Raw genomic sequence first — 42716 nt, 5'->3', positions numbered from 1 at the left:
GCAGAATCACGCGAACGTCGCAGGATTCCGCCCGAATCCTGCGACATCGGCGTGATTCTGCGACGGTGGGCGCACCGTGCCGGCGGTTGCGACGGACGTGGACGGGCGCCGCTAGGGTGAGCGTGTGATCCGTCGGCGCAGCCACCCCGACTCGAGCGTGTCCACGCGCCGGCTCGAGGCGTACACGGACGGCGTGTTCGCCATCGCGGCGACACTGCTCGTGCTCGACCTCACCGGCCGCACGATCACGGGCGTCGACACCGACGGCGAGCTGTGGGCGGCGCTGCTGACGATGTGGCAGCCGCTGCTGACGTTCGTCGTCAGCTTCGTCATCCTGAGCATGATGTGGATGACGCACGTCGACCAGTTCGAGCACATCTCCCGCATCGACTCGTTGGGGCTGTGGATCAACAACATCCGGCTCCTGTTCGTCGTGCTGGTGCCGTTCTCCTCGTCGGTGCTCACCGACTACTCGGATCTGGTCCTCGGACGCGTGCTGCTGCCGGTCAACTTCTTCCTCGTGATCTCCTGCAGCTGGCTGCAGTGGGCCTGGGCGACGCGCACCCGCGAGCGGTCCGTGCCCGACCTCTCGGCGGACGCCGCCCGCGATGAGGGGCGCGGGGCCCTCAGCGCCGTGCTCATCTCGGCGGGCGTGGTCGCGCTGAGCACCCTGGTCGGGTCGTGGGCGTTCTTCCTGTTCGTGCTGGACGGCTGGCTGACCGGGGTCCTGCGCGGTCGTCGCGCTACGAGCTGACGACGACCGGCTCCGCGGCCGGGGCGGCGGTCGCACGCGGCGAACGGCCCGTGGGCAGCCACAGCGCGGCGACGGCGGCGATCAGCAGCACGCCGGCGCCGGTCAGCACGGCCGGCTTGGCGGCATCCACGTACATGGTCGGCAGCAGCTGACCGCCGGCGCCGACGAAGATCGCCGTCATGACGGCGGTGCCCAGCGCCACGCCGATCTCGCGCACGGTCGAGTTCACGCCCGACGCGGTCGCGTGGTCGACGCCGGGAAGCGTCGCCAGCAGAGCGGTGGCCGAGGGGGCGAACACGAGCGCCATGCCGATCCCGGCGAGCAGGAACGGAGCCACCAGCTCGACGTACGGCACGGTCTCGGTCATGATCAGCGCGAGCCACGCCAGCGCGACGCCCTGCATCAGCAGCCCGATCACCATCAGGACGCGGGTGCCCACGCGTGGCGCGAGCAGGCCCGCGATCGGCGCGACGAACATCGGCGCGATCGTCCACGGCGTCGTCTGCACCGCCGCCTCCAGCGGCGTCGCGCCCTGCACGACCTGCAGATACTGGATCAGGATGAACACCGCGCCGAACGTGCCGAAGCTGAACGCGAAGCCGACGACGTTGGTCAGCGAGAACGACCTGTCGCGGAACAGTCGCAGCGGCATGAGCGGCGCCCGCGTGCGCGTCTGCCACCCGATGAACGCGAGCAGCAGCACGGCGCCGGCGACGATCTCGGCGACGACCCCGAACGAGCCCCAGCCGTCGTCGTTGCCGCGGACGATGGCGTGCACCAGGGCGAGCACGCCGGCGCCGGCCAGCGCCGCCCCGAGCACGTCGATCCGCGCCTTGGCGCCGAAGTCGTTGTTCAGCGCCAGATACGCCAGCGGGATCGCGATGATCGCGACCGGCACGTTGATCCAGAAGATCGCCTGCCAGTTCCAGCCCTCGACGATCGCGCCGCCGATGAGCGGGCCGAGCGCGACGCCGAGCCCCGAGACGCCGCCCCAGATGCCGATCGCGGCCGGGCGCAGCCGCTCGGACACGCCGCCGGCGAGCAGCGCGAGCGAGAGCGGCATGACCCCGGCGCCGCCGAAGCCCTGCAGGGCGCGCGCCGCGATCAGCTGCCCCGGGTCGCTCGCCAGCGCCGACAGCGCCGAGCCGAGTCCGAAGATCGCGATCCCGGCGAGGAACACGGTGCGTCGGCCGAAGCGGTCGCCGAGCGCCGCCGCGATGAGGATCATCGAGGCGAACGAGAGCGTGTAGGCGTTGACGAACCACTGCAGCTCCTCGACCGTCGCGCCCAGCTCGGCGTGCAGCACCGGCAGGGCATTGGTCATGACCAGGTTGTCGAGGGTCGCCATGAACATCGGCAGGGATGCGGCGGCCACGACGAGGCCGAAGGGCCGGCGGCGCGCGGGGGTGAGGTCCGGCATGACGACTCCAGCGTTGTAATTGGATGATTACTTGACGGAGGCCACTGTAGTAATCCGCTGATAACATGTCAACATGGCAGACGCGAAGACGCCCCGGCTGAGCTCCGACGAGCGCCGCGAGCAGATCATCGAGGCCGCGCTCGCCGTCTTCGGCGCGAAGGGATACGTGGGCGCCCGCACCGACGACATCGCCCGCGCCGCCGCCGTCTCGCAGCCCTACGTGGTGCGCCTGTTCGAGACGAAGGAGAACCTGTTCGTCGCGGCCATCCAGGAGGCGCTGGCCCGCATCCTCTCCGCCTTCCGCGCCGCCGTCGAGGACACGGGCAGCGACGAGCCGCTGGACCATCGCATCGGTCACGCCTACATCGAGCTGCTGCAGGTGCGCGGTCTCCACCAGACCCTGAGCCAGGCGTTCCTGCTCGGCGCGCATCCGGTGATCGGGCCGTGTGCGCGCGACGGATTCGCCCGTGTCTGGTCGCTGCTGCGCGAGGCGGGCTTCGACGCGCTCACCGCGAAGGACTTCCTCGCCGAGGGGATGCTCATCAACACGCTCATCGGCCTGCGCCTGGCCGACGACTACGGCGAGGATCCGCGGGTGGACGAGCTGTTCGACGCATGCTTCCCGGCCGAGAAGACGACGGTGCTCGCCGTGGCCCCCCGCGCCGACGAGCCCTGGTGATCCGCGCGTCGGCGGTCAGAGCCGGCGGGACGTCTCGGCGAGGTGGGTCAGCACGGCGGCGTCCCACGCCGCCGGCTGCTCCCATGCGGGGTTGTGGCCGGCTTCGCGGATGACGATGCCGTGGGCGCGGGGGACGGCGGCGACGATCTCGCGCAGGCGCGGGGGCGGCAGGTAGGCGTCCGCGTCGCCGCCGACCACGAGGGTCGGCGTCCGGATCGTGCCCAGCAAGGCGAACGTGGCGGCGTGGTCGGTCGGCTGCTCGACCCTGCGCTCGTTCCCGTCGACGGCCGCCAGCCAGCGCCGGACGCCGTCGGGGTGCGCGGCACGGTACGCGGGGCTCAGCTCGCGGACCTCTGCCGGCAGCATCTCCCACGCGGGAGGAAGCAGCCGGGCGGTGGTCGTGGTCCAGGACTCATCGGTGATGCCGCACAGGCTCGACGAGAGCGTCAACGACATGAGCCGGTCGCGCAGCGTCAGCGCGGCGTCGAGGGCGTGGAACGCCCCGTAGGCGGTGCCCACCAGGTGCAGCCGCTCGATCCCGAGGCGGCCGAGGAGTCGCACGAGATCGTGCGTGGCCGACGGCGGCCGTGCGGCGTCGCCGGTCGTCGACCCGCGGTGCCCTCGCCGGGACCAGCTCACGACGCGATACCCGGCGTCGCGGAAAGAACGGTGCTGGGCCGACCAGGTGTCGCCGTGGCCGACCGCGGCGTGCAGCAACACGACCGCGTCCGCACCGCCACGGGTGTCCCAGACGGCGAGCCGGACATCGCCGAGATCGACGACGGCGCTCGCGGTCGCGGGACGGCTCACCGTCGCCGCAGCCACGCGCCGAGCGCTGTGGCGGACTCCGCCGGGGTCAGGTAGGTCGACAGCAGCCCGTCGGGATCGTAGACGGTTCGGAGGGACTCGAGACGCTCGCGCTGCGCCGGCTCGATGCCGCGGTCGGGACGATCGCCGGGGTTCGCGTCCGAGAACTGCGTGCCGCGGCCCTGATCGGCGTGGGCGGCGAAGGCGGCGAGGTCGTGGTGCGCCCACCGCTCGACGAGCAGGTCGTCGGCGGGGTCGTCCCACACGCCGTTCGGCGAGAAGTAGAGGGGCGCCTGCGTCGACCAGCAGGCGTTGCGCTGTGTCGGATAGTGACCCCAGAACATCCAGAACACGAAGCTGTCTCGTGTGGGCAGGTCGCGAACGAGAGGCCGCGCCGCGGCGAGGACGTCGGAGGTCGCCGCCTCCGTCCAGACGCCGTCGACAGCATAGCGCTTGCCCTTGGGCATGCCCACGGCCGCCGTCGCCCAGAGATCCGGCAGCGACGAGGGGACGCGGTCGGCGGTGCGCAGCGCACGGCCGCGGAACGGATGGCTCTCGAACACGCGGTAGATCTCGTCCGGGGTCTCGTCTGCGCAGAACCCGACGCCGACCAGCATCGTGACCGGGCGGTCGTGTCCCTCGAGCCAGGTGGTCTTGCCCGCGATCTCGAGGGACGGCGAGGTCTCCGCGAGATGCTCGTACACCCAGCCCATGACGTCGTCACGCAGCTCCTCGTCGAAGACCTGGACGCTGCGGAGCACCTGCGTGTATGCGGGGTAGGCGCGCAGGTAGTACTTGGTGACGATCGCGAAGAAGCCGGGACCCGCGCCGCGGACGGCCCACATCAGGTCGGGATGCGACTCGTCGTCGGCGTGGATCGCGGTGCCGTCGGCGAGCACGAGGTCGACCGCCTCGACGCTGAGGCAGGCGGGCCCCAACTTGCGGGAGTTCCAGCCGTAGCCGCCGCCGAGCAGGAAGCCGCCGAGACCGACCGTCGGATAGTGTCCGCCCGGGAAGACGAGCCCGACGGCGTCGAGCCGGGCGTGGAGGTCCTCGACCCGCGTCCCGGGCTGGATCGTCACGCGCTGTCCGGCGGCGTCGACGGCGACCTCGTCGAGCGCGGACAGGTCGATCAGCAGCGTGTCGTCGCGGACGCCGTTCGCGATCCAGCTGTGCCCGCCGGAGCGGACGCTGATCCGCCATCCCTCCCGGGCGGCGAGGCGCACGGCGGCCTGGACGTCGGCCGCCGTGCGCGCCTGCACGATCGCCGCCGGCCGCCGTGACGGCACCCGTCCGTTCCAGACCGCCTCGAGCCGGGCCTGCTCGAATTCGGGGGAGTCGTTCCGGACGAACGTGCCATCGAAGGATGCGGGGATGGTCGGCGTCATTGCTGCGCTCCTCGTGCGTCAGTGGCCGGATCGGCCGGTTTCACGTACCGTACAGGCGAAGTCGAACACCTCGGCGGGGTTGTCGACCAGCAGTAGCTGGCGCGCCGCCGGCGTCGGCGCGATCTGCGGCACCAGGTCGACCAGCAGCCCGTCGTCGGGCGCATCGCCCTCGATGTTGGGGTGCGGGAAGTCGGTGCCCCACAGGACGCGCTCGGGAGCGTGCTGCGCGAACAGGCGGGCGAGCTCGACCGCGTCGGGGTAGGGCGGCCCGGTGAGGGACACGCGATCCACGGCGCTGAGCTTGAGCCACACGTGCCCGAGGTCCAGCAGGCGCCGCACGGAACGCACCGCGGGCGAATCGAGGCCCTGTCGCAGGTCGACCCGAGCGAGGTGATCGATCACGACGCGCCCTTCGAGCGCCGCCAGCCTCGACTCGTGCTCGACGATGCCGTCGCCCTGCACATGGATCTCGACGTGCCAGTTCCGAGCGTGCACGGCGTCGATCACGGCACGCTGCTCGATCGGTGTCAGCGCTTCGCCGAGGTGCGGCATGAAGTGCAGGCGTGCGCCGCGGACCCCGGCGCGGTCGAGCTCGTCCAGCTCCGCCGTCGTGGTCGCGCCCGTGACGATCGCGGCGCCGCGCAGATGCTCCGGATCGGATCGCAGAGCGTCGAGCAGGACGGTGTGATCGAGTCCGTAGCATGACGACTGGATGATGACCGAGCGCTGGAAGCCGAGGAAGCGCTGGCGCGCGAGCACCTCGTCGCGCGGGACATCGACCGGGGTGAACGTGCGGTCCGCCGCGTAGGGGAAGATCGCCGCCGGCCCGAACACGTGGCTGTGCGTGTCGCACGCGTTCGCGGGGAGGACCCAGTTCGGCCGGCGGGGGGACGGATGCGGCGGCGGGCAGCCGGGTGAGGGGAGCGGGGCCGCCGTGGACGAGGATTGGGCCGCGTCAGTCACAGCGCACCGACATCCCGCCGTCGACGACGATCTCCGCCCCGGTCACGAACCGCGACTCGTCGCTGGCCAGGAACAGGGCGGCGTACGCGGTGTCGCGCCCGTCGCCCATGAAGCCGATCGGGATGCGCGCCTGTCGCTGGGCCAGCAGGCTCTCGACATCGCCGCCCGCCCGCTGACCGGCCAGCCGCGCCTCCACCATCGGGGTGTGGAGCTGTCCGGGGACCACCGCGTTCACGCGCACGCGGTCGGGAGCGTACTGCACCGCCGTGACCCGGGTCAGCTGCAGGATGGCCGCCTTGGTCGAGGCGTAGGCGACCTGCGGCGCACCGGTGTAGCGCAGGCCGGATGCGCTCGAGATGTTGACGATCGATCCGCCGCCCGCGGCGCGCATCAGCGGGATCGCGTACTTGCATCCGAGGAACACGCTGGTCAGATTCACGCGCACCTGGGCGTTCCAGTCGTCGAGCGACAGCTCCACGGCGCCGCCGGCGCGCGAGCCGCCCACGTTGTTGACCAGCACGTCGAGTGCACCGAAACGCTCGTGCGCGCCCGTGACGAACGCCTCGACATCCGCGGGATCGGTGACGTCACCGAGGCGTGTCTCGACCTCGCCGCCCGCCTCGCGGGCCTGAGCCGCGGTGACCTCCAGCGCCGCCGGATCCCGGTCGACGAGATACACGCGCGCACCTTCCTGGGCGAAGATCACCGACATCGCGCGACCGTTGCCCCAGCCGGGGCCGACGCTCCCGGCTCCCGTGACGAGCGCGACCTTGCCGCCCAGCCGCCCGCTCACTCCGTCGCCTCGGATCCGGAGCTCTGGATGCGGAACGCGACGACCAGCCGCGACACCATGTTGTAGGCGGCGATCGTGGTGACGAGCTCGACCAGCTCGGTGGTCTCGAAGGCAGCGGCAGCGCGGGCGAACAGCTCGTCGGGCACCGCCACCTCGTGCGTGATCGTGTCGGTGAGGTCGAGGACGAGCAGCTCGGTCTCGTCGAAGACCCCGAGCTGTCCCGGGAACGGGGCGCGCAGGGCTGCGAGCTTGACCGCCGTGAGCCCCTCCCGTGACCCGGCCGCTTCGTGCGACTCCCATTCGTAGGCCGCGTCGTTGAGCACTGCCACGCGCAGTGCGACGATCTCACGCAGGGCGCCGGGCAGATCCAGTCCGCCGCGCAGCGTCCCGAGCAGGCTGTTCCAGCCGTCTGCCAAAGCCGGGCTGTGCAGCAGCACACGATCGATCGGACGCAGCGTGCCGCCGCGGCGCAGGCGGATGCGCTCGGTTACTCCTGCCCCGCCCGTCGTCTCCGGTACCCGTGTCACTGTTCGCTCCCGTCGCCTGTCGACACTCTTTCTACATTAGTGTCGACACATCTGTCTACGCGCTCGATTCGCCACCAGGCCCAGGCCGCATATTCGGACTGAGGCGCGGCGACATCGACGTGCGCTTCGATATAGTGTCGACATACACGAGCTTCGGCGCAGGCACCTCACCCAGGAGAAGTCGCATGGACAAGCCAGAGGTCTTCACCCCGGACGAGATCCGGCGCTTCCGGCAGGAGATCGCGTCGCGTCGTGTCGCGGGCGCGTACGAGCCGGGCCGGTGGTCGGTCAGCCCCCGCAACCGCGACCGAGCCGTCAGCGGGGAGCTGCCGTCCGCCGTGCGCCTGCGCGACTCCACGCTGCGCTCGATCGAGACCATGCCGGGCGTGGTCGCGACGGACGACGCCAAGACGGGCTACCTGCGCAGCCTGGTCCGCGCCGGCGTCGGGGAGATCGTCGGCGCGGGCGTCGCCGGCAGGGAGGACGCGGCTCTGCGTGCGGAGGTCGAGACGGTGAAGTCGGAGAACCCCGCCTGCCGCATCGTGTGCCCGCTCGTGTCCTCTCCCGCCGACATCGATCGGGCGGCGACCGCCGGATACGACGGCGTCCAGGTGTGGGTGCAGGGGTTCGGCGAGACGGCGCAGATCTACAAGCGCATCTACGACCTCGCGTGGCGAGGCGAGGACTGGCGCGCGACCGCGCCGATCCAGCAACGGGATGCGGTGCTGGGCGCGGCGGCCCGGCTCGTCGCGCACGCGCGTGACCGGGGCCTGGACGCGGCGACGCCGCTGTTGATGGTCTCCTACCTCACCGACGAGATGCTGGCGGAGACGGTCGGCGTGCTCGCCGCCGCCGGCGCGACCGAGCTGACCCTCTTCGACGGTCCCGGCGCGGTGGGGCCCGAGGCCTACGCCGATCTGGTCACCCGCACGAGACAGCTCGCCGTCGATGTCGAGGTCGGCCTGCATCCCCACAACACCTTCGGGCTCGCGGTCGCCTGCGCGGTGTCGGCGGTGCGCGCCGGCGCGTCGGTGGTCGAGCTCTCGGTCAACGGATACTGCGGCGGTCCCGGCAACGCCGACCTGTCCGCCACGACGGCCGCCTTCGAAGTGCTGTACGGGGTGAGCACGGGCATCGACGCCTCCCAGCTGACGGAGCTGGCCCGCGCCGGTGAGGCGCTGACCGGCTATCGCGTCGCATGGAACCACCCGATCACCGGCACCTCGGCCTTCAACTGGGGCGGCATGGACATCATCACGCAGGAGACCACCGTCGACCCGCTGCTGCACAACTGCGTCGAGCCGGGGTGGGCCGGCAACCATCGGACGGTGCCCTTCACGCCCTTCAGCGGGCCCTACACGCTGGCCGACAAGCTCGAGGCTCTCGGCATCGACGCCACGCACGAGCAGGTCGACGCGCTGCTCGAGGCCCTGCGTGCCGAGATGCGCCGCTCCGGTGCGTTGCCCAGCGACGCCGACATCGCCGAGGCGGCCGCACGCTCCTGAGCCTCGACGGCGGGTGGCCGAGACCCGGCGCTCCGCGGGGGACGGAGCGGGTCAGACCGGTCGAGGCAGCGCGTCGAGGGCGAGAAGCGCCTCGACGCGACGGACTCCCTCTTCGCGCGTCGCGTCGCCCAGGACGAGCACGCGCGCATACGGCGTGCCGTCGAACGGCGTCCAGGCGCGGATCGCGCCCCCGCGCGGGTCGTGGGTCTGCACGAAGCGTGCCCAGGCGGCCGACATCTCCGCCGCCAGCTCCCGGTCGCGCTCGGTCCACTCCCACGGACGGCAGTCGAGCGTGTCGGCCGCGTAGGCCAGCTCCGCCGTGTGATACGCGCCGTACGCCGCGCCGCCGTCGGGCGGCGGTGCCAGCTCGGGGCCGGTCGGCAGGGGCGGATGCCGGTCGAACCGGTAGACCCAGGTCGGCGCGCCCGTCGTCTCGACGTGGGCGCGGGCCCACCGCCAGATCGGATAGACGAAGCGCGTCTCGCCGACGAAGGCGCGGGCGGACGCCGCGGCCGACGCCTCGTCGACCGGGTAGTGGGGGCGGAGCGCCGCGCGGTCCGGCCGGGACAGCAGCGTCCGCAGCTCGGCCACCTGGGTGCGGGGCGTGTAGACCGCGCCTTCGTCGGTGTTGCTCCCCACGAGCAGCGGGACCGGGGCGTGTTCGCCGGCGCGCAGGACGCCGGTGGTGTCGCGCGTGAGCAGGCGTCCGTCGAGGACGATCCCCCAGTCGGCCGGCAGCAGGAACGAGGTCGCCGGAAGACGGCGGAGGCGGTCGACGTCGTCGGTGCCGAGCGGCGCGACGGCATCCCTGCCACGCTGCTGGGCACGCTCCTGCGTCGGCAGGGGGCCGTCGGCACGGAAGGCGCCCGCGGAGCTCTGGCCGATCGCCGCGTGGAACAGCCCTCGGGCGGCGGGGGCGGCCTGCAGGTGCGTGACGATCGCGGCGCCCGCCGAGTTGCCGGCGAGCGTCACGGCCCCGGGGTCGCCTCCGAACGCCGCGATCTCCTCGCGGACCCACTGCAGCGCGGCGACGACGTCCAGCAGCGCGTAGTTGCCGGACGCGCCCGCCTCGTCCTCCTCCGCGAGCCCCGGCAGGGCGAGGAACCCCAGGGCGCCCAGTCGCATGTTGACGGTGACGACGACGATGCCGCGGGCCGCGAGCCGATCGCCGTGGTGGATCTCCTGGCCGCCGTGGCCGAAGCGGTTCCCGCCGCCGTGCAACCACACCATGACCGGCAGACGGGCCCCGGGCGACGGGTCGGGCGTCCAGACGTTGAGGTACAGGCAGTCCTCGCTCATCACGAGCGCCTGCCGGTCGGCGAAGTTGGTGTGCCACATCACGGATGACGTCGGGGGCTGCGACTGCACGGGGGCCGGCCCGAAGCGGTCCGCCGGCCGGGCCTCCTCCCACGGCGCGACGGGAGCGGGCGGGCGCCACCGGAGCGGGCCGACGGGGGGCGCGGCGAACGGCACGCCGAGGAACGCGCTGACGCTCCCGTCGCGCGTGCCGATCAGGCGGCCCCGCGAGGTGCGGACTACGGGCGGGCCGCTCGAATCAGGCACGGTCGATCACCTCGATCAGATTGCCCCAGGGGTCGGCGACGAACGACACCGTGGCGCCGGGTCGGGGTGACGGCGACGGATCCTTGCGCGAGGTCGCCCCCGCCGCGAGCAGCCGGGCGAACTCGCGGCGTACGTCGGCCACGCGAAGACAGATGTGACCGTAACCGTGCGTGCCGGCGGCGTCTTCGGCGCTCGTGGGCTGCATCCCCGGGTGTGCGCTCGCACGATGCAGCAGCTCGAGCCGGTAGCCCGATGGCTCATGCAGCAGCATCACGCCGCGCAGGTCGGTTCCGGGCACCGCGAACTCGGGGGCGGCTGTCAGCCCGAGGGTCTCGCAGTACCACGCCGTCGCGGCCCCGAGGTCGGGCACGGACAGCCCGACATGATCGAACTCGACGCTCTGACGGTCCTCCGGCACGGTCGTCGGCGGTTCGTGGTCCACGGGCTCAGCCGACGACGAGCCGGTTGTCGATGCGGCCCAGGCCGGAGACCTCGACGCTGACCCGTCCGCCGGGACGCAGATAGCGGGGCGGATCGCGCCGGTCCCCGACGCCTCCCGGCGTCCCGGTGAGGATGACGTCACCCGGCAGCAGCGTCGCGAAGGTCGAGATGGTCGAGATCAAGGTCGCCACATCGAAGATCAGCAGGTCGGCCGTCGAGTCCTGCACCACCTCGCCGTCGTAGGTGACGGTCAGCCGCAGGTCGGCCGGGGCGGGCGTCTCGTCCGGAGTCACGAGCTCGGGACCGAGGGGGGTGGCGCGGTCCCAGGCCTTGCCGGGCAGCCACTGATGGGTGAAGCGCTGGAAGTCCCGCATGGAGACGTCATTGGCGATCGTGTAGCCGGCGACGTGGTCGAGTGCTGCCGCACGCGTCACCCGGCGCGCCGGCGTGCCGATCACGACGGCGATCTCGCCCTCCCAGTCGACCCGTTCCGACTCGGGTGGGACGACGATGTCGTCGTACGGACCGACCAGGCTCGTGGCGAACTTCGTGAACAGCACAGGGTAGTCGGAGTCGTCGCGTCGCGTCTCCTCGATGTGCGCGCGGTAGTTCAGGCCGACGCAGATGATCTTCGCGGGAGCCGGCACCACGGGGCGCAGGGTCACCGATTCCCGTGGCAGACGACGTCGCTCCACGAGCGGAGGGTCGTTCAGCAACGCCGTGGGTGTCGCGGCGCCGAGCTCGCGCACCCCGCGCAGCGGGATCAGATCGTCGCCGTCGACGAGCGCGGCGAACTCCTCGTCATCGAGCGTGCACGACACGAACCGCATGAAGCCTCCCGTCGCCGTGGTCTCGACCGTGTCCCACGGCACACGGGACACCATAAGTGACGACACTATGATCGCGCTACCTCAAAAGAGTTGCGGAGAATTAGGGCTTGAAAGTGAGGTACACCTCACTTAATGTCGACAGATAGGCGTAATCGTCGATGTGGAGGAGGCCTCATGCCCAATTCTTACCTGATCGTCAATGCCGAGGTCTTCGACGGTACCGGGTCGCCGTCCGCGCCGGCCGAGGTGCTGGTCGAGGGAGATCGGATCGTCGCGGTCGAGTCGCACGTCGACGACGCACGTCGCCAGGACGCGCAGATCATCGACGGACGAGGCGCGACGCTGATGCCGGGGCTGATCGACGGACACACTCACCTCGGGTTCGGGTCGACGGTCGAGCACACTTCGCCGCGCACGGAGCCCGATGAGGAGAAGGTGCTGCTCATCGCCCACTGCGGGCGGGTCATGCTCGACCACGGCTTCACGAGCGTCTATTCCGGGGGAAACCGGATGCCCCAGGCCGAGGTCTCGGCGCGCAAGGCCTTCGCGGAGGGGTGGATGCCGGGGCCGCGGCTGCTGGCGACCTCGTGGGAAGGCAGTGCGGGCCTGGTGTCGCCGGGGCACTACGACTTCCCGGGCATCGAGAACCGGCCGTCGGACCCGGAGTCGATCAGCCAGTTCGTCCACGCGATGGCCGACATCGGCGTGAACATGGTCAAGCTCTCGCTGTCGGGCGAGAGCGCCGTGGTCGCGGGCACCTCCCGGGTGCTGCAGTTCACCGACGAGGAGGTGGCCGCGGCGGCGGAGGCCGCGCAGCAGCGCGGTGTGTGGCTGACCGCCCACGCGCACTCGGCGGAGGCCATCCAGCTCGCCCTCAAGTACGGCGTCCGCGCGATCTATCACGTGACCTTCGCGGATGACGAGACGATCGATCTGATGATCGAGGCGAAGGACCGCATCTTCGTGGCGCCGACGCCCGGCATAATCTACGCCCTCCTGCACGACGAGGAGCACCCGCCCACCGAGGGCATGGAGACCCAGGAGACGCACGACAGCGTGCGCCAGGTCGTGCCGAAGCTGCACGCCGGCGGCGTCCGGCTCGTGCCCGGGGGCGACTACGGCTTCGCCGTCAACCCGATCGGCAAGAACGCCCGCGATCTGCAGCTGTTCGTCGAATGGTTCGGCTTCACGCCGCACGAGGCGTTGCGTGCGGCGACCCAGTACGGCGGGCAGCTGATGAACATGGGCGACGAGCTCGGGCTCGTCCGTCCCGGTTACATCGCCGACCTGCTGCTGGTCGACGGTGATCCGACCAGCGACGTCACGCTGCTGCAGAACAAGGACAACCTCGCCATGATCATGACGGGTGGGAGCCTGTACAAGATCGATCCGTCGCGCCGCACGACGGCCGTCGCGGTCGGCGCCTGACCGCATGGACGGCTCCGGCGTACCCGCCGTGTCGGCACTCCATCACGTCGCGCTGCCGGTGGCCGACGTCGATGCGTCTGTCGCCTGGTACGAGCGTGTGCTCGGCGGGGTGGTCGAGCGCCGTACCGACGTCGGCCCGGAGGCGGCCGAGGGACGGGTCGCCCAGGCCTGGTTGCGCGTGGGCGAGGTGACGCTCAACCTCGCGCAGGGGCCGCCCGTCCAGCGCACCGAGGCCCAGCACTTCTTCCACTACGCTCTCGTGGGCGAACCGGGGACGTTGGGCGCGTGGATCGAGCACCTGGGTGCGCTCGGCGTCGCGGTGCTCGGCCCCTACGGGCACGGCGGCCTGTCCTTCGTGTCGTTGTACGTCGACGATCCCGACGGTTATCGCTGGGAGGTCGTCGTGGACCATCCGAGCCACGCGCATGCGCGCGCCGCGGCATCGGCGCACGGCGGTGCGCTCGGCAATCCGATGCGGACCTATGAGTGGGAGGAGACGGGATGATCGATGCAGCGGAGCGGGAGCGACGTATCGCCGAGCTGCAGGAGGCGGGCTACCGCTTCCTGTCGAGACACCAGCCCGCCCACGGCCATGAGGATCCCGACTGGATCCTCGCGGTGCGAACTCCTGACGGGCGGCTCCTGTTTCCCGGCGCGATCGACAGCTCGGAGGACGACGCGCGCGAACGCGGCCTGCTGGTGGCGCAGCGCCATCGAGCCGCGCACACTCCGGCGCCGGCCGGGGATGACCCGGCCGGCGCCGGGGAGTAGCATCAGACGATCGCAGGCACATCGATGAGGGGCAGATGACCGACCGCACCACCGAGCTGGCTGACAGCTCGGCAGAGCAGCGCCCCGACCGCTCCGCCGAGATCGTGCGTCTGCTCAAGCTCGAGGAGCGCCGCGAGCCGGCTGTCGCCCAGGTGGCGACGTGGGTGAGCCTGGGCATCGTGGAGGGTCGACTGGCGCCGGGGCAGGACCTGAACTCGGTCGAGCTCTCGCGACGCTTCCAGAGCAGCAGGACGCCGGTGCGGGAGGCGCTGATGCTGCTGGAGTCCGAGGGCCTCGTCGAGATGCGCGCGCGCAAACGGCCGCGCGTCGCCTCGTTCACCCCGGAGCGGGTGCGCGAGATCTACTTCGTGCGTCGCCACCTGCTCTCGCTCGTGGGCGGACTGGCGGCCGAGAACGTCACGGACGAGGACCTCGCCTCGCTGCAGGGCGGACTCGACGAGATGCTCGCCCACGCCGACCGGGGAGACATCGACGGCTACTTCTGGGCTCACGTCGCCCAACAGGACCGTCTGTGCCAGGTCGCCGGCAATAAGATCCTGACCGACATCCTGGACTCGCTCGCTCTTCGGACGCTCGTGCTCCGGCATGCGTCGCTCGAGCACGCGGGACGCCTCCCGGACAGCGCGGCCGCCCAGGTGCGGATCTATGAGGCCGTCGCCGCACGCGACGGCGAGCTCGCCTCGATGCTGCTGGCCCGGGCCACAGACGCCGCGCTCGCGGCCATCGACCTCGAGGCGCTGTCGACGGCCCAGGCCTGAGCCCGCTCCGATCAGACCGCGGCGCGCATCTGCGGGGCCGCGTCCGTGTCGGCCTCGGCGGGAAGCGGCATGCCGCGGATCTCCGCCAGCACGCGCGACCGGAGCTCGGCGAAACGGGGCAGGGCACGAGTGGTGATCTGATCCCGCTCCGTGCCGAGGTCGATCGTCAGGTCGTCGATCACGTGGGTCGGCGTACCGGCGACCACCACGACGCGATCCGAGAGGTAGACGGCCTCGTCGATGTCATGTGTCACGACCACGACCGAGATGCTCAGCTCGCGACGGAGACGCAGCGCGAGATCCTCGAGCTCGAAGCGCGCCTGCGCGTCGACGGATCCGAACGGCTCGTCCATCAGCAGGATGGGCGACCGGCAGGCGATCGCGCGGGCGATCGCGACGCGTTGCTGCATCCCGCCCGACAGCTGCCAGGGATACTTGTCGGCGACACCGGGCAGGCCGACCGCGGCGAGCGCCTCGTCGGCGCGGCGCAGACGCTCGGCCTTCTTGACGCGCTGTCCCTCCAACGGAAGGGCGACGTTGTCACGGACACGCAGCCAGGGCATCAGCGAGCCGCGATAGTCCTGGAAGACCACGGCGATCTCGGCGAGCGGGGCGGTGACGGTGCGATCGCCGATGTGCACCGAGCCCGCGGTCGGTCGCAGCAGACCGGACAGGCATCGCAGCAGGGTCGTCTTGCCGGCCCCGGAGGGTCCGACGATGCAGACGAACTCGCCGGGCTCGACGCAGAGGCTGAGATCGCGGAGGACCTCGTGCGCGCCATCGCCGGAGCCGAACGTCATCCCGACGTTCTCAACGACGAGGGTCGTGTCGGAAGGAGGTGTGGGATACGTCATTGTCTCCGGGTTCCATCGCTCGTGGATGAGGCGAAAGCCACGTTACTGTCGACATCCATGGAGTGCAAGAGGGAAAAATCTGGACACTGAGGAAATCTTCTGTGGCGGATGACCTTAAACTGTCGACAGTTGTGGTAGCTTCCGATCATGAGCGAGGCGGAGGAGCGTCGTCGGGCCGAGATCCGTGCCGCCTTCACGGCGGAGCGCGGTTTCTGGGCGCCGTCGTTCGAGACCATGCTGCAGCACGATCCGGAGTTCGTCGCCGCCTACCTCGACTTCTCCGCCACGCCATGGCGCACCGGGCCCCTCTCGCCCAAGGTGAAGGAGCTCGTGTACATCGCGATCGACGCGGCGACGACTCATCTGCACGCGGCGGGTGCCGCGAGCCATGTGCGGGCGGCGCTCCGCCACGGCGCGACCGCGGACGAGATCGCCGCGGTGCTCGAGCTCGCGAGTCTGATCGGCCTGCAGTCCATCGACCTGGGGACGGCGATCCTCGCCGACGTCGCAGGCGAGTCGGCCGCCCCGGCGATCGCCGAGGCCCGGATCGCCGCCGAAGGCTGGCGCCGCGGCGTGATCGCGCGTGCGCCACTGGAGATCGCCGTCATCGAGCTGATCGGCGTCGCGGTCAACGCGGCGACGACCCATCTGCACGAAGACGCCACACGGCGGCACGTCGTCGCGGCGCTGGCCGCCGGCGCCACCCCCGCCGAGGTCGCCGAGGTGCTGGAGCTGGTCTCGGTGCTCGGCATCCATGCCGCGACGCTCGGCATGCCGATCCTGCAGGAAGCGGTGCAGGAGCGCGCCACGCCGTGAGCGCCGCACCATCCGTCAGCCGGGCTCGTGAAGGTGCCGCGGCGGCGGCGCGTCGAGGAGGTCGCGGACCTCCGGCGGCAGGCTCTCGGGCGGCGGGATGCGCGTCATGGCGCCGGCTCCCCGCCGTCGAGCACGACGCCAGCCTCGACGAGTTGCGCGATCGCCGTCGTGTCCAGGCCGATCTCGCGCAGGACGTCGACGCTGTGCTCTCCGAGGCGAGGGGGATAGGCGGGGCTGGGCGGCTCGTGGCCGACGAACCGGATCGGCAGCCCGACGGTCTCCACCACGCTGCCCCGCTCCGAGATGACGGGCACGACCATGCCGCGGCCGGCCTCGCGGGCGTCCGCGAGGGCTTCGGGAACGTTCTCGATGAGCGCGGCGGGCACCGATCGCGCAACGAGCTCGTCGGCCCAGTGCGCGGCCGGTCGTTCGGCGAATCGTCCCTCGAGCAGGGGGGCGAGCGCCTCCTCGTGGCGCAAGCGCCCGGCGCCGTCGGCGAAGCGCGGGTCCCGCGGCAGGTCGGGGGACCCGATCGCCTCGCACAGCGCGATCCACATGCGCTGCGTGTTGGCGGCCACGGCGATCTCGCGGTCATCCGCGCAGCGGAAGGTGCGATAGGTCGGAATGGAGTCGTGGCGGCTGGCCTGCGGCTGTGGCGTGATCCCGCCGACCGTCGAGTAGACCGCCTGATACGACAGCAGCGACAGCTGTCCGTCCAGCATCGAGACGTCGGCCCATGCGCCCATGCCGGTGCGGGTGCGTTCGACCAGCGCGGCGGTGACGGCCATGACGGCGTACATGCCGGCCGCGAGGTCTCCGGCGGGCACGCCGAGCCGCATCGCGGGACCGCCCGGCACCCCGGTCAGACTCATGACGCCCGAGAGCGCCTGCACGATGATGTCGTAGGCCGGTCGCTCACGGCGGGGGCCGCTCTGCCCGAAGCCCGAGATCGAGACCCACACGAGAGCGGGATCGGCGGCGCGCATGGCCTGCGGGTCGAGGCCGAGGCGGGCCGAGACGCCCGGACGGAAGTTCTCCACCACGACGTCGGCGCTCGCCACCAGGCGTCGCGCCACCGCCTGCCCCTCGGGTCGTTTGAGGTCGATCGCGATGCTCGACTTCGATCGGTTGTGGGCGAGGAAGTAGGCGCTCTCGCCCTCGACGAAGTAGGGCGGGATGCCGCGACTCGAGTCGCCGTCGAGGGCCTCGACCTTGACGACCTCAGCGCCGAGGTCGGCGAGGATCTGCGTGCAGAACGGGCCGGACAGGAAGGTCGTCAGGTCGACGACGCGGATGCCCGTCAGCGGTCCCGCGTTCATGCGGCGGTCAGCACGTGGATCGTGCACGCGCCGTGGTCGAGTCCGGCGATGCCTCCACCGGTCACATGGGCGAGGCCGACACGTGCGCCGGCGACCTGCCGGTCGCCGGCCTGACCGGTCAGCTGCCAGTACAGCTCGGCGATCTGCGCGGTTCCGCTGGCGCCGACGGGGTGTCCCTTGGCGAGCAGGCCGCCGCTGGGATTGACCACGACATCGCCGCCGAACGTGGTCGTGCCCTCGCGGATGAGCGAAGCCGAGTCGCCGTCGTCGCACAGGCCGAGCGCCTCGTAGTACACCAGCTCGGCGATGCTGAACGCGTCGTGCAGTTCGACGACATCGAGCTCGTCGGGAGAGAGGGCGGCGGCCTCATAGGCGTCGTGCGCGGTGTGCCGCGTGATCTCGGGACGCAGCATGTCGCGTGGTCCGAGGTCGATCGAGCCCGAGTGGAGCACGGAGGCGGCGATGCGCACGGCGGGGACGTCCAGGCGGCGGCGGTACCGATCGGAGACGACCAGCACGGCCGCAGCTCCGTCGCCGGTGGGACAGCACATGAACAGCGTCAGCGGGTCGGCGATCGGCCGCGAGGCGAGCACCTCGTCGACGGTCACCTCCGACCTCAGCTGGGCGTACGGGTTGCGCGCGCCGTGGCGACGTGCCTTCACGCTCACGGCCGCGAGGTCGACGACCGAGGCGTCGCGCTCGTGCAGGTAGCGGCGCGCGCGCATCGCGTAGAGCGCGGGCATGACCATGCCCAGCCGCACCTCGGGATCGTCGGTCACGAGGGGCAGGGTCCCGCCGCCGAACTGCGTCAGCTTCTCGACCCCGATGGCCAGCGCGACGTCGTGGTGACCCGAGGCGACCGCACGCCAGGCCTCGTGCACGGCGGTGGCTCCTCCGGAGCAGGCGTTGTCGACGTTGGTGACCGGGATGTCGCCGATGCCGATCTCCTTGAGGATGCGCTGGCCGGTCAGCATCCCGCCATAGGAATGGGCACAGTAGACGGCTTCGACCTCGTGCCGGGCCACCCCGGCGCGTGCGAGGCAGTCGAGCACGGGCCGGACGGCCAGTCCGGCGTAGCTCGCTCCGGGATATCGCCCCATGGGCGCCATCGCGGCCGATACGACGAAGGCGCCGGTCACCTGGCCTGCCCCCGTGTCGCGCGGACGAACGCCCAGCCGTGGTCGTCGATGCTCACCTCGACGATCTCATCGATCTCGAAGGACTCGCCGACGAGGCGCCCGAGCACGCGCACCTCGTCGTCGATGTCGACATAGCCGATGCTGTAGGGGATCTCTCTCGTGGACGACACGCGGACGGTGGTCCATGAGTACAGTCGTCCGGTCGTGCCCAGATCGTGGGACGCGAGGCTCGTGCCACCGCATCGATGGCAGACGGCGCGGGCGGGGAACGCGCGGGCGCCGCAGTCGGTGCAGCGGGTGCCGCGGAGACGCCCGGTCGCCGATACGGTCTCGAGCGAGAGCATCGTGGTGTCGAGGTCGGGGATGACCGGACTGGGTGGCGGGAAGGAGGGTCGCATCAGGCTCCGATTCGCAGAAGACCGCTTACTGTCGACAGTTTGGCACGTATTCGTGAGATCATGGGAAAAATCCGCCCTATTGTCGACAGAAGCGAGGTCCTTCTCGTGTCATATCCCACCGGCCGGGTGTGCGACGACGAGATCGCGCGGTTGCGCGGATCCTTTCGGGGTCCGCTGTTCCGCCCCGGTGAGCCCGGCTACGATCCGGGCGGCGGCGAGGGCCGACCGGGTGAGCGCTACGGAAGGCTGATCTGGAACGACCGGTTCGCCCACAGCCGGCCGGCGCTCATCGCCCGGCCTTCGTCGGCGGCCGACGTCGCCGCGCTCGTCGACTTCGCCCGCGAGGGGGGCTGGCACCCGGCCGTCCGCGGCGGCGGCCACAGCACGGCCGGGTTCGCTGCGGCCGAGGGGGATCTCCTGCTCGACCTCGGGCTGATGCGTCAGGTCGTCGTCGACCCGCATCGGCGTGAGGTCCGCGCCGGCGGCGGAGCGTCATGGTGGGACGTGGATCGCAATGCGGCCGCCCACGGCCTGGCCTGTGCCGGGGGCGCGATCGCGCACACGGGGGTCGCGGGGCTGGCGCTCGGCGGCGGCCACGGCAAGCTGACCCGTGCGCACGGGATGACCGTCGACAACATCGTGGGCGCCGAGGTCGTGACGGCCGACGGTCGCGTGCGTCTGGTCGACGCCGGCCATGAGCCGGACCTCTTCTGGGCGCTGCGAGGGGCCGGCGGCAACTTCGGCGTCGTGACGCAGCTCGTCATGCGGGCGCACCCGGTCGCCGATGTGTGGCTCGACATGATCTGGTGGCCGGCCGAGCGCACGCGTGAGGTCCTCACCGTGTGGCGGGACTGGAGCCGCAATCAGCCGCCCGAGCTCGCGACGAGCTCGATCGTCGTCACCGCCCCGCACGGCCGGGGCCTGCCGGAGGAGGTGGTCGGCCGTCGCTTCGTCGTCGTGACCAGCCTCTGGCACGGCGAGCTGGAGCGTGGGCGCGAGATCACGCGCACGATGCGCGAGCTGGGCGAACCGGCCGTCGTCGTCTCGCGGCCGACGACCTACGTCCAGGTGCAGTCCATGAACGACGGCATCGCGAACGCCGACTACGGATACCGCAACTTCACCAAGACCGGCTATCTGTCCGAGCTGACGGACGAGGCCATCGAGATCTACGCGACCTGGGCGGTGTGCCAGCCGACGAAGGACGGACTGGTCGAACTGATCGCCCTCGACGGGCCCATGAACCGGGTCGGACCGGACGAGACGCCGTTGGCCGCCCGGTCCGCCCGGTTCAACCACATCATCGCGAGCGGGTGGACCGACCCCGCCGACGACGAGCGCCAGATGCGATGGGTCGCCGAGTTCCACGCGGCGATGGCGGCCGCCTACGACGCCGGCGTCTACGTCAACTACCTCGACCGCGACGAGCCCGAAGACGTCGTGCGCCAGGCGTACGGCGCGAACTGGGAACGGCTGCGCGAGCTCAAGCGCCGCTACGACCCGACCAACCTGTTCCGGCGCAACCACAACATCCCGCCGGCCGACGCGTGACCGGCACGAGCGCGCATCCGGGTCACGACGTGCTCTCGCCGGCCTGCGGCCTGCGGCCCGCGAAGTCGTCCATCCCGATGAAGAACGTGGCGAACCGCCACACCCCGTCCTGCTCGCGCCGCAGGTCGCCGGTGTAGAACACGCTGGCGCCGAGCGAGAGCCCGTCCGCCGCGACGGTGACGACGCCGAACGCGAGCGCCGACGCGGTGCCCGCGACCAGATCGAGCTCCTCCACGAGCACGTCGCCGATGAGGTGACGGCGTTGGTCCGCGGTCTCGGCGAAGATCGCGGTCAGCCGTTCCTGCACCAGTGCCCGCCCGTCGAAGCGGGTGAACGCCTCGGCCGAGCCGCGAGCCACCTCGTAGACCACGTCCGCCGTGAAGCAGGACGCCGCGACGTCGGCGCGAGCCTCGTCGTGCCCGATGCCGAACCGGTAGAACGCCTCGGCGATCTGGGCGCGTGCCGACAGCGCGTCGGGCGACCAGTCGGCGGGCCCCAGGGTGTGCATGTGGACGCGGCCTTGACGATGTGCCCAGGCCTGGGGCGGGAACGTGCCCATCTATCCTCCTGAGGGGTGGGGTTGTCAGACGTCGGCGACGACCGTGCGGCTCGCGAAACGCCAGCCCTCGGGAGTGCGTCGGAACGTGTCGCGGTGGACTCCGGAGATCGGGATGCGACGTTCCCCGGTCTCGCCGTCGATCTCGACGAACAGGACATAGGAGGTGGCGGTCGCCGCGTCGCCATCGCCCTCGATGAGCAGATTGCCCGTCCAGTGCCGGCCCAGACCCCGACGCTTCCGGACCGCGGCCGTGGCGAACGCGAGGAGCTCATCCGCGCCGGCGTGGCGGAAGCGCTGCTGTTCGCCCGTGACCGTCGAGGAGACCGCTCGATACACGCCGTCGGAGGTGAACACGTCGGCGAAGTCCTGCGGGCGGCTGAAGTCGAGCGCGTGGCAGAGTCTTGTGACCAGGTCGGTCAGCTCGCGATGATCGGCGGGCGACAGGGACATCGTCGTCTCCTCGGGCTGGCGGAGGTGGGGGCGACCCGGCCGGGGCCGCCTAGAGCGAACGTAGTGTCCGCGCCGATTTCTGTCCACACTTTTTGGAAGATCATCGAAGAATTCTGTCAAAATGGCGGTCATGAATGTCCAAGTGTCGACGGAGAGCATGATGACTGAGCGGCTGCGCCGACTCCGCCCCAGCGATCTGGACGAGGATCAGCGTGCGGTGTATCGCTCGATCACGGGTGGTGCCCGCGCCGTCGGACCGCAGCTCTTCGAGCTGGTGGACGGCGAGGGCTGCCTCAACGGCCCGTTCAACGCGATGCTCGTCGCCCCACGGGTGGGCGAGCCGCTGCAGGCGCTCGGCGCGGCGGTGCGCTACGCGACGTCGCTGAGCGGCCGGATCCGGGAGATCGCGATCCTGGCGGTCGCGACGGCCACCGGAAGCGGCTTCGAGCGCTATGCGCACGAGCCCATCGGCCGTGCCGCCGGCCTGACCGACGGCGAGCTCCGGGCGCTGCGAGAGCTCGGCGCGTTCATGCCGGACGATCCTGCCGAGGCGCTGGCGCTGGAGGTCGTCGTGGCGCTGTTGGGGGGGCGCGACGTCGATGACGAGACGTACGCGCGGGCGAGGGGGCTGCTCGGCGAGGTCGCGCTCGTCGAGCTGTCGGTGCTGGTGGGGTATTACCAGGCCCTGGCGACCACGATGAGGCTGTTCCGGATCGGCGCGCCCCGGCCGGCGGCCCGCGCCGGTGATGAGGATGCGGTCATCACGGAACAGAGTGAGTGAAGTCGACACTTTGCTCGGACCATGCATCGGGATGTCATCCCCTCATGCCCTATTTTTTCCGCAATGTCTAATGAAAACGTCGGGATCTTTCTCCACCGGATGCGGCCCGGGAAATGCTTGACACCGTCGATGTGTCGACAGTACGGTCGTCGCAACGAGGTCCGGGAAACCCCGTGCCTCCCCTTCACTCTAAGGATGACTCATGCAGTTTGATGCGAGAGCATGGCGCAGCAGCAAGGTCGGGATTCCACGGTGGGGCGCCGTCATCGGCGCCACCGCCCTGGTCATGGTCGCGCTGGCCGCATGCGGCAGTGGCGGAAGCGATGATGCTTCCGGCGGCACGACGGACATCACGGTGCTGCGCAGCACGGGCAGCACATTCGAGGCGCTCTACATCGCCCAGGAGCAGGGCTACTTCGAGGACGCCGGTCTGAACGTCACCATCGAGGCGGGCGCGTCGGACACGTCTCAGAACGTCCCTTCGGTCCTCAACGGCGAGGCGCAGTTCGCGATGACCGACATCGGCGGCCTGGCCAAGGCGGTCGCGTCGGGGCTCGAGGTGGAGAGCGTCGTGCAGATCCAGGCCTCCTCGGCGGACATCGAGCAGAGCGACGGACTGCTGGTCGCGGCGGACAGCGACATCACCTCGCCGAGCGAGTTGTCGGGCAAGACGGTCGGCCTCCCGGTGCTCGGGGGCAACCTGCAGATGGTGGCGATGTACTCGGTCGAGAAGGCGGGCGGAGACCCCACCAGCGTGAACTGGGTGGCGCTGCCCACCGCGTCGCTGTTGGACTCGCTCCAAAGCGGCCAGGTCGACGCCATCAGCAGTTTCTCGACGTACTACTCCGAGGCTCTCGCGGCGGGTGCGGTGTCGATCGACAAGGGCGGCCAGGAGCTCCTCGGCGACCCGCAGTCGCTCATCTTCGCGAGCTCGTCGTGGCTGGCGGACAACGCCGACACCGCCGAGGCGTTCGTCGACGCCTACATCAAGGGCGCGCAGTACGCCAACGACAACCCGGACGCGGTGCGGGCCGTCGACACCGAGTACACCGAGATGGACGCTGACACGATCGCGAACCGCGCGCTCCAGGCGTTCGACTGGGCGTTCGACGTGGACGCCGTGGATCTGGCCGCGCAGAACTTCCTGGACTTCGGGATCATCGACACCGCGATCTCGTCGTCGGACCTGCTGTGGTCCGAGGCGCCGACCGATTGATCCGGGGGAGATGACTCAGAGATGACGACCACCGTTGACCCCGCGCCGACGACGACTGTGCCCCGGCGCGGGGTCCGCGGCGGCCGGCTCGCGCTTCAGCTGGGGTTCTTCGCCTCGGTCCTCGCGGTGTGGTCCATCGCCCGCCTGCTCGATGTGATGACGACCGACGCGCTGCCGGCACCGTGGACGGTCCTGCAGCGTCTGATCGGCGACGTGACGACCGCGGCGTACTGGACCGCGATCGCCAACACGCTGCAATCCGCCCTGGGCGGGCTGTTCGTCGCCATCGCCATCGGCGTCCCGCTCGGCCTGGTGACCGGAACCTACTCCTTCGCCGAACGGTCCACCCGCGTGGTCGCCGAGTTCGGCCGCTCCTTCCCCGTGATCGCCATCCTGCCGGTCATGCTGCTGGTCATGGGCACGAGCCTGACGATGAAGGGCGTCGTGGTCTTCCTCGCCTGCGTCTTCCCGCTGCTCATCCAGGCCCAGTACGGCGCGCGCAGCGTGTCGGCGGCGATCGACGAGACCGTCCGCAGCTATCGGATCGGGCGATGGCTGCGCTTCCGGAAGGTCGTGCTGCCGGCGGCGGCGCCGTCGGTGCTGACCGGCATCCGCATCGCCGCGACGATGGCCGTCCTGGTCTCGATCGGCGTCGAGATCCTCACCACGGTGCCCGGGGTGGGGCACATCGTCGTGACGAGCCAGCAGGACAAGAACTCGGCGAACGCCTTCGCCTACATCTTCACCGCGGGCCTGCTGGGCTTCGCCATCACGAAGATCGCACAGTGGGTCGAGTCGCGCATGCTGGCGTGGCGTCCGCCGACGGACGCGTCCTGAGAGGAGCGGTATGAAGACCTTCCTGCGTCTGTTGCGAGAGGCTGCGGTCCAGCTGTGGCTACCCGCGCTCGTCATCGTCGTGCTCTTCGTCGCCACGGCCGGCAGCACGTCGTTCTACTTCCCTCCCTTCGCCGACGTGCTCGCCGCGCTCGTGAACGCCTTCGTCAACCGCGGTCTGGGGGCCGACCTGCTGTTCAGCCTGGGCAACGTCCTGATCGGCCTGGCGATCGCGATCGTCGCCGGCATCGGGCTGGGAACCGTCATCGGCGAGATCCGCTGGCTGCGGGTGTCGATGCAGCCCTTCCTGGACTACGTGCGCGCCACGCCGATGGTGGCCTTCACGCCCGTGATCATCCTCACCTTCGGCATCGGGTCGCTGCCCAAGATCTTCCTGATCACGCTGGGCGCGTTCTGGCCGATCCTGCTGAACACGACCGCAGGGGTCGACGGGATCTCCTCGACGGTTCGCGAGACCGCCCGCGCCTATCGCCTCCGCCCGCTGCTGCGGCTGCGCAAGATCCTGCTCCCCGGCGCCCTTCCCCAGATCTTCGCCGGCATCCGGATCTCGCTGGCGATCGCGATCGTGATGATGATCGTCTCGGAGATCTACGGATCGCCGCAGGGATTGGGTTACTTCATCCTGAGCTCGGGCACGTCCTTCCATGTGGCCGACACCTGGGCCGGCACCCTTCTGATCGGCGTGCTGGGCTACGCGCTGACCCTCGTGCTCATCGGCATCGAGCACCTCACGCTGGGCTGGCACGTCGAGCGTGCGCCGCGTGTGCGCCGCCGCCGGGTGCCGGCGGCCGCGCTGGTCGGCGATCCGGTCGTATGACGGTTGACCCAAGAGTGTCGACAGTTTAGGATAAAGATACGTCCGCCGACCGACAAAGAGCTGCCGTCTTCAGTGAGGAATGACGTTTCGATGACTAATACTGTCCATGATCTGTCGACAGAATCAGGCCGGTGGCTCGGTCTGGACGGGGCCAGGGTGCTGGTGGCGGGGGCCGGCGGCATCGGTGCGGCGTGCGTCGAGGCGTATGCCGCGGTCGGGGCCGACGTGTTCGTCGTCGATCGCGACGAGGGTCGCATCGACGCGTTGCGCCGCGACCGGCACGGCGATCACGGCAGCGTCCGCGGCGCGGGGCTCGACCTGGCGGCCCCCGGCTCGGGCGAACAGGCGGTCGAGGCGGCGGTCGAGGCGCTGGGCGGTCTCGACGTGCTGCTGCACGCCGTCGGGGTGAACGATCGTCGTCCGATCCTCGACTTCGCCGAGGAGGAGTGGTCCCGCATCCTGCGGATCAACGTGGACTCGGCCTTCCAGCTCGCCCAGGCCGCCGGCCGGCGGATGGTCGCGCAGGGGCACGGGCGCATCGTGCTGCTGTCGTCGGTCGCGGGGCTCATGGCGCACAAGAACCACGGTCCGTACGCGGTGTCCAAGAGCGCCATCAACCAGCTCGCCCGCGTCATGGCCAACGAGTGGGCGGCATCCGGCGTCACCGTCAACACGATCGCGCCCGGTTATATCGAGACCGACCTCACCCGCGACCACCTCGCCAAGCCCGGTGTCCGCGAGAACCTCGTCAGCCTGGTGCCGGCCGGCCGGCTCGGCACCCCGGAGGAGGTGACGGGCCCCGCGCTGTTCCTCTCGTCGGTGCACGCCGGCTTCGTCACCGGACACGTCCTGTACGCCGACGGCGGACGCACCCTCGTCTGACCCCTGTCAAGGAGCACACATGAGCACCGAACCTCAGATCTTCCCCCGGCTCGCCGGCAAGACGGTCCTCGTGACCGGCGCCGGCACGGGGTTCGGCCACGAGATCGCCTTCCGCGCCGCGCAGGAGGGCGCCCGGGTCGGCGTCCACTACAACAGCTCGCGCGCCGGCGCCGAGAAGACCGCCGAACGCATCCGGTCGATCGGCGGCGAGGCGGAGCTGTTCCAGGCCGACATCGGCACGTGGGACGCCGTGAAGCAGCTGGCGGCCGAGGCGTTCGACGCCTTCGGCACGGTCGACGTGCTGGTCAACAACGTCGGCGACGTCGCGACCGAGCAGATGTCGTGGAAGGAGCTGACGCAGGAGTCGCTCGACCGTGTGATCGACGTCGACGTGAAGGGGACCCTGTACATGGTGCACGAGTTCGGCCAGCGCATGGTCGAGCAGGGCCACGGCGCGATCGTCAACATCGGCTCGACGGTCGTGGTGCGCGGCAGCGCGCGGGCGCCGCAGTACGCGGCGGCCAAGTACGGTCTGCTGGGCATCAACAAGTCGTATGCGGCGGCGTTCGCCCCGCAGGTGCGGGTCAACATCTTCGCGCCGGGCTTCATGGAGACCGGCGCGACGCTGGCGCGCGAGGACTGGAAGTCCGGGCGCCGCGAGAAGCTCATCGCCCAGACCCCGCTCGGGCACATCCCGCCGCCGGAGGTGGTCGCCGGGACCGCGTTGTTCCTCGCCACCGACGACGCGTCGCACATCACGGGCGCCTACATGCTGGCCGACGGCGGTTTCAACATGGTCGGCGCCTGACATCCACGGAACGGAGACACCATGAAGCTCATCACCTTCGACGCCGGACGCGTCGGCCGCCTCGAGGACGACGAGGTCATCGAGCTCGACGTCCCCTCGACCCGCGAGTTCTTCGAACGCGAGGGGAAGGTCGAGGAGACCGGCGAGCGGCTCGCCCTCGCCGACGTCCGCCTGCGGGCGCCGATCCGGCCGAAGAAGTTCTTCCACACGGCCGGCAACTTCGCCGACCACCACGAGGAGCTGCAGGCGGTCAACTGGTCGCACCCCGTGCACAAGGGCATCGTGTTCTTCCAGAACGTGGATGCCGTGATCGGCCCGGACGACCCGATCGTGTATCCCGGCCACCTCACGGAGGAGCTCGACTACGAGCTGGAGCTGGCGGTCATCATCGGCAAGCCCGGCAAGTTCTTCGGCCCCGACGAGGCACTGGAGCACATCGCCGGGTTCACCGTGTTCAACGACATCACGGCCCGCGACATCCAGCGGCGGGAGATGGAGTCGGGCGTGTTCTCCTTCTCCAAGGCCATCGACACGTTCTGCCCCATCGGCCCCTACATCGTCACGGCGGACGAGATCCCCGACATGCAGGACCTGTCGATGGAGCTGCGCGTCAACGGCGAGGTCCGCCAGGTCGGTCACACCAAGCAGATGCGTGTGTCCATTCCCCACCTCGTCGCCTACCACTCGCCGCAGACCTACAGCGCGGGAGACATCGTCACGACCGGCACCGTGTCGGGCGTCGCGGCGGTCCAGCCGAACCCCTTCGACTTCTACCTCCAGCCGGGGGACGTCGTCGAGGCCCAGATCGAGCGGGTCGGGACGCTGCGCAACCCCGTCGTCTCCTGGGAACAGGCCCACGACGAGCCGGCGCCGCAGAAGATCGACTGGTAAGCGCCCGCCCGCTCGCCGCAGCGGCGGCCGGGTAGGCTGGCCGGGTGAGCATGGAGATCGAGATCGGCCGGGCCAAGCGCGCCCGCCATGCGTACACCTTCGACGACATCGCCGTGGTGCCGTCCCGGCGTACGCGCAACCCGGAGGACGTCTCGACCGCGTGGTCGATCGACGCGTTCCAGTTCGACATCCCGGTGCTGGGCGCGCCGATGGACTCGGTCGTCTCCCCGCGCACCGCGATCATGCTCGGCCAGCTCGGGGGAGTGGGCGTCCTCGACCTCGAGGGGCTGTGGACCCGCTACGACGACCCCGAGCCGATCCTCGACGAGATCGCAGCGCTCCCCGAGGCCGGCGCGACCCGGCGCATGCAGGAGCTCTACGCCGCGCCCATCAGGCCCGAGCTCGTACGTGACCGCCTCGCCGAGATCCGCGCGGCGGGCGTCACCGTCGCCGGCGCCCTCACCCCGCAGCGCACCCAGGAGCTGTACGAGACGGTCGTGGCCGCCGGCGTCGACCTGTTCGTCATCCGCGGCACGACGGTCTCCGCCGAGCACGTCTCGAGCGTGGCGGCGCCCCTGAACCTGAAGAAGTTCATCTACGACCTCGACGTGCCGGTCATCGTCGGCGGGGCGGGCACCTACACCGCCGCGCTCCACCTCATGCGCACCGGGGCCGCGGGCGTGCTCGTCGGCTTCGGCGGCGGCGCGACCTCGACCACGCGGACGACGCTCGGCATCCACGCGCCCATGGCCACCGCGGTCGCCGACGTCGCAGGCGCCCGCCGGGACTACCTGGACGAGTCCGGCGGGCGCTATGTGCACGTCATCGCCGACGGCGGGGTGGGCACATCCGGCGACATCGTCAAGGCGCTCGCGATGGGGGCGGACGCCGTCATGCTCGGCGTCGCGCTCGCCCGTGCGACCGACGCCCCCGGCCGTGGCTACCACTGGGGCCCGGAGGCGCATCATCCCAAGCTGCCGCGCGGCCGCCGTGCGCCGGTCGGCCAGGTCGCCCCCCTCGAGGAGATCCTCTACGGTCCGGCACCGGTCGCCGACGGCACCGCGAACCTCATCGGGGCGCTGCGCAAGTCCATGGCGACGACCGGGTACTCGGAGCTCAAGGAGTTCCAGCGGGTCGAGGTCGTCGTCGCCCCCTACCGCTCGTGACGGATGTCGAGCCGCCTCCGCAGGCCGGCGACGACATCCCCGAGGTGTTCCCGCCGACGCTGCGGGAGGTCATGCTGCGGCCCCGCTGGCTCGGCATGCTCGCGCTGTGCCTGGTCGTCGCGGGGGTGTTCGCCTGGCTCGGCCAGTGGCAGCTCGGCCGGGCGCTGGCGACCCCCGCCGCGGAGGAGACGAGCAGTGAGAGCGTCGTGCCGATCGACGACGTGATCGCGCCGGGTGAAGGCCTGCTCGACACGGACGAGGGCCAGCGGGTCGAGGTCACCGGCACGTTCGTGGCCGACGACTTCATCGTGGTCTCCTCGCGCTACAACGACGACGTCGAGGGCTACTGGATCACCGCGCAGCTGCGACGTGACGACACGGCCGAGCCGACCTCGATCGCGGTCGCCCTCGGATGGACCGCGGACGCCGCGGCCGCGTCGGCCGCGGCGACGGCGCTCGAGACGCAGGCCGACGCCGACCCCGACGCGACCGTGACGGTCACCGGGCGGCTCATCGCCGACGAGGGACCGTCGCTTCCCACCGGCGGCGACCCGCTCGAGCTGACGACCATGTCGCCGGTCTCGCTGCTCGGACGCTGGCACGACGTCGACGCCCTGAACGTCTACCGGCCGTATCTGGTCTCGGACACCGCGTTCGCCGGCCTCGCGCAGATCGACTCGCCCGCCCCGGAGTCCGGGACGAGCGTGAACTGGCTGAACATCTTCTACGCGGTCGAATGGGCGGTGTTCGCGGGCTTCGCCTTCTACCTCTGGTACCGGCTCGCGAAGGACGCCTGGGAGAAGGAGCTCGAGGAGCTGGCCGAGGGCGCCGACGCGGCATCCTGACCCGACCGCCCGGGTAGGATGGAGCCCATGCCGCAGCCCAAGCTCGCCACCTTCCCGGCGATCCGCACGGCGCTGAGGTTCTACCAGGTCTGCTCGATCATCACCGGCTCCATGCTGCTGCTGCTGGTCGCCGAGATGATCGTGAAGTACGGGCTCGGCTACGAGCTGTTCGCCGGTGGATCGGGCGGCGCGCTGTGGTTCGCGAAGATGACCGAGCTCGGCGAGTCCTCCGGCGACGGCGTCAACGTGTCGACGCTGATCCTCATCGCCCACGGCTGGTTCTACGTCGTCTACCTGTTCAGCTGCTTCCGGGTGTGGAGCCTCATGCGCTGGGCCTTCGGCCGGTTCCTGCTGCTCGCCCTCGGCGGCGTGATCCCGCTGCTGTCCTTCTTCCTGGAGGGGTTCGTCGCGCGGCAGGTGCGGACCTACCTGGCCGCGCGCGAGGCGGCGGAGGCCGCGGCCGGGCTCGGCGACGGTGCCACGCTCACGCAGACCATCGACCGTCCCTGACCCCGTCCAGAGAGCCATCCGGTGACCGAGCAGACCGAAACCTCCCAGCGTCCCGTCCTCGTCGTCGACTTCGGCGCCCAGTACGCCCAGCTCATCGCACGTCGCGTGCGCGAGGCCGGGGTGTACAGCGAGATCGTGCCGCACACGGCCACCGCGGCGGAGATCGCCGCCAAGAACCCGGTCGCGCTCGTGCTCTCCGGCGGTCCCTCGTCGGTGTACGAGCCGGGGGCGCCGAGCCTCGACCCCGACGTGTTCGAGCTCGGGGTGCCGACCCTCGGCATCTGCTACGGCTTCCAGGTCATGGCGCGTGCGCTCGGCGGCGAGGTCGCCAACACCGGCCTGCGCGAGTACGGGGCGACGGACGCCGCGCTCGTCGGCGACGGCGGGGTGCTGCTGCACGGACAGCCGACCGAGCAGAACGTGTGGATGAGCCATGGCGACCAGGTCTCGAAGGCGCCCGCCGGGTTCGAGGTGCTCGCGTCCACCACGGCGACGCCGGTCGCCGCGTTCGGCAACGCCGAGAAGTGCCTCTACGGGGTGCAGTGGCACCCCGAGGTCAAGCACTCGGACTACGGCCAGAACGTGCTCGAGAACTTCCTGCACCGGGCGGCCCGCCTTCCCGCCGACTGGAACAGCGGCAACGTGATCGCCGAGCAGGTCGCCCGCATCCGCGAGCAGGTCGGCGTCGGCCGGGTGCTGTCGGCGCTGTCCGGCGGCGTCGACTCCGCCGTCTCCACCGCGCTCGTGCACGAGGCCGTCGGCGACCAGCTCGTCGCCGTCTTCGTCGACCACGGGCTGCTGCGCAAGGGCGAGCGCGAGCAGGTCGAGAACGACTACGTCGCCTCCACCGGGGTGCGGCTGATCACGGTGGACGCGCGGGAGACGTTCCTGACCGCGCTCTCCGGCGTCAGCGATCCGGAGCAGAAGCGCAAGATCATCGGCCGCGAGTTCATCCGCGCGTTCGAGAAGGTGCAGCAGGACCTCGTCGCGGAGGCCGAAGCCGCGGGGGAGCCGATCCGGTTCCTGGTGCAGGGCACCCTCTATCCCGACGTGGTCGAGTCCGGTGGCGGCACGGGCACCGCGAACATCAAGAGCCACCACAACGTGGGCGGCCTGCCGGAGGACCTGCAGTTCGAGCTGGTCGAGCCGCTGCGCACCCTGTTCAAGGACGAGGTGCGGGCGATCGGGCGGCAGCTGGGCCTGCCGGAGGAGATCGTCGCACGGCAGCCGTTTCCGGGCCCCGGCCTCGGCATCCGGATCGTGGGCGAGGTCACCGCTGACCGCCTCGAGATCCTGCGTGACGCCGACGCCATCGCCCGCGAGGAGCTGACCAGGGCGGGACTGGACGGCGAGATCTGGCAGTGCCCGGTCGTGCTCCTGGCCGACGTCCGCTCGGTCGGCGTGCAGGGCGACGGCCGCACCTACGGGCACCCGATCGTGCTGCGCCCGGTGTCGTCCGAGGATGCGATGACCGCCGACTGGACCCGCCTGCCCTACGACGTGCTCTCGAAGATCTCGAACCGCATCACGAACGAGGTGCGCGAGATCAACCGGGTCGTGCTCGACGTGACGAGCAAGCCGCCGGGGACCATCGAATGGGAGTGAGGGTACCTTCGGGCCATGGTCGAGCGGGAGCGACGACGTGACGGGCGAGCTGCCCGACGCGTCCTACCTGCTGCTGGCCAGCCGGCTCGTGCCGGGGCTCGACGGCGGGTTCACGGTGTCCGTGCTGCGGCGGGCGGCCGACATCGCCGCGGCGACGGGGGAGTTCCCGCTGCTGCTGACCGTCGACCTCGGCGGGGAGCACGACGCCGATCGTGCCGAGTGGCAGCGGCGGGGCATGCTGCCCGACCCGGCGCGGCTGCGGAACCTGTTCGACGATGCCCGGGCCGATCCGTCGTGGCTGATCGCGGCGGTCTCGCCGGCCGCGGGTGTGTCACAACTCCGCCTGGATGCCGCCGAGGCCACCCCGCAGGAGGGTCCCGCGGACCCCCGGGCGGAGTTGCGACACGGTCGTCGGCTGATCGCGGACGCCGCCGGCGCTCCGGTGCTCGAGCTGCCGTACGGCGGCGAGGCCGCGACCTGGCACCTCACCGACGAGCCGGTGACCGTGTTCGACGGCGGGGCGCCGGTGGGGCGGCTGCGCGGCTACCGGGAGCTGTACCGGGTGTGGATCGATCACGTCGTGGCGGCGGAGCGGGCCCGGCGGGAGCGTCCGGCGGTCCTCGTGTGCGAGTCGCGGCAGATCGGCGAGCTGCTCGTCGACGACGGCGCCGGGCGTCCGCGCCCCGATGTGCCCATCCTGCACACGACGCACGCGTGTCACCTCGAGCCGCCCTACACCCCGGACGCTCCGATCCAGCCGGCGTGGGAGCGGTGGCTGCGCGTCGCCGACCGCTTCGAGGCCGTGCTGTGGCTCACCCCGACGCAGCGCGACGACGTGGCGCGGCGCATCGACGGCATCCGGTCGTTCGTCGTGCCGCACCCGGCGCCCTCGCCGGCGACGGATGCCATGGTCGAGCCCGGCCGCGTCGTCATCCGCGGCACCCTCATCCCGCGCAAGCGGGTCGACCACGCCGTGCGCGCCGTCGCGCGGGTTCCCGGCGCGCGGCTGGCGGTGTACGGCGACGGCCCGGAGCGCGCGGCCGTCGCCGACCTCGCCGCACGGCTGGATGCCGACGTCGAGCTCGCCGGTCATGTCGCCGATCCCGAGAGCGGGTGGCAGGACGCCGACGTGCTCGTGCTGACGAGCACGTCGGAGGGTCAGCCGCTCGTGGTGCTGGAGGCCCTCGCCCACGGTGTGCCGGTGGTGTCGTACGACATGCCCTACGGCCCGCGGGACACGCTCGCCGCCGGCGGCGGCGTCCTCGTCCCCTCCGGCGATGGCGAGGCGCTCGCCGCCGCCGTCGCCGGGATCGTCGGCGACCGGGAACGCCGTGCCGCGCTGTCGGCGGAGGCGCTCGCGTCGGCCGCGCGGATGGACGCGGCGTCCTCGATGCGTGCCTTCGGCGTCGCCGTGCGCGCCGCGCTGTGAGCCGCCCGACCCCCCGCCACACGACCACGGCGATTTCGTGCGATCCGACGCCACGAATCGCGCGCAGTCGCACGAGAACGACGCGGACGTGGGGAGGGCGGAGAGTCCTCCGCCACGTCGATCAGGTGCCCTCGCGGGCGAGGTGAACGTGACAGGGCCGCCCCCTCGCGGGGACGGCCCTGTCAGCGGCGGCTAGTTGCTGCGCAGCACCGCCAGGATGCGGAGGATCTCGAGGTACAGCCACACGACCGTGACCATGATGCCGAACCCGCCGAGCCAGCCGAACTGTCGGGCGGCGCCGTTGCGCACACCCTGCTGGATCTGGTCGAAGTCCAGCACCAGCGAGTACGCCGCCATGATGACGACCAGGACGCCGATGATCAGGCCCAGCGGGATGCCGGCGATCTTGACGCTGTAGATGCCGAACGCGCCGCCGTTGTCGGCGCTGAACACGCCGAACATCATCAGCACGACGTTGAGCAGGCCGAAGACGAGGTAGCCGACCATCGCGATCAGGAAGATCTTCGTGGCACGCGCCGAGGCGCGGATCTTGCCGCTGGCGAACAGTGCGAGGGTCACCCCGACTACGACGACCGTCGCGAGGGTCGCCTGCAGCACGATGCCCGGCCAGATGTACTCGAAGTAGGCCGAGATGCCGCCGACGAACAGGCCCTCGAACGCGGCGTAGGCGAAGATCAGGGCGGGCCGCACCTTGGTGCGCGAGCCGAAGATCACGACCATCGAGAGGATGAAGCCGCCGAGGCCGCCGACGATCCACGGCACGATCGACGGGTTGGGGTTCGCGGTCGTGACGCCGGCCATCGTCCACAGCCATCCGACGACGGCGCCGACCAGCAGCACGCCGAACAGCGCGATCGTCTTGTAGACGGTGTCCTCGACGGTCATCCGGCCGGTCTCGATGGCGCCGGCGGGGGGAGCGGCGTAGGCGCCTTCGAGCTGCGCGTTCGCCGCGGCCTGCGCGCCGGTCGTCGCCTGGGCGGGCGGCGGCGTGAGGCCGGTGGAGCCTGCCGGGCGCGCGGTGCCGCGCTCCTGGAAGGCCGGGTTGTTGAACACGGGGTTGGACGAGGCCATGGCCAGATCACACTCCAGGTCTGAGTTGGCAGCACCATGCTGCGATTCCAGGGTAACGGCACGGCGCCGTCCGGTCACCGGGAGTGTCTGTGAGTGGCCTTTGAGCCGGGGAAGCCGTCACCGCGCGTTCACGCGGCGTCCGCTGCCGGGATCCGCGTCCGTCACCCGGCCCGGATACGTTGCGCGCGTGCCATCCCTCGTCATCGGGCACCGCGGCGCCCCCGGCCACCGGCCCGAGCACGGCCGTTCCTCGTACGAGCTGGCGATCGCGATGGGGGCGGATGCCGTCGAGCCCGACGTCGTGCCGACGCGCGACGGCGTGCTCGTCGTGCGGCACGAGAACGAGATCTCCGCGACGACGGACGTGGCCGAGCGGCCGGACCTCGCGCATCACCGGCGCACCAAGAGCATCCTCGGGACGGTGCAGACCGGCTGGTTCACGGAGGACCTCACCTGGGCGGAGCTGTCGAGTCTGCGCTCGCGCGAGCGGATCCCCGGCCTGCGCCCGCGATCGGCGACGTTCGACGGCCACGCACCCGTGCTGCGGCTGTGCGATCTGCTCGCCCTGCTGGACGCGGCGCAGCGCCCGGTGCGGCTCGTGCTCGAGATCAAGCACGCGGCGTACTTCCAGGCCCTGGGCCTCGACATGGCGGCCATGGTCGAGACGACGCTGCGCACCGCGGGCTGGGCGGATCGCGACGTGATCGTGGAGTCGTTCGAGCCGACCGTGCTGGCCCGGCTGCGTGCGCGGGGCCTGACGGCGACGTACGTCCAGCTCGTCGAGGCGGAGGGCTCGCCCGTCGATCTCGTGCTGGCCCACGGCGCCGATGCGCCGTCGTACGCCGACCTGGTCGCCCCGGCCGGGCTCGACGCGCTCGCCGCGGCGGTCGACGGCATCAGCGTGGACAAGGCGATCGTGCTGGATGCCGCCCGTGCTCGCGTCGTCGCCGACGCGCATGCGCGGGGGCTGCAGGTCTACGTGTGGACGGCGCGCCCTGAGAACGTGTTCCTCGACCCCCGATTCCGCCGCGGGTCGGATCCCGCCGCGTTCGGCGACTACGAGGCGGAGTGGGCGGCGCTGCGCGCGGCGGCGGTCGACGGGATCTTCGCGGACTATCCGGACCTGGCGGCGCCCGTCTTCCGCTGAGGCCGTTCGGACGGGCCGCCGCGGCGATGCCGGCTACGACACGTCGACGCGGCGTCCGTCGGGCACGAACGGCAGGGCGGTCACCGTGGCGCGGATCGGCACCTGCCGGGAGCCGGGGCGGCCCCAGATCACCTCGACCTCGGCGCCGGGCGCGGCGTGCTCTCGGGCCAGGACGCCGAAGGAGATCATGCGTCGCAGGTACGGACTGTAGGTGCGGCCGCTGGCGACGCCGACGTCCCGTCCGCCCGCGACGATGCGGTCGAACGCGGCGCCGGCATAGCGGGGCAGGACGAACTGGTCGATCGGCTCGTCGTCGTACAGCGACGCCGAGACCGCTCTCACGTCGTCGGTGTCCCACATGAGCCCGACGAACGCACGCGCGGGCCCTCCGGCATCCCGTTCGGCCTCGATCGCAGCCCTGCCGAGGTAGTCATCCCTGCGGGTGCGGCCGCGCGCACCCCACCCGAGCTCGCCGGGGGTGCGGAAGAAGTCGGCCAGGCCGGTCGGGACGAAGCTGCCGGTCGGGCCACCGCTCTTGAACTGCCACGGCGCTCCCGGCGTGGGGATGGACGCCGGCAGATAGTCGAGACCGTTGGTGGCGATGCCCGCCTCGACGTGCTGGTTCGACATGGCGGCGAAACCGAGCTGCAGCAGCCCGAGCCCCTCGCCGACCTCGACGACCGCCGCCCAGACCGCGTTGCCGTCGGCGGCGTCGCCGTGCAGCTCGTAGCCGAGCTGGCCGGAGATGCCGGTGCGCAGCACGCGCACGTCGTGCCCGGCGATGCGGGCGGTGCGGCTGCGGTTGAAGGCGATGTCGCGCAGGTCGCCGTCGGCGAGCCGCTGCAGCACCGGCAGCGACCGCGGCCCCTGCACGCCGAAGATGAAGCGGTCGGGCGTGAGGTCGGCCAGCTCCAGGTCCCAGTCGCCCTGCGAGGCCTGGTGCTCGAGCCAGGCGCCGCTGCCGGCGGTGAAGACGAAGTCGTCGTCGGCCACGCGCAGCAGGATGCCCTCCATGGCGACGTAGCCGTTCTCGTCCAGCTGCACGTGGTGCGTGATCTGACCGATCTCGAAGCGGGACAGGTCGTTCATCCCGAGCCACGACAGGAACCGCAGCGCGTCCGGACCCGTCACGCGGATCTTCGCCAGCGGCGACCAGTCGCCGATGTACGCGGCGTCGTGGTGGGCGCGGGCCTCGGCGAGGGTGTCGGTGAACTGCGTCGCGAGGAACATCGGGCCGAACCGCATGTACGTGTTGGTGCCGTTCGCGGCGTCCTGCGTCGCGGCGCCGGGGCTGAAGTACGCCGGGCGCTGTGCGATGAACGGCGCCCCGGGGGCGGCCTTGAGCGCCTCATAGGTCTGCCGCTGCTGCCGGGCGAAATCGTCCATGTGGTGTCTCCGATCCGCCGGCACGACGTCGTCTCCGGCTCTCTCCGTTCTAGCCCGACGGATGCCGCAGGCGAGGCAACGTCCGATTGCGTGCGCACCCGCGAACAATGACGTAGCCGGCAGGGTTAGGGTTCGTTCGTGGAGAGCGTGCTCACGGCGATCGCGGAGTCGATCCAGTGCGCTGACCGGGTCGCCGGGGTGCAGGTGGTCGTCGCCGAGCCGCCGCGCCGGCCGGTGCGGGCGATGGGCGCCGCGGGGTTCGCACCGGACCCGGCACTCCTGGGGCGGCTGCAGGAATGCCGTGCGCGCGGTGCCCGGCTGGCGAGCTTCGATGCGCCGGAGCCCGCTTCGCAGCGCGTCCTGACGGGGCGGCGCGAGCGGATGCTGGCCGACGGCGCGTGGCTGCCGGTGCACGACTACATCCGCGAGGTGGAATGGAGCGACTACATCGCGACCCCGATCCCGCTCGGCCGTGAGCACGGCGGAGTGATCAACTGCTACATCGCCGCGGACGCCGCGGTCACCGAGCCGCTGCTGCGGTTTCTGCGCGCGATGGCGCAGGTCGCGGCTGCGGCGCTGGCGACGGCCGCCTCGTCGCCGGCGGCTCCGAGGGATGCCGACCGTGCCTGGCGTCTGGACCGGCTCACCGCGCGCGAGCGCGACGCGTTCGCACTGCTCGGCGAAGGCCTGTCGAACCGCGACATCGGCGCGCGGCTCGGCATCGCCGAGCGCACGGCTGCGACGCACGTGAGCAACCTGCTCGTCAAGCTCGATCTCCCCTCGCGCACCCGGGCCGCGCTGTGGGCGAGCTCGATGCGCTGAGCCCGAGCCGCCGGACGGGGCCTATCCTCGAAGGGTGAAGATCGTGGACGGCCCTCGCGGCCGGAGGGAGGTCGCCGGCGGCTTCAGCGCCGGCGAGAGATGACGCCGCACCGGCGTCGCGCGGCGCGCCCCTGAGAGCGCATCGCCCCGCGGCGCCATCGTGTCGACCCCGCTCGCGGATCGTCGCCGGCAGCGCGGCATCCGCCTCTCACTCTCGCGAAAGGCACCCTCATGCACGCTCTCACCGAGGCGCAGCTGCGCTCGGCGCTCATCAACGTCTCGCAGTCGGAACGCAAGAGCGTCATCCTGCCGTCGGACATCGCCGACACCGCGTGGGAGTCGCTCGAGTTCTACGGCGCCCGAGACCGGAAGCTCGCCCTCGTCGGATACGTCGTGGTCGAGCTGGACGGCGAGCCCACCGCCGTCCTCCTGCGCCAGGCGGAGGCCCGTCCGCGGGCGCGCGCCCAATGTGCCTGGTGCGCGGACACGCACCTGCCCAATGACGTCGTCCTGTTCACCGCGCGACGGACCGGGCCGGCCGGACGCCGCGGCGATGCGGTCGGCACCCTGGTGTGCGAGCGATTCCAGTGCAACGGCAACGCACGCCGGCGGCCCCCGCTGGCCTACGAGGGCTTCGACGTCGAGGCCGCCCGCGCCACGCGGGTCGCGGCCATGCGCGAGCGCGTCGAGGCCTTCGTCCGCGACGTCCGCGACGGGCGGTGAGCCCGCTCACGACGTCGGCGGAGATCCGGTCGTGCTCCCTCCGCGCGCGCTGACGCGCTCGGAGCCGATGACGCTGAGCAGCCGGAGCTGGTCGGCGGCGGCCGTCCCGGGCTCGGCGGTGAAGATGATGAGCCGCAGCCCGGCTCCCTGGACGGTCACGATGTCGCAGTCGAGCTCGATGGCGCCGAGCTCGGGATGGTCGATGGTCTTGCGTTCGTTGCCGTGCTCGCCGAGGTCCGAGGCGCCCCACAGACGTGCGAAGTCCTCGCTGCGCCGACGCAGCGTCGTGACGAGGGAGACGAGGTCGGGGTCGGCGGGGTACCGGGCGTGGACCCGGTGGAGGTCGGCGACGATCGACGCCCGGTACTGGTCGGGCTGCGGGTGCCGGACGCGTCCGGGTTCGCCCAGGAAGCCCCGCCACACGAGGTTGTCCTCGCGGTCCCCGCGCCCGCGGGGATCGCCGGTGAGGGCGGTCCAGAGCGGGTTCTGGTCGAGACGGGTCCACGCCGCGTCGAACACGGCCACCGGGGTGTCGGGGAAGCGGTCGAGAAGGCGTCGCACGCTCGGTGTGATCCGGCGCGGCATGAGAGCCCGCAGGTCGTCGGCGTGCCCGGCGAGACGCAGTGCGGTGGCGGTCTCGGCCTCGGAGAGCCGGAGGGCTCGGGCGAGTGCGTGCACCACGCTCGCGGTCGGGTGCGCGCGTCCCTGCTCGAGACGTTTGACGTAGTCGGGGGAGACGCCGGCGAGCCAGGCGACCTCTTCCCGGCGGAGCCCCGCGGTGCGGGTCGACGCGGACCCGAAGGGCGAGCCGACGTCGCCCGGCTGCAGGCGTCCACGCCAGGTGCGCAGCAGCGGGCCGAGCTCGAGGAGGGCTTCCATGCCTTCGATTGTCCTCGCGCTCGCGTCATCAGGGTGGGACAGGGCGGGCCACGCTGTCGTGCCTGCGCGGTCACAGGCTTGTCCTCGGCGCGAATCTGCCGCCCGGATCGGAAGGAGCCCTGGCATGACATCACCGCATGGAGCGGATCCGGTGGCGCTGGTCACCGGATCGAGCCAGGGCATCGGGCGGGAGACGGCCAGGCGCCTCGTCGAGGCGGGCCACACCGTCTATGTCGCTGCACGCGACGCCGAGCGGGGCGCGGCCGCGGCGGCGGAGGTCGGCGCGCGGTTCGTGCTGCTCGACGTCACCTCGGACGCGTCCGTGACGGCCGCCGCCGCCCAGGTCGGTGCGCAGGCGGGACACCTGGACGTCCTCGTGAACAACGCCGGCATCACCGGCCCGCAGGACGAGGTCCGCGACCTCACCGGCGCCGGCATCGAGCAGGTCCTGGCGACCAACGTGGCCGGATACGTCCGCGTCATCCACGCGTTCCTGCCGCTGCTGGAGCGTGCCGCCTCGCCGCGTGTCGTCAACGTCAGCAGCGGCCTGGGATCGCTGGCGCGGTTCCACGATCCGTCCACGATCGAGTCACGGGCGGGCAGCCCGTTCTACGCGGCGTCCAAGGCGGCGATCAACATGCTCACCGCCCGCTACGCGCGCCTGCTGCCCGGCATCCGGATCAACGCCGCCGACCCCGGACTGACCGCCACCGCGTTCACCGGCGGCGTGGGCCACTCGGTCGCCGACGGCACCGACGCGATCATCCGCTTCGCCATCGGCGAGGACCGGGACCTCACCGGTCGTTACCGCGACCGCGACGGCGACGTCCCCTGGTGACGGCCGATCACGCCCGCTGTCACACCCATCGAATCCCGTAAGGAGCACCATGTTTCTCATCACCGGAGCCACCGGCAACGTCGGCGGCGAGCTCGTCACCCAGCTCGTCGCGGCCGGCCACGACGTGCGCGCCTACGTCCGCGACCCCGACAAGGCTCGCCGGCGGCTGCCGGACGCGGTCGAGCTCGCGACCGGCGACCTCGACGACGCCGCCGCGCTGCGCGCGGCGGTCGACGGGGTGGCGGCGATCTTCTTCATGCAGGCCGCTCCGATCCCCTCCCAGGCGCAGCGTGTCGTCGACGCCGCCAAGGCCGCCGGCGTGAACCGGATCGTGGTCCTGTCCTCCATCGGCACGGTCCTGCATCCGCGGCCGATCATCGGCGCCGCGATCGACGAGCGCGACGACGTGCTCCGCGACTCGGGCCTGGCGATCACCTACCTGCGCCCGAACACCCTCGCCTCCAATGCGCTGTGGTGGAAGGACGGCATCGCGTCGGAGGGAAGGGTCTACGACCCGACCGGCCCGGGTCTGACCGGACCGATCGACGCCTACGACATCGCCCGCGTCGCCGCGACCGTGCTGACCGAGTCCGGCCACGAGGGGCACGGGTACATCCTCAACGGCCCCGAGGCGCTCAGCGCGAAGGCGCAGGTCGAGATCCTCGCCGACGTCCTCGGCCGGCAGATCGAGTGCGTGTCCGTGACTCCCGAGCAGTTCGCCGAGGTCAGCATCCAGCGCGGCACGCCGGAACCGCAGGCACGCGGCCTGCAGGACCTGCAGGAGCTGTTCCGCGCCGGCCGGTCCGGGATCCTCACCGACGATGTGCAGAACCTCACCGGCACCGCGCCCCGCACCTTCCGTCAGTGGGCACAGCAGCACCGCGCCGAGTTCGACTGACGGAGCGGGCGGGCATCAGGGATCAGACGCGACGGCGGGAGTCGAACCCGCTGCGCTACCGGGTATGAGCCGGTGTCCGGGAACCGCCCGGATCGCCGCGATGGGTCCAAGGTAACGGTTCGGCCACGACGCCGCAGCCTCCGTTGCGTTCCGTATCCACGTGTTACCGAGAAAGACGCCCGGCTCACCGTGTGCCGCGTCGCTGCATCCGGCGCAGCAGCGCCGCGACCCCGGCCACGAGGAGCAGCACGCCCACGGCGAGAAGGCCGATCGCGACGGCGGTCGGCGCGTCGGTCGCCCGGGCCCACGCGGTGACGGCCTCGCGGCGGTCCGCGCCGGTGAGGATCCACAGCATGATCGCCGACACCCCGGTGAAGAAGAGGCCCCACACGATCGCCGCCCACCGCGTCCGTGGCGGCGTGAGGCGCGCCTCGGGCGGATCCTGCGCGGCGGCCTTGAGCATCGGCGGCTCCGCCGGCACCGTGGGCTCTGCCGTGTCCGTCCCCGTCGGGAGCCTGCGGGTGTCGGGCACGGGTTCGGATTCCGGTGCCGGGTTCTCTGCGGGCTCGCTCACGGCGTCACCTCCGGGGTCGATGTCGGGGACGGGACGGGGATCGTGGTCGGGGTCGACGTGATGCGGCCGGGCTCGGTGTCGGGCAGGAGCTGGATGACCACGCTGCCGCTGGCCTGCCGGATCGACACCGTCTGGTACGTCACGACGGTCGTCTCCGGGGCGGAGAACCGGGCGTGCACGGTGCCGTCGGCGGCTGATCCGAGGTCGGCGGCATCGAGGAGCAGGGTGTTGTCGCCCCACTCCTGCACGTAGACGGCCGCGGTGCCCACCGCGCCGTCGAGGTCGAGCTCGACCCCCGGCTGCACGGCGATGACGGTGCTGCCGGATCCCTTCTCGATCACGACCGGCGCGGGGGAGCCGTCGACGACGGCCAGGTCGACGTACAGGCTGCCGCGTTCCTGCGTCACCGTGCCGTTGTCGCGGAGGTTGCTCACCGACTGGTCCCACGACGCCACCTCGGTCACGATCGGCGGGATGACGGCGGCCGCCGTCCCGCCGAGCACCGTGAGCAGCGCCATGAAGGAGAGGAAGCCGCTCCGTCGCCGCGACGCGCCGGCGACGACCATGGCCAGCGCCAGCACCAGCGCGGCCGCGAACAGCCCGACCGCGCCGGCGAAGACCCCGGCGCCGCTCGACAGCGTCGCGATCGCGCCGATCACCAGCGCAGCGCCCAAGGCCGCCACCACGTATGCGAAGCTCGTGCGCGGATGCGATGTGCGACGGATGCGGCGGCGTTCCGCGGCCTCGGCGGCGAATGCGGCGCTCGCCGCGTCGCGCTCGCGCCGGGCCTGCTCGCGGGCGAGCCGCGCGCCGTCGTG

The 42716-nt window shown here is 71.3% G+C and carries 46 protein-coding genes and 1 tRNA gene; 26 read left to right on the top strand and 21 right to left on the bottom strand.

Annotated features, from left to right (window positions below; all coding sequences use genetic code 11):
• The first annotated feature begins 124 nt into the window (after positions 1 to 124).
• On the top strand, positions 125 to 754 hold the full coding sequence (locus QM626_RS01530) for a TMEM175 family protein (protein WP_415073224.1): 630 nt from the start codon (positions 125 to 127) through the stop codon (positions 752 to 754).
• On the opposite strand, the gene QM626_RS01525 is transcribed toward QM626_RS01530, so the two are convergent.
• Positions 744 to 2174, bottom strand: coding sequence for an MFS transporter (locus QM626_RS01525; protein WP_415073222.1), 1431 nt, complete (start codon positions 2172 to 2174; stop codon positions 744 to 746). The two genes, QM626_RS01530 and QM626_RS01525, sit on opposite strands and share 11 nt — an antisense overlap.
• Positions 2175 to 2247: 73 nt before the next feature.
• On the opposite strand from QM626_RS01525, the gene QM626_RS01520 reads away from it, so the two are divergent.
• Positions 2248 to 2853, top strand: a complete 606-nt coding sequence (locus QM626_RS01520; protein WP_415073220.1) for a TetR/AcrR family transcriptional regulator — start codon at positions 2248 to 2250, stop codon at positions 2851 to 2853.
• Between the two features lie 15 nt (positions 2854 to 2868).
• On the opposite strand, the gene QM626_RS01515 is transcribed toward QM626_RS01520, so the two are convergent.
• The 5 genes from QM626_RS01515 to QM626_RS01495 are packed head-to-tail and all read right to left on the bottom strand — an operon-like array spanning position 2869 to position 7331.
• A complete protein-coding gene (locus tag QM626_RS01515; protein ID WP_415073218.1) occupies positions 2869 to 3678 on the bottom strand; it encodes an alpha/beta fold hydrolase in 810 nt (269 codons plus the stop codon).
• Positions 3660 to 5048, bottom strand: coding sequence for an FAD-binding oxidoreductase (locus QM626_RS01510; protein WP_415073216.1), 1389 nt, complete (start codon positions 5046 to 5048; stop codon positions 3660 to 3662). The genes QM626_RS01515 and QM626_RS01510 overlap by 19 nt, the downstream gene beginning before the upstream one ends.
• Before the next feature lie 18 nt (positions 5049 to 5066).
• The gene (locus QM626_RS01505) at positions 5067 to 6011 is read right to left on the bottom strand and encodes an amidohydrolase family protein (RefSeq protein ID WP_415073214.1); all 945 of its coding nucleotides are present in this window, start codon (positions 6009 to 6011) and stop codon (positions 5067 to 5069) included.
• A complete protein-coding gene (locus tag QM626_RS01500; protein ID WP_415073212.1) occupies positions 6004 to 6804 on the bottom strand; it encodes an SDR family NAD(P)-dependent oxidoreductase in 801 nt (266 codons plus the stop codon). The genes QM626_RS01505 and QM626_RS01500 overlap by 8 nt, the downstream gene beginning before the upstream one ends.
• Positions 6801 to 7331: a carboxymuconolactone decarboxylase family protein gene (locus QM626_RS01495; protein WP_415073210.1), complete on the bottom strand. Its 531-nt coding sequence runs from the start codon at positions 7329 to 7331 to the stop codon at positions 6801 to 6803. Before QM626_RS01495 ends, QM626_RS01500 begins: the two co-directional genes overlap by 4 nt.
• Positions 7332 to 7516: 185 nt before the next feature.
• On the opposite strand from QM626_RS01495, the gene QM626_RS01490 reads away from it, so the two are divergent.
• The gene (locus tag QM626_RS01490) at positions 7517 to 8836 is read left to right on the top strand and encodes a hypothetical protein (protein WP_415073208.1); all 1320 of its coding nucleotides are present in this window, start codon (positions 7517 to 7519) and stop codon (positions 8834 to 8836) included.
• Between the two features lie 51 nt (positions 8837 to 8887).
• Here QM626_RS01490 and QM626_RS01485 read toward each other — a convergent pair whose 3' ends face one another.
• The 3 genes from QM626_RS01485 to QM626_RS01475 are packed head-to-tail and all read right to left on the bottom strand — an operon-like array spanning position 8888 to position 11712.
• Positions 8888 to 10399: a carboxylesterase/lipase family protein gene (locus QM626_RS01485; protein ID WP_415073206.1), complete on the bottom strand. Its 1512-nt coding sequence runs from the start codon at positions 10397 to 10399 to the stop codon at positions 8888 to 8890.
• On the bottom strand, positions 10392 to 10841 hold the full coding sequence (locus QM626_RS01480; RefSeq protein WP_415073204.1) for a VOC family protein: 450 nt from the start codon (positions 10839 to 10841) through the stop codon (positions 10392 to 10394). The genes QM626_RS01485 and QM626_RS01480 overlap by 8 nt, the downstream gene beginning before the upstream one ends.
• Positions 10842 to 10845: 4 nt before the next feature.
• Positions 10846 to 11712: a fumarylacetoacetate hydrolase family protein gene (locus tag QM626_RS01475; protein WP_415073202.1), complete on the bottom strand. Its 867-nt coding sequence runs from the start codon at positions 11710 to 11712 to the stop codon at positions 10846 to 10848.
• A gap of 132 nt (positions 11713 to 11844) precedes the next feature.
• Between QM626_RS01475 and QM626_RS01470 the strand changes: the two genes are divergently transcribed.
• From QM626_RS01470 to QM626_RS01455, 4 genes are read left to right on the top strand one after another with little or no spacing between them, the layout of a single operon-like run.
• Entirely contained in the window at positions 11845 to 13098 is a 1254-nt protein-coding gene (locus tag QM626_RS01470; RefSeq protein ID WP_415073200.1) for an amidohydrolase family protein, read from the top strand.
• A gap of 4 nt (positions 13099 to 13102) precedes the next feature.
• The gene (locus QM626_RS01465) at positions 13103 to 13603 is read left to right on the top strand and encodes a VOC family protein (protein ID WP_415073198.1); all 501 of its coding nucleotides are present in this window, start codon (positions 13103 to 13105) and stop codon (positions 13601 to 13603) included.
• Positions 13600 to 13869 (top strand): hypothetical protein, encoded by a 270-nt coding sequence (locus QM626_RS01460; protein WP_415073196.1) that lies wholly within the window; start codon positions 13600 to 13602, stop codon positions 13867 to 13869. The genes QM626_RS01465 and QM626_RS01460 overlap by 4 nt, the downstream gene beginning before the upstream one ends.
• Before the next feature lie 35 nt (positions 13870 to 13904).
• On the top strand, positions 13905 to 14648 hold the full coding sequence (locus QM626_RS01455) for a GntR family transcriptional regulator (RefSeq protein WP_415073194.1): 744 nt from the start codon (positions 13905 to 13907) through the stop codon (positions 14646 to 14648).
• A gap of 11 nt (positions 14649 to 14659) precedes the next feature.
• Here the strand turns inward: QM626_RS01455 and QM626_RS01450 are convergent, their stop codons facing one another.
• Positions 14660 to 15502: an ABC transporter ATP-binding protein gene (locus tag QM626_RS01450; RefSeq protein WP_415073192.1), complete on the bottom strand. Its 843-nt coding sequence runs from the start codon at positions 15500 to 15502 to the stop codon at positions 14660 to 14662.
• Positions 15503 to 15649: 147 nt separating this feature from the next.
• Here QM626_RS01450 and QM626_RS01445 point away from each other — a divergent pair, with 147 nt between their 5' ends.
• Positions 15650 to 16318 (top strand): carboxymuconolactone decarboxylase family protein, encoded by a 669-nt coding sequence (locus QM626_RS01445; RefSeq protein WP_415073190.1) that lies wholly within the window; start codon positions 15650 to 15652, stop codon positions 16316 to 16318.
• 104 nt (positions 16319 to 16422) lie between these two features.
• On the opposite strand, the gene QM626_RS01440 is transcribed toward QM626_RS01445, so the two are convergent.
• The 3 genes from QM626_RS01440 to QM626_RS01430 are packed head-to-tail and all read right to left on the bottom strand — an operon-like array spanning position 16423 to position 19174.
• The gene (locus tag QM626_RS01440; protein ID WP_415073188.1) at positions 16423 to 17637 is read right to left on the bottom strand and encodes a CaiB/BaiF CoA transferase family protein; all 1215 of its coding nucleotides are present in this window, start codon (positions 17635 to 17637) and stop codon (positions 16423 to 16425) included.
• Positions 17634 to 18776 carry a thiolase family protein gene (locus QM626_RS01435; RefSeq protein WP_415073186.1) on the bottom strand — a complete coding sequence of 381 codons (1143 nt, stop codon included), beginning with the start codon at positions 18774 to 18776 and terminating at the stop codon, positions 17634 to 17636. Before QM626_RS01435 ends, QM626_RS01440 begins: the two co-directional genes overlap by 4 nt.
• Positions 18773 to 19174, bottom strand: a complete 402-nt coding sequence (locus QM626_RS01430) for a Zn-ribbon domain-containing OB-fold protein (protein ID WP_415073184.1) — start codon at positions 19172 to 19174, stop codon at positions 18773 to 18775. The genes QM626_RS01435 and QM626_RS01430 overlap by 4 nt, the downstream gene beginning before the upstream one ends.
• Positions 19175 to 19279: 105 nt before the next feature.
• On the opposite strand from QM626_RS01430, the gene QM626_RS01425 reads away from it, so the two are divergent.
• Positions 19280 to 20725, top strand: coding sequence for an FAD-binding oxidoreductase (locus QM626_RS01425; protein ID WP_415073183.1), 1446 nt, complete (start codon positions 19280 to 19282; stop codon positions 20723 to 20725).
• 22 nt (positions 20726 to 20747) lie between these two features.
• Here QM626_RS01425 and QM626_RS01420 read toward each other — a convergent pair whose 3' ends face one another.
• Together QM626_RS01420 and QM626_RS01415 are read right to left on the bottom strand one after the other, a co-directional pair.
• Positions 20748 to 21233, bottom strand: coding sequence for a nuclear transport factor 2 family protein (locus QM626_RS01420; RefSeq protein ID WP_415073181.1), 486 nt, complete (start codon positions 21231 to 21233; stop codon positions 20748 to 20750).
• A gap of 75 nt (positions 21234 to 21308) precedes the next feature.
• Positions 21309 to 21734, bottom strand: coding sequence for a nuclear transport factor 2 family protein (locus QM626_RS01415; RefSeq protein ID WP_415073180.1), 426 nt, complete (start codon positions 21732 to 21734; stop codon positions 21309 to 21311).
• A 160-nt stretch (positions 21735 to 21894) separates the two neighbouring features.
• Here QM626_RS01415 and QM626_RS01410 point away from each other — a divergent pair, with 160 nt between their 5' ends.
• From QM626_RS01410 to QM626_RS01355, 12 genes are all read left to right on the top strand, one after another.
• Entirely contained in the window at positions 21895 to 22515 is a 621-nt protein-coding gene (locus tag QM626_RS01410) for a carboxymuconolactone decarboxylase family protein (protein WP_415073178.1), read from the top strand.
• A gap of 202 nt (positions 22516 to 22717) precedes the next feature.
• Entirely contained in the window at positions 22718 to 23731 is a 1014-nt protein-coding gene (locus QM626_RS01405) for an ABC transporter substrate-binding protein (protein ID WP_415073176.1), read from the top strand.
• A gap of 21 nt (positions 23732 to 23752) precedes the next feature.
• A complete protein-coding gene (locus QM626_RS01400) occupies positions 23753 to 24568 on the top strand; it encodes an ABC transporter permease (protein WP_415073174.1) in 816 nt (271 codons plus the stop codon).
• Between the two features lie 10 nt (positions 24569 to 24578).
• Positions 24579 to 25403 carry an ABC transporter permease gene (locus QM626_RS01395; RefSeq protein ID WP_415073172.1) on the top strand — a complete coding sequence of 275 codons (825 nt, stop codon included), beginning with the start codon at positions 24579 to 24581 and terminating at the stop codon, positions 25401 to 25403.
• Positions 25404 to 25493: 90 nt separating this feature from the next.
• Positions 25494 to 26285, top strand: coding sequence for an SDR family NAD(P)-dependent oxidoreductase (locus QM626_RS01390; protein ID WP_415073170.1), 792 nt, complete (start codon positions 25494 to 25496; stop codon positions 26283 to 26285).
• 19 nt (positions 26286 to 26304) lie between these two features.
• Positions 26305 to 27093, top strand: coding sequence for an SDR family NAD(P)-dependent oxidoreductase (locus QM626_RS01385; protein ID WP_415073168.1), 789 nt, complete (start codon positions 26305 to 26307; stop codon positions 27091 to 27093).
• A gap of 21 nt (positions 27094 to 27114) precedes the next feature.
• Positions 27115 to 27984 (top strand): fumarylacetoacetate hydrolase family protein, encoded by an 870-nt coding sequence (locus QM626_RS01380; protein WP_415073166.1) that lies wholly within the window; start codon positions 27115 to 27117, stop codon positions 27982 to 27984.
• A 50-nt stretch (positions 27985 to 28034) separates the two neighbouring features.
• Positions 28035 to 29150, top strand: coding sequence for a GuaB3 family IMP dehydrogenase-related protein (locus tag QM626_RS01375; protein WP_415073228.1), 1116 nt, complete (start codon positions 28035 to 28037; stop codon positions 29148 to 29150).
• 71 nt (positions 29151 to 29221) lie between these two features.
• The gene (locus QM626_RS01370; protein ID WP_415073226.1) at positions 29222 to 29995 is read left to right on the top strand and encodes an SURF1 family protein; all 774 of its coding nucleotides are present in this window, start codon (positions 29222 to 29224) and stop codon (positions 29993 to 29995) included.
• A 27-nt stretch (positions 29996 to 30022) separates the two neighbouring features.
• Positions 30023 to 30505, top strand: coding sequence for a DUF3817 domain-containing protein (locus QM626_RS01365; protein ID WP_415073164.1), 483 nt, complete (start codon positions 30023 to 30025; stop codon positions 30503 to 30505).
• A 21-nt stretch (positions 30506 to 30526) separates the two neighbouring features.
• A complete protein-coding gene (gene guaA / locus QM626_RS01360; protein WP_415073162.1) occupies positions 30527 to 32110 on the top strand; it encodes a glutamine-hydrolyzing GMP synthase in 1584 nt (527 codons plus the stop codon).
• A gap of 37 nt (positions 32111 to 32147) precedes the next feature.
• On the top strand, positions 32148 to 33539 hold the full coding sequence (locus tag QM626_RS01355) for a glycosyltransferase (RefSeq protein ID WP_415073160.1): 1392 nt from the start codon (positions 32148 to 32150) through the stop codon (positions 33537 to 33539).
• Positions 33540 to 33731: 192 nt separating this feature from the next.
• On the opposite strand, the gene QM626_RS01350 is transcribed toward QM626_RS01355, so the two are convergent.
• On the bottom strand, positions 33732 to 34631 hold the full coding sequence (locus QM626_RS01350) for a Bax inhibitor-1/YccA family membrane protein (RefSeq protein ID WP_415073158.1): 900 nt from the start codon (positions 34629 to 34631) through the stop codon (positions 33732 to 33734).
• 187 nt (positions 34632 to 34818) lie between these two features.
• Here QM626_RS01350 and QM626_RS01345 point away from each other — a divergent pair, with 187 nt between their 5' ends.
• Positions 34819 to 35778 (top strand): glycerophosphodiester phosphodiesterase family protein, encoded by a 960-nt coding sequence (locus QM626_RS01345; protein WP_415073156.1) that lies wholly within the window; start codon positions 34819 to 34821, stop codon positions 35776 to 35778.
• A 33-nt stretch (positions 35779 to 35811) separates the two neighbouring features.
• On the opposite strand, the gene QM626_RS01340 is transcribed toward QM626_RS01345, so the two are convergent.
• Positions 35812 to 37164 (bottom strand): glycine cleavage T C-terminal barrel domain-containing protein, encoded by a 1353-nt coding sequence (locus tag QM626_RS01340; protein ID WP_415073154.1) that lies wholly within the window; start codon positions 37162 to 37164, stop codon positions 35812 to 35814.
• Between the two features lie 138 nt (positions 37165 to 37302).
• Here QM626_RS01340 and QM626_RS01335 point away from each other — a divergent pair, with 138 nt between their 5' ends.
• Positions 37303 to 37986, top strand: coding sequence for a response regulator transcription factor (locus tag QM626_RS01335; RefSeq protein ID WP_415073152.1), 684 nt, complete (start codon positions 37303 to 37305; stop codon positions 37984 to 37986).
• A 231-nt stretch (positions 37987 to 38217) separates the two neighbouring features.
• A complete protein-coding gene (locus tag QM626_RS01330; protein WP_415073150.1) occupies positions 38218 to 38709 on the top strand; it encodes an FBP domain-containing protein in 492 nt (163 codons plus the stop codon).
• A 6-nt stretch (positions 38710 to 38715) separates the two neighbouring features.
• Here the strand turns inward: QM626_RS01330 and QM626_RS01325 are convergent, their stop codons facing one another.
• Positions 38716 to 39588 (bottom strand): helix-turn-helix domain-containing protein, encoded by an 873-nt coding sequence (locus QM626_RS01325; protein WP_415073148.1) that lies wholly within the window; start codon positions 39586 to 39588, stop codon positions 38716 to 38718.
• Between the two features lie 124 nt (positions 39589 to 39712).
• On the opposite strand from QM626_RS01325, the gene QM626_RS01320 reads away from it, so the two are divergent.
• Both QM626_RS01320 and QM626_RS01315 read left to right on the top strand, forming a co-directional pair.
• Positions 39713 to 40426, top strand: a complete 714-nt coding sequence (locus QM626_RS01320; protein ID WP_415073146.1) for an SDR family NAD(P)-dependent oxidoreductase — start codon at positions 39713 to 39715, stop codon at positions 40424 to 40426.
• A 49-nt stretch (positions 40427 to 40475) separates the two neighbouring features.
• On the top strand, positions 40476 to 41324 hold the full coding sequence (locus tag QM626_RS01315; RefSeq protein WP_415073144.1) for an NAD(P)H-binding protein: 849 nt from the start codon (positions 40476 to 40478) through the stop codon (positions 41322 to 41324).
• A gap of 26 nt (positions 41325 to 41350) precedes the next feature.
• Here QM626_RS01315 and QM626_RS01310 read toward each other — a convergent pair.
• The 3 genes from QM626_RS01310 to QM626_RS01300 all read right to left on the bottom strand — a co-directional run.
• Positions 41351 to 41424: transfer RNA gene (locus QM626_RS01310), tRNA-Met, on the bottom strand.
• Between the two features lie 84 nt (positions 41425 to 41508).
• Positions 41509 to 41898, bottom strand: a complete 390-nt coding sequence (locus tag QM626_RS01305) for a hypothetical protein (protein ID WP_415073142.1) — start codon at positions 41896 to 41898, stop codon at positions 41509 to 41511.
• The coding region (locus QM626_RS01300; RefSeq protein ID WP_415073140.1) for a hypothetical protein at positions 41895 to 42716 on the bottom strand (822 nt) is incomplete at its 5' end. The genes QM626_RS01305 and QM626_RS01300, both read right to left, overlap by 4 nt.

This window comes from Microbacterium sp. (assembly GCF_047606385.1).
In the GTDB taxonomy this organism is placed as follows: domain Bacteria; phylum Actinomycetota; class Actinomycetes; order Actinomycetales; family Microbacteriaceae; genus Microbacterium.
This window is presented reverse-complemented; position numbering and strand designations above follow the sequence as displayed.

Bases quoted from the DNA above. Each gene is read 5' to 3' on its own strand.
- QM626_RS01450 (WP_415073192.1), bottom strand. From the start codon at position 15,502: ATGACGTATCCCACACCTCCTTCCGACACGACCCTCGTCGTTGAGAAC.
- QM626_RS01410 (WP_415073178.1), top strand. From the start codon at position 21,895: ATGACTGAGCGGCTGCGCCGACTCCGCCCCAGCGATCTGGACGAGGAT.
- QM626_RS01320 (WP_415073146.1), top strand. From the start codon at position 39,713: ATGACATCACCGCATGGAGCGGATCCGGTGGCGCTGGTCACCGGATCG.
- QM626_RS01380 (WP_415073166.1), top strand. From the start codon at position 27,115: ATGAAGCTCATCACCTTCGACGCCGGACGCGTCGGCCGCCTCGAGGAC.
- QM626_RS01325 (WP_415073148.1), bottom strand. From the start codon at position 39,588: ATGGAAGCCCTCCTCGAGCTCGGCCCGCTGCTGCGCACCTGGCGTGGA.
- QM626_RS01340 (WP_415073154.1), bottom strand. From the start codon at position 37,164: ATGGACGATTTCGCCCGGCAGCAGCGGCAGACCTATGAGGCGCTCAAG.
- QM626_RS01470 (WP_415073200.1), top strand. From the start codon at position 11,845: ATGCCCAATTCTTACCTGATCGTCAATGCCGAGGTCTTCGACGGTACC.
- QM626_RS01430 (WP_415073184.1), bottom strand. From the start codon at position 19,174: ATGCGACCCTCCTTCCCGCCACCCAGTCCGGTCATCCCCGACCTCGAC.
- QM626_RS01400 (WP_415073174.1), top strand. From the start codon at position 23,753: ATGACGACCACCGTTGACCCCGCGCCGACGACGACTGTGCCCCGGCGC.
- QM626_RS01395 (WP_415073172.1), top strand. From the start codon at position 24,579: ATGAAGACCTTCCTGCGTCTGTTGCGAGAGGCTGCGGTCCAGCTGTGG.
- QM626_RS01520 (WP_415073220.1), top strand. From the start codon at position 2,248: ATGGCAGACGCGAAGACGCCCCGGCTGAGCTCCGACGAGCGCCGCGAG.
- QM626_RS01385 (WP_415073168.1), top strand. From the start codon at position 26,305: ATGAGCACCGAACCTCAGATCTTCCCCCGGCTCGCCGGCAAGACGGTC.
- QM626_RS01525 (WP_415073222.1), bottom strand. From the start codon at position 2,174: ATGCCGGACCTCACCCCCGCGCGCCGCCGGCCCTTCGGCCTCGTCGTG.
- QM626_RS01455 (WP_415073194.1), top strand. From the start codon at position 13,905: ATGACCGACCGCACCACCGAGCTGGCTGACAGCTCGGCAGAGCAGCGC.
- QM626_RS01460 (WP_415073196.1), top strand. From the start codon at position 13,600: ATGATCGATGCAGCGGAGCGGGAGCGACGTATCGCCGAGCTGCAGGAG.
- QM626_RS01465 (WP_415073198.1), top strand. From the start codon at position 13,103: ATGGACGGCTCCGGCGTACCCGCCGTGTCGGCACTCCATCACGTCGCG.
- QM626_RS01490 (WP_415073208.1), top strand. From the start codon at position 7,517: ATGGACAAGCCAGAGGTCTTCACCCCGGACGAGATCCGGCGCTTCCGG.
- QM626_RS01375 (WP_415073228.1), top strand. From the start codon at position 28,035: ATGGAGATCGAGATCGGCCGGGCCAAGCGCGCCCGCCATGCGTACACC.
- QM626_RS01405 (WP_415073176.1), top strand. From the start codon at position 22,718: ATGCAGTTTGATGCGAGAGCATGGCGCAGCAGCAAGGTCGGGATTCCA.
- QM626_RS01510 (WP_415073216.1), bottom strand. From the start codon at position 5,048: ATGACGCCGACCATCCCCGCATCCTTCGATGGCACGTTCGTCCGGAAC.
- QM626_RS01440 (WP_415073188.1), bottom strand. From the start codon at position 17,637: ATGAACGCGGGACCGCTGACGGGCATCCGCGTCGTCGACCTGACGACC.
- QM626_RS01315 (WP_415073144.1), top strand. From the start codon at position 40,476: ATGTTTCTCATCACCGGAGCCACCGGCAACGTCGGCGGCGAGCTCGTC.
- QM626_RS01390 (WP_415073170.1), top strand. From the start codon at position 25,494: ATGACTAATACTGTCCATGATCTGTCGACAGAATCAGGCCGGTGGCTC.
- QM626_RS01445 (WP_415073190.1), top strand. From the start codon at position 15,650: ATGAGCGAGGCGGAGGAGCGTCGTCGGGCCGAGATCCGTGCCGCCTTC.
- QM626_RS01350 (WP_415073158.1), bottom strand. From the start codon at position 34,631: ATGGCCTCGTCCAACCCCGTGTTCAACAACCCGGCCTTCCAGGAGCGC.
- QM626_RS01330 (WP_415073150.1), top strand. From the start codon at position 38,218: ATGCACGCTCTCACCGAGGCGCAGCTGCGCTCGGCGCTCATCAACGTC.
- QM626_RS01415 (WP_415073180.1), bottom strand. From the start codon at position 21,734: ATGTCCCTGTCGCCCGCCGATCATCGCGAGCTGACCGACCTGGTCACA.
- QM626_RS01420 (WP_415073181.1), bottom strand. From the start codon at position 21,233: ATGCACACCCTGGGGCCCGCCGACTGGTCGCCCGACGCGCTGTCGGCA.
- QM626_RS01365 (WP_415073164.1), top strand. From the start codon at position 30,023: ATGCCGCAGCCCAAGCTCGCCACCTTCCCGGCGATCCGCACGGCGCTG.
- QM626_RS01370 (WP_415073226.1), top strand. From the start codon at position 29,222: ATGCTGCGGCCCCGCTGGCTCGGCATGCTCGCGCTGTGCCTGGTCGTC.